Origin of the sequence: Fodinicola feengrottensis, assembly GCF_010993775.1 — a bacterium.
GTDB classification, from domain to species: Bacteria; Actinomycetota; Actinomycetes; order Mycobacteriales; family HKI-0501; genus Fodinicola; species Fodinicola feengrottensis.
In genome coordinates this window covers 52,763-107,703 of record NZ_WOTO01000028.1, presented here as the reverse complement: position 1 = coordinate 107,703, position 54,941 = coordinate 52,763, and the positions used below count along the sequence as shown (strand labels likewise).

General features: G+C 66.2%; 55 protein-coding genes, 1 tRNA gene and 18 pseudogenes (1 of these 74 cut by a window edge). 41 read left to right on the top strand and 33 right to left on the bottom strand.

Annotation, left to right across the window (positions count from 1 at the left end; all coding sequences use genetic code 11):
• Nucleotides 1-17 precede the first annotated feature (17 nt).
• Complete coding sequence (locus tag GNX96_RS25040; protein ID WP_163569949.1) at nt 18-626, bottom strand: DUF6531 domain-containing protein; 609 nt, start codon at nt 624-626, stop codon at nt 18-20.
• Here GNX96_RS25040 and GNX96_RS25035 point away from each other — a divergent pair.
• Nucleotides 619-999 carry a hypothetical protein gene (locus GNX96_RS25035; protein WP_163569948.1) on the top strand — a complete coding sequence of 127 codons (381 nt, stop codon included), beginning with the start codon at nt 619-621 and terminating at the stop codon, nt 997-999. The genes GNX96_RS25040 and GNX96_RS25035 overlap by 8 nt on opposite strands.
• A gap of 137 nt (nt 1,000-1,136) precedes the next feature.
• Here the strand turns inward: GNX96_RS25035 and GNX96_RS25030 are convergent, their stop codons facing one another.
• Entirely contained in the window at nt 1,137-1,880 is a 744-nt protein-coding gene (locus GNX96_RS25030; protein ID WP_163569947.1) for a DNRLRE domain-containing protein, read from the bottom strand.
• A 388-nt stretch (nt 1,881-2,268) separates the two neighbouring features.
• Between GNX96_RS25030 and GNX96_RS55010 the strand changes: the two genes are divergently transcribed.
• Nucleotides 2,269-2,397: a hypothetical protein gene (locus GNX96_RS55010; protein ID WP_279581412.1), complete on the top strand. Its 129-nt coding sequence runs from the start codon at nt 2,269-2,271 to the stop codon at nt 2,395-2,397.
• Between the two features lie 855 nt (nt 2,398-3,252).
• Here GNX96_RS55010 and GNX96_RS55005 read toward each other — a convergent pair.
• The 3 genes and pseudogenes from GNX96_RS55005 to GNX96_RS25020 all read right to left on the bottom strand — a co-directional run bounded on the left by GNX96_RS55005 (nt 3,253) and on the right by GNX96_RS25020 (nt 5,393).
• Nucleotides 3,253-3,444 (bottom strand): hypothetical protein, encoded by a 192-nt coding sequence (locus GNX96_RS55005; protein WP_279581411.1) that lies wholly within the window; start codon nt 3,442-3,444, stop codon nt 3,253-3,255.
• A 77-nt stretch (nt 3,445-3,521) separates the two neighbouring features.
• Nucleotides 3,522-3,692, bottom strand: a pseudogene (locus GNX96_RS64765) (NUDIX domain-containing protein); the annotation flags it as partial.
• A gap of 1,071 nt (nt 3,693-4,763) precedes the next feature.
• Nucleotides 4,764-5,393 (bottom strand): TetR/AcrR family transcriptional regulator, encoded by a 630-nt coding sequence (locus GNX96_RS25020; RefSeq protein ID WP_163569946.1) that lies wholly within the window; start codon nt 5,391-5,393, stop codon nt 4,764-4,766.
• Between the two features lie 73 nt (nt 5,394-5,466).
• Here GNX96_RS25020 and GNX96_RS55000 point away from each other — a divergent pair, with 73 nt between their 5' ends.
• Nucleotides 5,467-5,964 carry an FAD-dependent oxidoreductase gene (locus GNX96_RS55000; protein WP_279581410.1) on the top strand — a complete coding sequence of 166 codons (498 nt, stop codon included), beginning with the start codon at nt 5,467-5,469 and terminating at the stop codon, nt 5,962-5,964.
• Between the two features lie 739 nt (nt 5,965-6,703).
• Here the strand turns inward: GNX96_RS55000 and GNX96_RS25010 are convergent.
• From GNX96_RS25010 to GNX96_RS64760, 3 genes and pseudogenes are all read right to left on the bottom strand, one after another.
• On the bottom strand, nt 6,704-7,450 hold the full coding sequence (locus GNX96_RS25010) for a class I SAM-dependent methyltransferase (protein ID WP_279581409.1): 747 nt from the start codon (nt 7,448-7,450) through the stop codon (nt 6,704-6,706).
• Between the two features lie 96 nt (nt 7,451-7,546).
• Nucleotides 7,547-8,185: a cysteine desulfurase family protein gene (locus GNX96_RS54995; protein ID WP_279581420.1), complete on the bottom strand. Its 639-nt coding sequence runs from the start codon at nt 8,183-8,185 to the stop codon at nt 7,547-7,549.
• A 106-nt stretch (nt 8,186-8,291) separates the two neighbouring features.
• Nucleotides 8,292-8,705 (bottom strand): annotated as a pseudogene (locus GNX96_RS64760) (aminotransferase class V-fold PLP-dependent enzyme); the annotation flags it as partial.
• Between the two features lie 66 nt (nt 8,706-8,771).
• Here GNX96_RS64760 and GNX96_RS25000 point away from each other — a divergent pair.
• Together GNX96_RS25000 and GNX96_RS24995 are read left to right on the top strand one after the other, a co-directional pair.
• Nucleotides 8,772-9,440, top strand: coding sequence for an ArsR/SmtB family transcription factor (locus GNX96_RS25000; protein WP_163569945.1), 669 nt, complete (start codon nt 8,772-8,774; stop codon nt 9,438-9,440).
• Between the two features lie 54 nt (nt 9,441-9,494).
• On the top strand, nt 9,495-10,232 hold the full coding sequence (locus GNX96_RS24995; protein ID WP_313885777.1) for an MFS transporter: 738 nt from the start codon (nt 9,495-9,497) through the stop codon (nt 10,230-10,232).
• Nucleotides 10,233-10,467: 235 nt separating this feature from the next.
• Here the strand turns inward: GNX96_RS24995 and GNX96_RS24990 are convergent.
• Nucleotides 10,468-10,539 (bottom strand) — tRNA-Thr (locus GNX96_RS24990).
• A gap of 272 nt (nt 10,540-10,811) precedes the next feature.
• Nucleotides 10,812-11,170, bottom strand: a pseudogene (locus tag GNX96_RS24985) (ArsR/SmtB family transcription factor).
• A gap of 209 nt (nt 11,171-11,379) precedes the next feature.
• On the opposite strand from GNX96_RS24985, the gene GNX96_RS24980 reads away from it, so the two are divergent.
• The 5 genes and pseudogenes from GNX96_RS24980 to GNX96_RS24965 all read left to right on the top strand — a co-directional run bounded on the left by GNX96_RS24980 (nt 11,380) and on the right by GNX96_RS24965 (nt 15,998).
• Nucleotides 11,380-12,828, top strand: a complete 1,449-nt coding sequence (locus GNX96_RS24980) for a M28 family metallopeptidase (RefSeq protein WP_279581408.1) — start codon at nt 11,380-11,382, stop codon at nt 12,826-12,828.
• A gap of 32 nt (nt 12,829-12,860) precedes the next feature.
• Nucleotides 12,861-14,187: pseudogene (locus GNX96_RS24975) on the top strand (NAD(P)-binding domain-containing protein).
• Nucleotides 14,188-14,200: 13 nt separating this feature from the next.
• Nucleotides 14,201-14,857: an MFS transporter gene (locus GNX96_RS54990; protein WP_279581407.1), complete on the top strand. Its 657-nt coding sequence runs from the start codon at nt 14,201-14,203 to the stop codon at nt 14,855-14,857.
• 38 nt (nt 14,858-14,895) lie between these two features.
• Nucleotides 14,896-15,441 (top strand): MFS transporter, encoded by a 546-nt coding sequence (locus GNX96_RS54985; RefSeq protein WP_279581406.1) that lies wholly within the window; start codon nt 14,896-14,898, stop codon nt 15,439-15,441.
• Nucleotides 15,442-15,572: 131 nt separating this feature from the next.
• On the top strand, nt 15,573-15,998 hold the full coding sequence (locus GNX96_RS24965) for a hypothetical protein (protein WP_279581405.1): 426 nt from the start codon (nt 15,573-15,575) through the stop codon (nt 15,996-15,998).
• Nucleotides 15,999-16,025: 27 nt separating this feature from the next.
• On the opposite strand, the pseudogene GNX96_RS24960 reads toward GNX96_RS24965, so the two are convergent.
• Nucleotides 16,026-16,381, bottom strand: a pseudogene (locus tag GNX96_RS24960) (ArsR/SmtB family transcription factor).
• Nucleotides 16,382-16,497: 116 nt separating this feature from the next.
• On the opposite strand from GNX96_RS24960, the pseudogene arsB reads away from it, so the two are divergent.
• From arsB to GNX96_RS24945, 3 genes and pseudogenes are all read left to right on the top strand, one after another.
• A pseudogene (gene arsB / locus GNX96_RS24955) lies at nt 16,498-17,599 on the top strand (ACR3 family arsenite efflux transporter).
• 112 nt (nt 17,600-17,711) lie between these two features.
• Nucleotides 17,712-18,132: pseudogene (locus tag GNX96_RS24950) on the top strand (arsenate reductase ArsC).
• Nucleotides 18,133-18,426: 294 nt separating this feature from the next.
• Nucleotides 18,427-19,653: an RCC1 domain-containing protein gene (locus GNX96_RS24945; RefSeq protein WP_279581404.1), complete on the top strand. Its 1,227-nt coding sequence runs from the start codon at nt 18,427-18,429 to the stop codon at nt 19,651-19,653.
• A 99-nt stretch (nt 19,654-19,752) separates the two neighbouring features.
• Here the strand turns inward: GNX96_RS24945 and GNX96_RS24940 are convergent, their stop codons facing one another.
• From GNX96_RS24940 to GNX96_RS24930, 3 genes are all read right to left on the bottom strand, one after another.
• Nucleotides 19,753-20,130 (bottom strand): hypothetical protein, encoded by a 378-nt coding sequence (locus tag GNX96_RS24940; RefSeq protein ID WP_279581403.1) that lies wholly within the window; start codon nt 20,128-20,130, stop codon nt 19,753-19,755.
• Nucleotides 20,131-20,217: 87 nt separating this feature from the next.
• Complete coding sequence (locus GNX96_RS24935) at nt 20,218-21,075, bottom strand: MFS transporter (protein WP_163569941.1); 858 nt, start codon at nt 21,073-21,075, stop codon at nt 20,218-20,220.
• Between the two features lie 16 nt (nt 21,076-21,091).
• Nucleotides 21,092-21,442: an MFS transporter gene (locus GNX96_RS24930; RefSeq protein WP_163569940.1), complete on the bottom strand. Its 351-nt coding sequence runs from the start codon at nt 21,440-21,442 to the stop codon at nt 21,092-21,094.
• A 178-nt stretch (nt 21,443-21,620) separates the two neighbouring features.
• Between GNX96_RS24930 and GNX96_RS24925 the strand changes: the two genes are divergently transcribed.
• The 8 genes and pseudogenes from GNX96_RS24925 (at nt 21,621) to GNX96_RS24895 (ending at nt 30,232) form a co-directional block, all read left to right on the top strand.
• Nucleotides 21,621-24,389: a non-ribosomal peptide synthetase gene (locus tag GNX96_RS24925; RefSeq protein ID WP_163569939.1), complete on the top strand. Its 2,769-nt coding sequence runs from the start codon at nt 21,621-21,623 to the stop codon at nt 24,387-24,389.
• Nucleotides 24,275-24,739, top strand: coding sequence for a phosphopantetheine-binding protein (locus tag GNX96_RS54980; protein ID WP_279581402.1), 465 nt, complete (start codon nt 24,275-24,277; stop codon nt 24,737-24,739). The genes GNX96_RS24925 and GNX96_RS54980 overlap by 115 nt, the downstream gene beginning before the upstream one ends.
• Nucleotides 24,736-26,118, top strand: a complete 1,383-nt coding sequence (locus tag GNX96_RS24915) for a condensation domain-containing protein (RefSeq protein ID WP_163569937.1) — start codon at nt 24,736-24,738, stop codon at nt 26,116-26,118. Before GNX96_RS54980 ends, GNX96_RS24915 begins: the two co-directional genes overlap by 4 nt.
• Complete coding sequence (locus tag GNX96_RS24910) at nt 26,055-27,854, top strand: non-ribosomal peptide synthetase (RefSeq protein WP_163569936.1); 1,800 nt, start codon at nt 26,055-26,057, stop codon at nt 27,852-27,854. The genes GNX96_RS24915 and GNX96_RS24910 overlap by 64 nt, the downstream gene beginning before the upstream one ends.
• Nucleotides 27,854-28,807, top strand: a complete 954-nt coding sequence (locus tag GNX96_RS24905; protein ID WP_163569935.1) for a beta-ketoacyl synthase N-terminal-like domain-containing protein — start codon at nt 27,854-27,856, stop codon at nt 28,805-28,807. The genes GNX96_RS24910 and GNX96_RS24905 overlap by 1 nt, the downstream gene beginning before the upstream one ends.
• A pseudogene (locus GNX96_RS24900) lies at nt 28,741-29,214 on the top strand (ketoacyl-synthetase C-terminal extension domain-containing protein); the annotation flags it as partial. The gene GNX96_RS24905 and the pseudogene GNX96_RS24900, both read left to right, overlap by 67 nt.
• Nucleotides 29,153-29,290 (top strand): annotated as a pseudogene (locus tag GNX96_RS64755) (hypothetical protein); the annotation flags it as partial. The pseudogenes GNX96_RS24900 and GNX96_RS64755, both read left to right, overlap by 62 nt.
• A gap of 39 nt (nt 29,291-29,329) precedes the next feature.
• Nucleotides 29,330-30,232 carry an acyl carrier protein gene (locus GNX96_RS24895; protein ID WP_163569933.1) on the top strand — a complete coding sequence of 301 codons (903 nt, stop codon included), beginning with the start codon at nt 29,330-29,332 and terminating at the stop codon, nt 30,230-30,232.
• A gap of 147 nt (nt 30,233-30,379) precedes the next feature.
• Here the strand turns inward: GNX96_RS24895 and GNX96_RS54975 are convergent.
• From GNX96_RS54975 to GNX96_RS24865, 6 genes and pseudogenes are all read right to left on the bottom strand, one after another.
• Nucleotides 30,380-30,925, bottom strand: a pseudogene (locus tag GNX96_RS54975) (acyltransferase domain-containing protein); the annotation flags it as partial.
• Nucleotides 30,880-31,224, bottom strand: a complete 345-nt coding sequence (locus GNX96_RS24885) for an acyltransferase domain-containing protein (protein ID WP_163569931.1) — start codon at nt 31,222-31,224, stop codon at nt 30,880-30,882. The pseudogene GNX96_RS54975 and the gene GNX96_RS24885, both read right to left, overlap by 46 nt.
• Complete coding sequence (locus GNX96_RS24880; protein WP_163569930.1) at nt 31,221-32,252, bottom strand: HAD-IIIC family phosphatase; 1,032 nt, start codon at nt 32,250-32,252, stop codon at nt 31,221-31,223. Before GNX96_RS24880 ends, GNX96_RS24885 begins: the two co-directional genes overlap by 4 nt.
• Entirely contained in the window at nt 32,249-33,205 is a 957-nt protein-coding gene (locus GNX96_RS24875) for an acyl-CoA dehydrogenase family protein (RefSeq protein ID WP_279581401.1), read from the bottom strand. Before GNX96_RS24875 ends, GNX96_RS24880 begins: the two co-directional genes overlap by 4 nt.
• Nucleotides 33,183-33,404, bottom strand: a complete 222-nt coding sequence (locus GNX96_RS54970; RefSeq protein WP_279581400.1) for a hypothetical protein — start codon at nt 33,402-33,404, stop codon at nt 33,183-33,185. Before GNX96_RS54970 ends, GNX96_RS24875 begins: the two co-directional genes overlap by 23 nt.
• Nucleotides 33,394-34,515 (bottom strand): 3-hydroxyacyl-CoA dehydrogenase NAD-binding domain-containing protein, encoded by a 1,122-nt coding sequence (locus tag GNX96_RS24865; RefSeq protein ID WP_279581418.1) that lies wholly within the window; start codon nt 34,513-34,515, stop codon nt 33,394-33,396. Before GNX96_RS24865 ends, GNX96_RS54970 begins: the two co-directional genes overlap by 11 nt.
• A gap of 281 nt (nt 34,516-34,796) precedes the next feature.
• Here GNX96_RS24865 and GNX96_RS24860 point away from each other — a divergent pair, with 281 nt between their 5' ends.
• From GNX96_RS24860 to GNX96_RS64745, 4 genes are read left to right on the top strand one after another with little or no spacing between them, the layout of a single operon-like run.
• Complete coding sequence (locus tag GNX96_RS24860; RefSeq protein ID WP_163569927.1) at nt 34,797-35,051, top strand: phosphopantetheine-binding protein; 255 nt, start codon at nt 34,797-34,799, stop codon at nt 35,049-35,051.
• Nucleotides 35,048-36,229 (top strand): AMP-binding protein, encoded by a 1,182-nt coding sequence (locus tag GNX96_RS24855; protein WP_163569926.1) that lies wholly within the window; start codon nt 35,048-35,050, stop codon nt 36,227-36,229. Before GNX96_RS24860 ends, GNX96_RS24855 begins: the two co-directional genes overlap by 4 nt.
• Nucleotides 36,230-36,251: 22 nt before the next feature.
• Nucleotides 36,252-37,046 carry an AMP-binding protein gene (locus tag GNX96_RS64750; protein WP_390624134.1) on the top strand — a complete coding sequence of 265 codons (795 nt, stop codon included), beginning with the start codon at nt 36,252-36,254 and terminating at the stop codon, nt 37,044-37,046.
• Complete coding sequence (locus GNX96_RS64745) at nt 36,931-37,167, top strand: AMP-binding enzyme (protein ID WP_390624138.1); 237 nt, start codon at nt 36,931-36,933, stop codon at nt 37,165-37,167. Before GNX96_RS64750 ends, GNX96_RS64745 begins: the two co-directional genes overlap by 116 nt.
• A gap of 85 nt (nt 37,168-37,252) precedes the next feature.
• On the opposite strand, the pseudogene GNX96_RS67355 reads toward GNX96_RS64745, so the two are convergent.
• The 4 genes and pseudogenes from GNX96_RS67355 to GNX96_RS24825 form a co-directional block, all read right to left on the bottom strand.
• A pseudogene (locus GNX96_RS67355) lies at nt 37,253-37,785 on the bottom strand (transposase); the annotation flags it as partial.
• A gap of 122 nt (nt 37,786-37,907) precedes the next feature.
• Nucleotides 37,908-38,840 (bottom strand): HNH endonuclease, encoded by a 933-nt coding sequence (locus GNX96_RS24835; RefSeq protein WP_163569924.1) that lies wholly within the window; start codon nt 38,838-38,840, stop codon nt 37,908-37,910.
• 4 nt (nt 38,841-38,844) lie between these two features.
• Nucleotides 38,845-39,156 (bottom strand): hypothetical protein, encoded by a 312-nt coding sequence (locus tag GNX96_RS24830; RefSeq protein WP_163569923.1) that lies wholly within the window; start codon nt 39,154-39,156, stop codon nt 38,845-38,847.
• A gap of 791 nt (nt 39,157-39,947) precedes the next feature.
• Nucleotides 39,948-40,505 (bottom strand): TetR/AcrR family transcriptional regulator, encoded by a 558-nt coding sequence (locus tag GNX96_RS24825; RefSeq protein WP_163569922.1) that lies wholly within the window; start codon nt 40,503-40,505, stop codon nt 39,948-39,950.
• A gap of 235 nt (nt 40,506-40,740) precedes the next feature.
• Here GNX96_RS24825 and GNX96_RS54955 point away from each other — a divergent pair, with 235 nt between their 5' ends.
• The 3 genes from GNX96_RS54955 to GNX96_RS24815 are packed head-to-tail and all read left to right on the top strand — an operon-like array spanning nt 40,741 to nt 42,017.
• Nucleotides 40,741-41,106, top strand: a complete 366-nt coding sequence (locus GNX96_RS54955; protein WP_279581397.1) for an alcohol dehydrogenase catalytic domain-containing protein — start codon at nt 40,741-40,743, stop codon at nt 41,104-41,106.
• On the top strand, nt 40,991-41,575 hold the full coding sequence (locus GNX96_RS61455) for a zinc-binding dehydrogenase (protein ID WP_313885779.1): 585 nt from the start codon (nt 40,991-40,993) through the stop codon (nt 41,573-41,575). Before GNX96_RS54955 ends, GNX96_RS61455 begins: the two co-directional genes overlap by 116 nt.
• 4 nt (nt 41,576-41,579) lie before the next feature.
• Entirely contained in the window at nt 41,580-42,017 is a 438-nt protein-coding gene (locus GNX96_RS24815; protein ID WP_390624133.1) for a YchJ family protein, read from the top strand.
• A gap of 546 nt (nt 42,018-42,563) precedes the next feature.
• On the opposite strand, the gene GNX96_RS24810 is transcribed toward GNX96_RS24815, so the two are convergent.
• Complete coding sequence (locus GNX96_RS24810) at nt 42,564-43,181, bottom strand: TetR/AcrR family transcriptional regulator (protein ID WP_163569921.1); 618 nt, start codon at nt 43,179-43,181, stop codon at nt 42,564-42,566.
• A 206-nt stretch (nt 43,182-43,387) separates the two neighbouring features.
• Between GNX96_RS24810 and GNX96_RS54945 the strand changes: the two genes are divergently transcribed.
• The 5 genes from GNX96_RS54945 (at nt 43,388) to GNX96_RS24790 (ending at nt 46,253) form a co-directional block, all read left to right on the top strand.
• On the top strand, nt 43,388-43,825 hold the full coding sequence (locus GNX96_RS54945; protein WP_279581396.1) for an MBL fold metallo-hydrolase: 438 nt from the start codon (nt 43,388-43,390) through the stop codon (nt 43,823-43,825).
• A complete protein-coding gene (locus GNX96_RS24805; RefSeq protein WP_279581416.1) occupies nt 43,735-44,493 on the top strand; it encodes an MBL fold metallo-hydrolase in 759 nt (252 codons plus the stop codon). Before GNX96_RS54945 ends, GNX96_RS24805 begins: the two co-directional genes overlap by 91 nt.
• Nucleotides 44,494-44,554: 61 nt before the next feature.
• Nucleotides 44,555-45,220: a hypothetical protein gene (locus GNX96_RS24800; RefSeq protein ID WP_163569919.1), complete on the top strand. Its 666-nt coding sequence runs from the start codon at nt 44,555-44,557 to the stop codon at nt 45,218-45,220.
• 68 nt (nt 45,221-45,288) lie between these two features.
• On the top strand, nt 45,289-45,927 hold the full coding sequence (locus tag GNX96_RS24795; protein ID WP_163569918.1) for a hypothetical protein: 639 nt from the start codon (nt 45,289-45,291) through the stop codon (nt 45,925-45,927).
• Nucleotides 45,924-46,253, top strand: coding sequence for a hypothetical protein (locus GNX96_RS24790; protein WP_163569917.1), 330 nt, complete (start codon nt 45,924-45,926; stop codon nt 46,251-46,253). Before GNX96_RS24795 ends, GNX96_RS24790 begins: the two co-directional genes overlap by 4 nt.
• A gap of 41 nt (nt 46,254-46,294) precedes the next feature.
• On the opposite strand, the pseudogene GNX96_RS24785 reads toward GNX96_RS24790, so the two are convergent.
• Nucleotides 46,295-46,874: pseudogene (locus GNX96_RS24785) on the bottom strand (TetR/AcrR family transcriptional regulator).
• Between the two features lie 86 nt (nt 46,875-46,960).
• On the opposite strand from GNX96_RS24785, the pseudogene GNX96_RS24780 reads away from it, so the two are divergent.
• Nucleotides 46,961-47,845, top strand: a pseudogene (locus tag GNX96_RS24780) (SDR family oxidoreductase).
• Nucleotides 47,846-47,872: 27 nt separating this feature from the next.
• Here the strand turns inward: GNX96_RS24780 and GNX96_RS61450 are convergent.
• From GNX96_RS61450 to GNX96_RS24770, 5 genes and pseudogenes are all read right to left on the bottom strand, one after another.
• Complete coding sequence (locus GNX96_RS61450; RefSeq protein ID WP_313885782.1) at nt 47,873-48,175, bottom strand: hypothetical protein; 303 nt, start codon at nt 48,173-48,175, stop codon at nt 47,873-47,875.
• Between the two features lie 158 nt (nt 48,176-48,333).
• Nucleotides 48,334-48,555, bottom strand: a pseudogene (locus tag GNX96_RS61445) (DUF6596 domain-containing protein); the annotation flags it as partial.
• Nucleotides 48,479-48,853, bottom strand: coding sequence for a sigma factor-like helix-turn-helix DNA-binding protein (locus GNX96_RS61440; protein ID WP_313885778.1), 375 nt, complete (start codon nt 48,851-48,853; stop codon nt 48,479-48,481). The pseudogene GNX96_RS61445 and the gene GNX96_RS61440, both read right to left, overlap by 77 nt.
• A 79-nt stretch (nt 48,854-48,932) precedes the next feature.
• A pseudogene (locus GNX96_RS61435) lies at nt 48,933-49,103 on the bottom strand (RNA polymerase sigma factor); the annotation flags it as partial.
• Nucleotides 49,104-49,202: 99 nt separating this feature from the next.
• On the bottom strand, nt 49,203-49,469 hold the full coding sequence (locus tag GNX96_RS24770) for a YciI family protein (protein ID WP_279581395.1): 267 nt from the start codon (nt 49,467-49,469) through the stop codon (nt 49,203-49,205).
• A gap of 343 nt (nt 49,470-49,812) precedes the next feature.
• Here GNX96_RS24770 and GNX96_RS24765 point away from each other — a divergent pair.
• The 3 genes and pseudogenes from GNX96_RS24765 to GNX96_RS24755 all read left to right on the top strand — a co-directional run bounded on the left by GNX96_RS24765 (nt 49,813) and on the right by GNX96_RS24755 (nt 52,320).
• Nucleotides 49,813-51,332: pseudogene (locus GNX96_RS24765) on the top strand (MFS transporter).
• 129 nt (nt 51,333-51,461) lie between these two features.
• Nucleotides 51,462-51,644, top strand: a pseudogene (locus GNX96_RS64735) (AfsR/SARP family transcriptional regulator); the annotation flags it as partial.
• Nucleotides 51,616-52,320, top strand: a complete 705-nt coding sequence (locus tag GNX96_RS24755; RefSeq protein WP_390624132.1) for an AfsR/SARP family transcriptional regulator — start codon at nt 51,616-51,618, stop codon at nt 52,318-52,320. The pseudogene GNX96_RS64735 and the gene GNX96_RS24755, both read left to right, overlap by 29 nt.
• Here GNX96_RS24755 and GNX96_RS54935 read toward each other — a convergent pair.
• Entirely contained in the window at nt 52,244-52,693 is a 450-nt protein-coding gene (locus GNX96_RS54935; protein WP_279581392.1) for a hypothetical protein, read from the bottom strand. The two genes, GNX96_RS24755 and GNX96_RS54935, sit on opposite strands and share 77 nt — an antisense overlap.
• Between GNX96_RS54935 and GNX96_RS54930 the strand changes: the two genes are divergently transcribed.
• The gene (locus GNX96_RS54930; protein WP_279581391.1) at nt 52,686-52,994 is read left to right on the top strand and encodes a hypothetical protein; all 309 of its coding nucleotides are present in this window, start codon (nt 52,686-52,688) and stop codon (nt 52,992-52,994) included. The genes GNX96_RS54935 and GNX96_RS54930 overlap by 8 nt on opposite strands.
• Before the next feature lie 223 nt (nt 52,995-53,217).
• Here GNX96_RS54930 and GNX96_RS24745 read toward each other — a convergent pair whose 3' ends face one another.
• Complete coding sequence (locus GNX96_RS24745) at nt 53,218-53,724, bottom strand: CGNR zinc finger domain-containing protein (RefSeq protein ID WP_163569913.1); 507 nt, start codon at nt 53,722-53,724, stop codon at nt 53,218-53,220.
• Between the two features lie 97 nt (nt 53,725-53,821).
• Between GNX96_RS24745 and GNX96_RS54925 the strand changes: the two genes are divergently transcribed.
• The 3 genes and pseudogenes from GNX96_RS54925 to GNX96_RS24735 form a co-directional block, all read left to right on the top strand.
• A complete protein-coding gene (locus GNX96_RS54925; protein ID WP_279581390.1) occupies nt 53,822-54,262 on the top strand; it encodes an SDR family oxidoreductase in 441 nt (146 codons plus the stop codon).
• Complete coding sequence (locus GNX96_RS54920; protein WP_279581389.1) at nt 54,253-54,543, top strand: SDR family oxidoreductase; 291 nt, start codon at nt 54,253-54,255, stop codon at nt 54,541-54,543. Before GNX96_RS54925 ends, GNX96_RS54920 begins: the two co-directional genes overlap by 10 nt.
• Nucleotides 54,544-54,637: 94 nt before the next feature.
• Nucleotides 54,638-54,941: pseudogene (locus tag GNX96_RS24735) on the top strand (MOSC domain-containing protein); it runs 1,348 nt beyond the window's last position.

Genomic DNA, 54,941 nt, shown 5'->3' with positions numbered 1-54,941 from the left:
GTACTGGTAGGTCCAGGTCAGCGGCGGCGCGTTCGGGTTGGCGGGGGGTCGGTGCTGATCGACGTGACGGTGCCGTTGGTCCAGTTGACGTGCAGCGAGCGCCCTGACATCGCGTCGGTGATGGTCGTCAGGTGTCCGCTGCTGTCGTCCGTCCAGGTCTGGGTGTGCCCGGAGGTGTCCACAATGGACACCAGATGTCCCGCGGAGTCGAATATTGTTCGCTGACCACTCGGATTTCTCAGGGTGTATTCGCTGTTCGCTGCCGAGTAGACCAGGGTGACGTTCTGGCCTAGCGGCGGCGCGTACGTCCCGTCGGGGTTATGGCCGAACCGGGTTTCTCGGCCGTCCTGGCCGGTGATCACGACGTTGCCCGATCCGTCGGTGTCGCTGCGAAGCCCCACGTCCAGTAGCGACGACCAGCCTGGTCCGAATGCGCCGGTGGTACGCGGGTCAGCTGAGTTGTATGAGCGGTTCACGGCCAGCGCGGGGCCGGGGACGTTGATCGACGCGTCCTGGGTCTGGGTGGTGTAATTGCCGATCTGCGCGTCCACTCCGGGCGCGCCGCGTGGATCGCTGGTCGCGGACAGATGGCTGGTGATCTCTGGCTGCGGGGCCTCGGTGGTCAACCAAATCGGCGCTGAGGTCGGTCCGGCGGTGACCTGGTCAGTTGCTTGGACCGTCCAGAAGTACTTCGTTCCCCATCTCAGGGTGCCCGCCGGTGGTGTCCAGGTGGGTGCCACCTGCCAACCGGAAGACGCACAGCCGACCGGAGCAGCGGCGGTGCCGCCGCAGATCTTGAACGAGAACTTCGCGTTCGTGGCCGGGGTGGCCTCTGCATACAGGGTCGGTGTCAGCGACGACACCGCCGCGCCCGACCCGGGCTGGTTCGCGGTGACGGTGGGACCCACGGCGCCCACCGTGAACGGCACCACCCCGAACGGCACCGCGTACGTCGAGGAGAAGAAACTGCCCAGACGCGTTTCCCATGTCCAGCCATAACTGATATTGGGCAGGTGGCAATGGTGGCACCGTGATGGTGATCGACGCGTCGCTGCCGGGCGGCAGGGTCACCGTGGGCGCGAACCGGTAGGTGCCGGGGCCGACCACCACTGTCGAGCCCTTCATCACCCGGAACGTCAGCTTCCACGCGCCGTTCGCCGGCCAGGTCGAGGAACCCTCGTTGTAAACCACCACCCCCAGATTCCCGGACTGGTTGGGCGTGACCGGCGGGTTGAAACCGGGTTCCGGATCTCATACGCCGCGCCCTCAGGTTCGTAGGTCACGTCCAGATACGGAATGTTGGCCGCCACACCCGACTGCGCGGACGCGAACTTCTTCCAGTCATTGATGTCCGTGGTGCCCGCGCGCAACGTGAACCCGTACACCGCGGTCTGGCCATGCGACCACTTAGTCATCAGGTCCGCGTCCACCGGGAACCCCTCGCGCGCCGCTGGGCATCCAGAGCTATACCCGTGCGCGAAAGACTTCGTCACCCCGCGGCTGGTGTCGTACGACGCTCCCGGCCACTGCTTGAGCGTCGTCGCAGCCCACGAACCGGTGACCGGGAACATGCTGATCGCAGCCGCCTGACACGAATACGACCAGACCTCGGTCACATTCACCGTCGCCGCCACAATATACTGATTCCGGATCGACGGCAGAACCGAGTTGAAATCGATATACGCCGCAGCGTTGTGCCCACCGGTCGAGTCCGTGTAATGACCGACCTTCAACAAATCCTCACCGGAGTTGTCAGAGGTGTACGGCGACTGCACATAGGTGTCCCCGTCGGTGTTCGTCCGCACCGTCGGGTCAACCACGACCGGGAACTGCCGAGCCGGATCATGCAGCCACCCCGAATCCAGGCTGACCTGAACCACCCACACACCGCCGCGCGCTGGGACAGCGAATACGTCACAGCATGCGAAATCGCGCCATCGTTGGTGATCGGGCTGAGTTTCGAATCCTCCATCCAGCCAGCCGGAATCCACGCCCGCTGCACTCCGGCCGCGTCTTTCAGCACCACGGCACCAGAGCCGGGATCTATCGACGGAGTCAGGCCAGCCAGGGTCAGCGGAAAAGACCACGTCGACGGGGCATCGGGTGACGCGAGGACAATCTTCTCCTTAACGCCGTCGACAGAAGCGGCCAAATCGAGGTTCGCGTTCGGGCGAATACCGTTAAACGTCAACGAACTGCCGTCCGCCGCGGTCACACCCCGGCACAGGAGCGGCGCCGTCGACGCCGAAACCCACCGAGGTGGACCCGGTGGTCACCGTCGCCAACGACGGATCGGTGCCAGTGGTGCCAAAACTGGTCGTGACGCCGGAATCTGCTGGCACCAAACGGCTGGCGCTCGGTTTCAGTCGCAAGTCCAGGGGAAACCATCGCGCCTGACGACTGGTCACGGACATTCGCCGTACCAGCGTAAAAACGAAGCGTGTGAGTGCCGTCCGGGTTCGCGAACTCGGTTTGCCGGGACGTACGCGCACCGGGAACCTCTCGTGACGCCGCGGTCATTCCGGTCGAGGGCGGCGCCTTCTCCGTCATAGCACCGGCGTGCTGTGGCGCGGGCTTCGGCTTGGCCGGCAGAACGGGAGACGAATACTTCGTCTGTGGTGGCACGGCGCCTCGCACCGCGGGAGACGTCACCGTCCCACCCAGGTGCTTGTCGGTTGCCGAAGTGGGAACCCTGCCGAGACGACCGGCAGCCGTCCCAGTCAGCTGCGTCGGGGCGCTCGCAGCTCCACCAGCAGACCGTGCGACAGCCGCGCCAGCCGGTTGTTGAAGTCCCGGAAGGAGCTGAAAAACCAGAAGAACAGCCAGAGCACACGCCAAAAACCGCAAACGAGACATACTCGCCCGCCTTCCCCGTGAAAGCCAGCCAAACGGCCAGCAGAAAGTAACAGGGGGGGCCGGCATTCAGAAGGGACAATCTCAATTCGGCCACAAAGTCATGGAACAAAAGCCTCGTGCGTGTGGTCTAGGTCGAAAATGGTAGCCCAAATCCACCTTGGTCTTGGGTGTGGAACTCTCCGACCGATAGTCAAGATTTCCCTGTGGAATGGTGAAGAAGCCGCCAACCCGTTCCGGTTCGGAACCCAAGGCTTGGCCGCGCACCCATTCAATGGGGAGTGTCGTACCCTCCTGCCACCATGTGCCGCATGCGCTTATCCAGACAGGTGAACCCTAGAGACAGGGCAGTTTCGCGAGCGGATCCGCTGGAGGTGAAGACATTCACCTAAAACCCCCTCAGCCCAGGATGGTGGTCAGCATCTTGATGTGAGCCGGAAAAACGTGGCCGTCGATCTCGGCCAGATGCGTGGTCAGGTCGGTGTAGTCGTTCGCACGTACCCACGCTGCCAGGTCGGCATCATCCAAACCACGTACGGTCGGGAGGTCGGACAAGTGTCCCAGATCGCATTGGTGCAGCGAGGTGACCATCCAGCTTTCGCCCGAGCACCTTGGGTCCTGGACATATTGGGGCCGTCCAGCAACCCATCCGAGATGATCGTCAAGTTCAGGCCGGTCTCTTCACGAAGCTCCCGGACGGCCGCGTCCGCTGATGCTTCGCCGCCGTCCACGAAGCCGCCGGGCATCGCCCATCCGTGGCCATCGCCCCGGCTTACAAGCAGCGCCCAGCGCTGACCAGATGGCGGCTGGGTGACAGTGACCAGGGCATCGGCAGCCAAGGCTTCGCCCCAGTGGCCCAATTGATTGCGGGCCGTTGGATCGCGGGCTGCTCGCAGGGATTAACCGGTCGCCCATCCTCGACTTCGAACCAGATCGCTGCCGCGCGCTGCCGTGGTGGCCAGTCGATTTTGGTCGGATCCGCCTCCGGATCTGCCCACCCCTCCTCAACGCCGCGCGTGAATACCTCAGGCGCTGTGTACTCGGTGACCACCGCGCAGCCCTCCTCTGTCAAACAGGCGGATCTCGTGGAATGAAGCAGGCTAGTTTGTCGATCACACGTACTGCCAGGTGCTGTCCGATTCGCCGGTGATCGGCGGGTATACGGAGCGGCGAAAGCCGGGGCGTGGGGAGCAAGTGGAGCCGGGACCCGACCATCATCGCCGCCGGCGTCGGTCTGCGCTAAACGAGCCCTGTCGGCGTAGGTGCCTGGGTGGGGTGTGTCCGTTCGGCACCGGAAGTCGCTGCGAGTGGTCGTCTGAGTGTCGTCTCGCGAGCTGGCCGCGCCAGTCTCGTTCAAGGAGGGTTGAATGGCACCGTCAGGTATTCCAACTCTCGGAATACCTCGTCTGGCCGGCGCTCGACAGACCCTTGTGACTGACTGTGCCGCCACGAACCAATTCCGTGCTTGGACTGATGGCAGTGCTGCGGTCGGGATCCACTCGCGGGTCGTGCCTGCGCGCAGGCGTGCGGTCTGTGGCGATCGCAGGTGCTGTCACCTAGCCGGAGTTTCCGGCCTTTCTTGATCAACATCGACGTTTCCGCTGTTCAGCAGACACGCGTCATGACCGTTGGTGTATTACCCACCTGCCCGGTCGTCGCCTCAGCTGTACTTGCAGGTCATTAGGTACGGGACCGGCGATGTCCGACTCCAGGCGTTATCTTAGAGGACTCCTTGATCCACATGTAATGGGTAATACGCTCGCGGTGGCTAAAACTCAACGCTCACAGCAAAATCCAGAAGGTCAGCGACGAAGGCCGGAAACTCAGGCTAGGAGGCCGCTGAATAATCCGCGTGTCGCCCCGGCGGCCTCCTAGTTCTGGAGCGTTGTGGTGGTCAGGTTGGTGTGGTTTTACGTGGCGGTCGTCGGCAGGTTTGTGGTTGCGGCGTGGAAGATGCCGGCGGTTGCTAGGCGGATGCGTTGGCTGGCGGTGTCTGGGTCGGGTTGTCCAGTCTCTAGCCAGATGACGATGGCGTCGATGACGACTTGTGGCATCAGGGTGGACGCCCATGTCGCCCAGGTGGGGTCGTTGATCACCTGGCTGAGTTGGCGGTGGGCGGTCGCGCGCATGGTGGTTTGGAACGCGTCGATGTCGCTGCGGAATTCTGGTTCGCGGACGGCGTGGCGGAACAGTAGGCGGAATCCGGCGGGGTCGTTGGTTGCGGCGTGCAGGAGCGCGTCGATGCTGTCGTTGGTGTAGTCGCCGTTCTCGTTCACTTTGACGGCGGCCGTGAGGTGGTCGCAGATCCGTTTGAGTGCGGCTCGGTATAGCTCGGTTTTGCTGGCGAAGTGTCGGTAAACGATCACTCTGCTGATGCCGGCTTGGGTGGCGATCTCGTCGAGGCTGGTGGCCGCGTAGCCGGTGCGCGCGAACGTCTCGGTCGCGACGGCGAGGATCTGGTCCCGGCGGTCGGTGCGCGAGAGTCGTCGTTTGGGCTGGGTCGTCGCCTGGTTCTGCGCGGATGAGTTCGCGACTGCCATCACACCTCCACCGTTGTTTACACGAGAATCTACAACACGTATGTTTACATGAATGTTAACTTAGGGGGTGGGGATGGACGACTGCGATGTGTTGATCGTCGGCGCGGGTCAGGCCGGTTTGGCCGCTGGGTATCACCTGCGAGAGTCCGGCCTTCGGACGGTGATCGTGGATGGCGCGGACAGGGTGGGGGCGAGTTGGCGGTCACGTTGGGATTCGCTTCGCCTGTTCACCCCCGCTCGGTACGCGGGTTTGCCGGGGATGCGTTTCCCGGGTCCGCCGGAGGCGTATCCGGGTAAGGACGAAGTCGCCGAGTATCTGGCTGAATACGCGGCGGCGAGGTTCGCCCTTCCGGTGCGCTTGGGTACAGCGGTGACGGATCTGCGTAGAGACGGCGCGGGTGGTTACGTGGCCATCACCGCGAACGGTGTTCTGCAGGCTGGTCAGGTGGTGGTGGCCACCGGGCCGTTCGGGGCGCCGTACGTGCGTGCCGCCGGCGGAAGACCTGAGTCCGGATGTGCCACAGATGCACAGTTGGGCCTACCGGAGCGCGGATCATGTTGCCGGGCCTGAGATTGGGGCTGGGGTGTTGGTGGTGGGTGGTGGGAACTCGGGATTTCAGATCGCCGCGGATCTTGCCGCCGCGGGGCGTCGGGTGAGTGTGTCGATTGGTCGCCGCAATGCTTGTGTGCCGCAGCGATTGTTGGGCAGGGATATTTTCTGGTGGCAGGCCACAACGGGGCTGTTGCGGGTGAGCGCGGATTCGTGGCTGGGGCGCCGGATGCGCGAGGCGGACGGTACGGTCATCGGCTTGTCCGCGAGAGAACTGCTGCGCCGGCGCGGGATCGTGTTGCGTGCGCGGGTGAGCGCGGCTGTGGGGCGCGTGGTGCGTTTCGCGGACGGCGGCACCTTGGAGCCGGATGCGGTGGTATGGGCGACGGGTTTTTCGGCAGGATTATCGGTGGTTGCACGTGCCAGGCGTCCTCGACGAGGACGGTCGTGTCCACCATCGTCGCGGTATCACGCCCGCGCCGGGCCTTTATGTCCTTGGGTTGCCGTGGCTGCATACCACCGGTTCAGCGCTTTTGGGGTTCGTAGGCGCCGACGCGGCCTATCTGGCAGGCCGCATTCAGGAATCAGCGAAACTGAGCCTTTCCTCATGATCAATGTGGATCGACGCGCTGCCTGCGAGGCCAACGGTCGCCCCCTTCGGATCAGCGGATTCCTCCTTCAACACAGCAAAACCTGCGGAAACTTTGAGGGCCGTTGCAGCAGATGAGGCATCCCTTCACGGATCGAGCGGGAGCCGACGTTAGGCGGTGCCGTCCCAGACCAGGGTGGTTAGTTCGCGTCCGGAGGAGCCCAGGTCTGGTGGCAGCTGTGGATCGATTCCGCTGCGGCGCAGGACTGTGTCCACGTCGGCGCTGGCCTCGGGTGGGAGGCAGAGTCTGCGGCAGGTCACCTCCACGAGGTCGGTCCAGGTGGCGTGTTCGGCTTCAGGTGGTCGCGACCAGCGGTGGACGCGGGGGTGAATGCCGAGTTCGGCGAGGGCGGTGATTGCGTCGGCCACGGTGGGGCCGGTGGGGCGGTCGATGCCGTGGAAATGGCGCCAGTACGGATTCAGGTCGGTCAGTGGGTGCTGGTCGGCGATCTCCACGATCACCGTTCGGCGCGCGTGCCGGGTCAGCGCGTGGATGAAGGGAGGCAGGTCCGCGATGTTGTAGAGGACGTTGCCCACCAGCACTACATCGGCGGTCAGGCCGGCGGTCGGGTCGTGGTGCTCGGTGTTGACGGCGGCGTCCGGCCAGCCAGCTCGCAGACAGCGTGCCGGGAGTTCGAGGTTTGTCGCGCGGGTGGCGTACGCGTTCAGCAGTGCGGTGTCGGTGTCGATCGCGGTGACAGCGGTGACCGCGGCGCGGCCGGCCAGCGGCAGGCTGGTGGCGCCGGCGGCGGCACCCACGTCCAGCACCGTGCCGGGTTCGGTCAGGGCGGCGCGCGCCTGCTGGTGGGTGGCACCGATCGGGTCGGTGATTTGCCGGTCGGCGCGGCGGATGAACACCTCGCGGCAGCAGCACCCACGGCGATCGCGCCGGTTGTGGGATGGTGGCGGGGATCTGCCAGGCGGCCAGTTGCCGCGCCCAGTCCGTCACGGCGCTCACGACGTCACCGTTTGGTGGGCGGCTTGGGTGAGCAGCGCGGCGGCGTGCTCGATGTCGGTCTCGGTGCTCCACCGGCCCAGGGTCAGCCGTAATGCGGCGTTTGCCTGGTCGGCGGGCTGGCCCATCGCGGTGAGCACGGGTGAGGGTTGGTCGGTGCCTTCGTGGCAGGCCGAACCGGTCGAGGCCGCGATCTGATCGACGGCCGCGAGTAGTCGGTTGCCGGTCGTCCCCTCGATGCGGATGTTCAGCGTGTTCGGGAGCCGCCGATGGGAATGCCCGTTCAGGTGCACTCGCCCCGGCAGTGCCTCGTCGAGCTGTTGATGGAGGGCGTCGCGTAGCCGCGTCAGGTGTGCGCCGGTCTGGGTGTCGACCAGGGTGGCGGCGCGGCCGAGCGCGGCGATGCCGACGATGTTCTCGGTCCCGCCGCGGCGCCCGCCTTCCTGCCCGCCGCCGTATACCAACGGCTCCAACTCCACTCGTGCCCGTACGTACAGGGCGCCAACCCCGGCCGGCGCGTACATCTTGTGGCCGGTCACCGTCACCAAATCCGCACCCAGCGCGGCGACCTCGACCGGGATCTTCCCCATTGTTTGCGAGGCGTCGGTGTGCAGCAGCGCCTTGCCTGCGTGTGCGATCGCGGCCAGGTCGGCGATGGGTTGGATCGTGCCGGTCTCGTTTGTTGGCGTGCATGATCGTCACCAGCACGGTGTCTGGTCGCAGCGCCGCCGCCAGCGTGTCCGGGTCGACCAGGCCGTCCCGGTCGACGGGCAGCACGGTCACTTCGAAGCCGTGCAACCGGCGCAGACTGTCGCACGCCGCGAGCACGGCCGGGTGTTCGGTGGCCTGCGTGATCACATGCCGGCCATCAGCGCGGCGCGCCAGCGCGGCACCTCGGATCGCCAACGTGTCGCCGTCAGAGCCGCCGCCGGTGAACACCACCTCGCCCGCCGCGCAGCCCAGCACACCCGCTACGGCCCCGCGCGCTTCATCCAACGCGGCCCGAGCGGCGTGGCCGTACGCGTGGCCGCTGGACGGATTCCCGAACGACTCGGTCAGAAACGGTGCGCACGCCTGCGCCACCCGTGGATCCACCGGCGTCGTCGCGTTGTAGTCCAAATAGATCGGACCACCGTGCAATGCCTGCGGGACCTGCATCGCCCACCTCCTCGCATCACGACACCGACTTGTTCTACACTATTCCATGAAACATTGGAGGATGTGGTGAGTGGACGTGCGGCGAAGACGGTGTTGTTCGACCAGTTCGCCCGGGTGGGCAAAGCACTGGGGTCCGGCAGCCGGTTGGAGCTGCTGGACCTGCTCGCCCAGGGTGAGCGCACGGTGGAGGCGCTCGCGGAGACAGCCGGGCTGGGGTTGAGCACCGCCAGCGCGCACCTGCAAACCCTCAAACGCGCGCACCTGGTCGCCACCCGCCGGGACGGCACCAAGATCTACTACCGGCTCGCCGGCGAGGACGTCGCCGCTCTGTACGCGCTGGTCCGTACCGTCGCGCAGCGGCGCATCCCGGACGTGGAACCAGCGCGGCGCGACTTCCTCGGCACGGGCATCGGAGCTGGCGCCGAACCGGTTGATCGCGAGGAACTACTGGCCCGCGCCCGGACCGGTGAGGTCACCGTGCTGGACGTACGCCCTGGCGTGGAATACCAGGCCGGTCACATTCCCGGCGCCCTCAACATTCCGCTGCACGAGCTGGCCGACCGGCTCGACGAACTACCCGCCGACCAGGAGATCGTCGCCTACTGTCGCGGCGCGTACTGCGTCCTGTCCCACGACGCGACCCGACTGCTGGCCGGGCGCGGTTACCGCGCCCGCGTGCTGGCCGACGGGATGCTCGAATGGCGCCTCGCCGGCCACCCGGTCACCACCGCGTAAACGACGTTCCTGTCCAGAACGCCGACCATTTCTGCAGATCGGAAAGGGACGAGCGTGACCCGCGAGGCCACCAGCATTAGCACGAGCGCCAGCTCTGGGCCGCCGCATCCCGCGCAACGGCGGATCCTCACCGCCCTGGTGCTCTCCCAGATCCTCAGCGGCGCGGGCCTGGCCGCCGGCATCACCGTCGGCGCCCTGCTCGCCCAGGACATGCTGCACTCCACCAGCCTCGCCGGCCTGCCCAGCGCCCTGTTCACCGCCGGCTCCGCGCTCGCCGCGGTCGGCATCGGCCGCCTCTCCCACCTGCGCGGCCGCGCGCCCCGGCCGGCCTGCCGCGCCGGCTACCTCACCGCCGCGATCGGCAGCGCCGGTGTCATTGCCGCCGCCGTGGCCGCCAACCCGGTGCTGCTGTTCGCGGCCCTGTTCGTGTACGGGGCGGGCTCGGCCACCAACCTCCAGGCCCGGTACGCCGGCGCCGACCTCGCCGCCCCGGCGCGCCGTGGCCGCGCGGTCTCCACCGTTCTGGTCGCCAGCACCCTCGGCGGCGTCATTGGCCCCAACCTCGGCGCCCCCACCGGCACCCTCGCCACCACCCTCGGCATCCCCGCCGCTGGCCGGGCCGTTCCTGCTCGCCGGCGCCGCGTACGCCGCCGCCGCGCTCGCCCTGACCCTCTGGCTACGTCCCGACCCACTTCTGCTCGCCCGTGCCCTCGACGCCCAGTCCCAAGCCGACCAGACCGGCGATGGCCAGGTCGCAGATCTGTGCCGAACGTCGGTCTGCGGCTGCGGTAAAAGCGACACGCAACATTGCGGTTGGAAGAGTCAGGTGTCACGAAACGTAACTACCGCGGGTCCATGTCGCCGCTCTATGCGTCAGCAATCGAATCTCGAGATTTCCTTCAGGGCACACTCCGGGCACACTAAGTGATCCACATGCATTTTGTTGCATGCTTCGCCGGCGCCAAGGCTGATTCCCAGAAGAAAGAACCGCAGGTCAGACGGCCTGCTCGACCCTGAAAGCAGAAGAAGCAGCCTGACGGGCAAAGCCGTCGGCGGTGCATTACGAGTGCGTCGCTCTGGCCAACTGAGCTAAGGCGGCATGGTGCTGTTCGCTGCTGATCAGTCTAGCTGAGTGCTGGTTTGTCCAGGTGAGGTAGGGGGCCGCAGGTCAGTTGGAGAACCCAACCGTGTTGGTCTGTGCTGGCCCGTGGGGCCTGGTTGTGATTCTTCCGGGCACACAATGGGCACACAACCGGAACGAGAAACCCGTTTATGACCTGCTCGGTGACTACACAGAGCCAAGATTGCCCCGTCAGTGCACCTCAACAATGAAGCGCGCCCCGCATCGCAAGGGGACGCGCGTGACAACACTTACGTCGCGCTTGCGTCCAGGCCGGGGGTGGCGATGAGTGTGGAGAGTTGGGCGAGCTTCTGCTTGCGGGGCCAGTAGTAGACCCCCAGGTGCCGCGGCGTTCGCAGTCGACTAGGCCGGCTTCGCGTAGCACTTTGAGGTGGTGGGAGATGGTCGGCCCGGTCAGCTCGAAGGCTGTTGTGAGGTCGCAGACGCAGCTTTCGCCGTTGGCTGAGGTGATCAGCGACAGGAGCCGCAGGCGCACAGGGTCGCCGAGTGCCTTGAATGCTTTGGCCAGGTCAACCGCGTCGTCGGGTGTCAAGGGCGCGGTGATTAGCGGCGCACAGCAACCGCCACCGACGATGCGGGCCGATTCCATGGCCAGACTCTGATTTGACACTCCTCTATATTGACATCTATCTATTCATGTTGCAAGCTTGCCGTCGCCACCTTGTTTAGATCAATGTCTAGACAGAGGATTGGGTGGTGATTCCAAGCGGAGGAGCTGGTCATGAGCACGGATGTCACCTCAGGCGGGTTCGCCGGAGATCCAGCGCAGGCGTTCACCCCAGCCGCGACTGGTAGCTGTTGCGGAAGCGCTCCGACCGAGATATCGGCAACGCCCAAAGCAAGTGCTGGTTGTTGCGGCGAGCCGACCACGACCGAGTCGACGGGCGCTTGCTGCGGAGCACCGACCTCAGCGGCATTGGCCGCGCCGACACAGACGGACACTTGCTGCGGATGAGTACGAACGCGCTCCGCGACCACCTCGCCGCACGAGGCGACGTTTCCGTAGCTCGGCTGAGGTCGACGGTCGCGCGGTTGTCCGGCAACGAGTTCACTGGGAGACGCGTCGGCACTGCCGGCGGCCTGGCATCCGGTGAATGGCTGGCCGGACAGCTGCGTACCGCTGGAGCGAACGTGAGCGTCGACCATTTTGAGGTCGCGGCTGTTCTGGAGTTATCCGAGACTCCGGTATTGGAGTGGAGCGGTCACAGGGGAATGCGAGTTTTGGTGCATCGGCGGGATTTCGCGGAGCATCTACGCTCTGCCTCGCTGCCAACGGTTCAGACGGGCTTGCTTGGTGCGATGGACGACCAGGACTGGAACGGGCGCTGGATTGTGGCTGCCACGCCGCAGCAGCGGGTGCTGCAACGAGCCTGGGCCGAAGGTGCGGTGGGGTTGTTGGTGCCGCGGGGTGTCGATGAGGCGGGCTGGATGCCGAAGATGATCGCCGGCCCCGGAGCAGCCTCGGTTCCGATTTTGAGCGTACGAACCGATCTACACCTGGAGATGGCGGCGTCGTCAAGCCGCGGCGACCGAGCGTCTGGCTCGGTGCCGCTGCAAACGGTGGCGGCGACTGGGACCAATATCTGCGGCCTATACACGAAAAGTCGACCGGGTGCTGTGTCGGTGTTGTTGACCGCGCATCGCGATGATGGAGTGGGTGATGATCTCGATCAGCGCCTGCCGGCCGCGGCGGACAATGCCTCCGGCGTGGCCGTGATGATGGAGGCCGCGCGGCTGCTCGCGCTCGCGTTGCCAGATGGTGTCGGGTTGGCGGTCGCGTTGCTCGATGCGGAGGAAGTCGGCGCGTGGGGTTCAGCCCACCACGCGCCTCAGGTGTCGGCAGGTACGTACGTCATCAACGTCGACGGCGCCGCCCAGCTACGTGAGGCCGTCGCCGTGGAGGCCGGAGGTCCGGCCGAACCTCTGCTGTCGGCCTTGGACCAGGCGGGCCGTCAGGTCGGGGTGCCATTGCGGGCTGGGCCAATGCCGTCGGACAACCGCCGGTACGCCGCCGCGGGACTTCCCGCGATCGGTATCGGCATGGGAATGCCCGGCTACCAGACCCCGGCCGAAACGCCCGACCGTGTCGAGCCGGCGACGCTGCTCGCGGCCACCCGTCTGATCGTCGCCACGGTGCAACTCCTGGCGGCTGGCGGCATAGGTGGCGGTGTCGTCCAGGCTCATCAAAGGGGTCAACGTCCTCGTCATGATTCGCGATTATCGACCGTGATCCAACAGCATCGATAGATGAAGGTGAGCAATGAATAACCAGGTTTTCCCTGTGGTGGTGGTCGGCGCCGGCCGGCCCGATCGGGTTGGCGGCGGCGGCGCAGCTGGTCGAACGCGGCTTGGAGGCGCTGGTGTTCGAAGCCGGTGACGCGGTCAGCGCGGCGGTGCGCGAATGGCATCACGTGCGGCTGTTCTCCCGGTGGTCCGGGCTGATCGACCCGGCCGCGCGGCGCCTTCTGGAAAAGTCGGACTGGCAGGAGCCCGACCCGGACGGGTATCCGACCGGGCTGGAGTGGGCGACTCAGTATCTGCAGCCGTTGGCGGACGCGCTCGGGACCGTCGTGCGGTTGAACACGCGGGTCGTCGGAGTCGCGCGGCGTGGCCGTGATCGGGTGGTGGACGCCGGCCGGGACAATGAGCCGTTGGTCGTACGCACTGTCAGCGCCGACGGCGTCGAACACCGGGTGGTAGCGCGCGCGTGTGATCGACGCGTCCGGGACCTGGGGATCCCCCTCACCGGTCGGCGCCGATGGCCTGCCGGCCATCGGCGAGCGCGCCGCGGCGGACAAGATCAGCTATCGGGTGCCGGACCTGACCGACGCCGACAACGTGGTGAGATACGCTGGGCGGCAGGTGGCAGTGCTCGGTAGCGGGCATTCGGCGCTGACCGCGTTGGTCGCGTTCGCGGGATTCGCCCAGACGCATCCGGGAACCCGAGTGCGGTGGGTGCTACGGCGCGGCGCGGTCGGGAATGCCTTTGGTGGCGGCGAATCCGATCAGCTCGCCGCTCGCGGCGCACTCGGTCAACGCGCGCAGGTGGCGGTGGACGCCGGGCACGTCGAGGTGGTCACCGGATTTCGTACGTCCGATATCGAACGGGCCGGCGACCGGCTGGTGTTGGTCAGCGACGACGGTCGGCGACTGGACGCGGTGGACGAGGTGGTGGCGGTAACTGGATTCCGGCCGGACCTGTCCTGGCTGTCGGAGGTCCGCCTGGACCTGGACGCGCGGTTGCAGGCGCCGGTGGCGTTGGCGCCGTTGATCGACCCGAACGTACATTCCTGCGGCACGGTGTATCCGCACGGCGTCAAGGAACTGACCCATTCAGAGGCCGGGGTGTTCCTGGTAGGCATGAAAAGTTACGGACGGGCACCGACTTTCCTTGCGCTGACTGGGTACGAGCAGGTCCGCAGCGTCGTTGCCGCGATCGCCGGTGACCATCAGGCCGCCGAGCGAGTGGACCTGATCCTGCCGGAGACGGGAGTGTGCGGCGGCGCCGGACTGTTCGACGAGCCAGTCAGCGATGCTGGGGCGGGTGGATGCTGCGGCGTACCGGCGCCGGTGGAACTGACGCTTACCGCGAGCCCGCGCGACTGATCCGTCGCGAGGAATGACCATCCCCAGGCACAAAACGAACGCACGTCGCCGATGGGCGCTGGTGGGTCTGTGCGTCACCGAGATCACCAGTTGGGGCGTGATGTTCTACGCCTTCCCAGTCCTCTCCCCATCCATCACCGCCCACACCAGGTGGCCGGCCACGGTGGTGACCGCCGCGTTTTCGGTTGGGCTGGTCATCTCCGCGTTCAGCGGGATCGCGGCCGGGCGATGGCTGGACCAGCACGGCCCCCGCGCCCTGATGACCGCCGGCTCGATCCTGGGCGTGGTCGCGATGGTCTGCGTCGCGACCGCACCAAAACCTGGTGGTGTTCATCGCGGGCTGGGTATTGGCGGGACCGGCGATGGCCGCGACGTTCTACCCGCCCGCGTTCGCCGCGGTGACCCGCTGGTACGGCCCCGACCGGGTGAAAGCCCTGACCGCGCTCACGCTGGTCGCCGGTTTCGCCAGCACCGTGTTCGCGCCGCTGACCGCCGTGCTGGACTCCTGGGTCGGGTGGCGCGGCAGCTACCTTGCGCTGGCCGCGCGGTGCTGGCGGTCGTCACCATCCCCATCCACGTCTTCGTGCTGCACCTACCGTGGCCGGCGCCCGACCACTGCCCCGCCGGTCACGCTGCCCCTGGTCAGGGGGGTGGGAGCGATCGTACGTAGTCGCGGGTTCGTGGCGCTGCTGGTGGCGGTGGGGCTGGGTGGTTTTCGCGATCTACGCGGTGGTCGTGAACCAGATCCCGCTGCTGATCGGACAGGGGCTGAGCCCCACGGTCGCGGCGTGGGCGCTGGGGTTGGGCGGCGCCGGGCAGGTCCTGGGGCGATTGTTTTACCACCCGGTGCTGACCCGGATCCCGGTGGTGGCCCGTACGGTCACGATCTTCGCCGCCGGTGCGATCACCACGGCATTGTTGGCGATCCTGTCCGGGCCGGCGGTCGCGTTGATAGCTGCGGCGGTCGTTGCCGGCATGGCCCGGGGGCTATACACCCTGGTACAGGCCACCGCGGTGAGCGACCGATGGGGATCAGCCGCGTACGGCAGGTTGACCTCGATCCTGAGTGCCCCGACCACTACCGCGACCGCGATCGCCCCGTGGGCCGGTGCCGCCATCGCCACTGCCTTCGGCGGATACCGCGTGTTGTTCGCCGTCCTCGCCGTGATTTGCCTTGCGGGTGCCGCAGCGGCCGTATGGACCCGACCCACCGCGGCGGCGTCGTCCGCCGAGGCCATGGTCGCCGTCAACTAGCCATCCAGACCGGACGATGTTGCACGCAGGGCGACAGCGGACGGTGGTGTAGACATGCTGGTGTGGACGAGCGACGCCGACCAGCGCACGAGCTGGAACTTCAAGCATTTGGGGATCCGCCGAGGTTTGACATGCGAATGTTCCCGCTTCTTGGGTACGACGGGCGGCGCGACGGGAGGGTCATCCTGGCCGACACCTATGAATTGCGGGAGGTAATGGAACTGGTGGGGCGGCAGTTCCAACGGGAAAGCCATTTCGACTTCGCTCCGTTTGATGTCGAAGAATACGGGCAGGTCGGCGTTTTGTTTGACTCAGCTCGTCATTCAGCGTCCTTCCCGATCGTGGCCGGGGCGCTGGGCTGTGTCGTGAGGAGGACGGGTGGGTGCTGGAATGGATCTGGATTCATCCGTACGATCGCGGCGGGCGGGCGGCTGTTCTCGCAGGTGTGGCCCGAATTGGAAGCGACCTATGGCAAGTTCCACATTCGCGGGCCCTATAGCAAGCCAATGGAGGTCGCTCTCCACGATCTTGGCATCACCGATGGCCGCCTGATCTAACAGCGACAAAACCAAAAGGGGTGCGGGTCAGGCGAGCAGGTCGCGCAGCGCTTCCCATCGGTCAGGGACAAGGGAATACCAGGTCCAGGTTCCCCGTGGCTCGCGCCGTAAAAGTCCAGCGTTCACCAGCACCTTCAGGTGGTGGCTAACCGTCGGCTGACTCAGCCCGACCGGTTCGGTCAGGTCGCAAACACATGCCTCGCCGCCTGCGGTGGCCCGGATCAGGCTCAGCAGTGCAATCGAGTGGGGTCCGCGACCGCTTTCAGCGTCTTCGCCAACTGCTCTGCGGTCGGTCGATCCAGCGGCGCCTTCGTCGGGCCGGCGCCTACACATGCCTCAGCTACCGGTGACACCGTGGCGTCCGTACGTGCCGTCGCCGTCATCGTCCACCTCGACTCGTCATCTCAGCCAAGCCTCGACCGCATGTCCACAACCATACAGTGGACATTGATGTTCATCTATCAATGCTGCTACCGTCCCCTTTCATAGATGGACATCAATGAAAGGGGGGCGAGTGGCCGCTGAGACCAGTTCCTTGGCCGCGGTGCGGCCGGGGGTGGGTCGGTTGTCGGTCCTGGACCGTTTCCTGCCGGTGTGGATCCTCGCCGCCATGGGCGTCGGACTGCTCCTTGGGCGGCTCGTGCCTGGCTTGAATGTGGGGTTGGATGCGGTCAAGGTCGGATCGGTGTCGTTGCCGATCGCGCTCGGACTGCTGCTGATGATGTATCCCGTGCTGGCCAAAGTCCGGTACGGACACCTGAACTCGGTGACCAGCGACCGGCGAATGCTCGTCTCGTCACTGGTACTGAACTGGATTGTCGGCCCGGCGGCGATGTTCGCGCTCGCGTGGTTACTGCTGCCGGACCTGCCACAGTTCCGTACCGGCCTGATCATCGTCGGGCTGGCCAGGTGCATCGCGATGGTGCTGATCTGGAACGACCTGTCCTGCGGTGACCGGGAAGCCGCCGCGGTCCTGGTGGCGATCAACTCACTGTTCCAGATCGTCGCATTCGCCGCGCTCGGCTACTTCTACCTCACCCTGCTGCCCGGCTGGCTCGGACTGCCGCGGACCGACCTGAACGTGTCGATCTGGGTCATCGCCAGCAGCGTTCTGATCTTTCTCTTTCTCGGCATGCCGCTGCTGGCCGGCTTCCTGACCCGGTTGATCGGCGAGCGTCGTAAAGGCACGGACTGGTATGAGAACCGGTTCCTGCCCAGGATCGGGCCGCTCGCGTTTGTACGGGTTGCTGTTCACGATCGTGATCCTGTTCGCCCTGCAAGGCCACACCATCACCTCCGAGCCACTGAACGTGGTCCGCATCGCCCTGCCGCTGCTGGCGTACTTCGCCCTCATGTGGGGACTTGCGTTCATCCTCGGGAAACTGATCGGCCTGGCCTACAACCGCACCGCGACGCTGGCGTTCACCGCGGCGGGCAACAACTTCGAACTCGCGATTGCCGTCGCCATCGCCGTATTCGGTGTCACCTCAGGACAAGCACTCGCCGGTGTCGTCGGACCCCTGATCGAGGTCCCCGTCCTGGTCGCTCTGGTCTACGTGTCTCTCTGTGGGCCGGCCGCCGGTTCTTTCCCGGCGACCTGACCGTGCCCGCCCACCCCGACATCCGTCCCATCGCTGGCAAGGAATACTCGTGACCGACCTCCGCACACCCGCCGTCCTGTTCGTCTGCGTTCACAACGCCGGCCGATCGCAAATGGCCGCCGGCTGGCTCAGTCACCTGACCGGCGACGCCATCGAGGTCCGCTCCGCCGGATCAATTCCTGCTGACCAGATAAACCCCGCCGCCGTGCGAGCCATGAACGAAATCGGCATCGACATCACCGGCCAGAAACCAAAAGTCCTCACCACCGACGCTGTCCAGGCTTCCGATGTCGTCATCACGATGGGGTGCGGCGACGCCTGCCCCATCTCTCCCCGGCACACGTTACGAAGACTGGGAACTCACCGATCCCGCCGGACAACCCATCGAGATTGTCCGCCAGGTCCGTGACGACATCCGCGACCGCGTACAGCATCTGGTCACTGAGCTGCTCCCGAACCGTGCCACCCACCAGCGGACAGTGCCCAGCAATGTACGCACGGGGACCGCCAACGGCGCGGGTGACCTCGCGTGAACTGTCTGGACTGCAACGGACCGGCGGTAGCGATCTGCACCCACTGCGGGGCCGGGACCTGCCGCGACCACACCATCGTCACCATCGACCACCTCACCCCCGCACCGTGCCACTGAACCGGCAGATCCAGGTCGAACCGGCCGCTCGACGAATCCGTTGTCACGCCTGCGAGACCGCCGTCAACGTCGCCCGACAAACACACGCTCCCTAACCGTCGGGGACAGTCGCAGGCTCCGGTGTACGAGAGGATCCGCGGAAGCGCAGGTCTAATTTTGCCGCCCGGCGTGGTTGGGCTTGACGATCGTCCGTACGCGTTTGATCATCTGCGTCGTGCAAAGGACTCGACGAGCAGCCAGCATCCGGACCACTGCCAGCACTGTCGCGTCGATCGTGGCCGGCGTGACGATGCTGTTGTCTGTGGTGCCAGCCGCGGTCGCCGCCCCGGCGAGCAGTGTCCGCGGCTGGGGTGACAACTCCTACGGTCAGCTCGGCGACGACACCACCACCGACAAGACCGCGCCCGTGGTCGTCACCGGCCTGACGAACGTGACCGCGATCGCGACCAGCGAAGGCTTCTCGTTCTTCCTTGCCGCGGACGGCACCGTACGTGCGGCCGGATCGAACGCGTACGGCAACCTCGGAACTGGCGACCAGACCTACTACCACGTCCCCACCCCGGTGGCTGGCCTGGCGAACGTCTCCGCGATCGCGGCCGGCGCCACCAGCGCGATCGCGCTGCGCGCCGACGGCACCGTCTGGACGTGGGGCGACGACTCGGGCGGACAGCTCGGAGACGGCCGATTCGGATCCGGCGTTCAGGTCAACCAACCCCAGCAAGTCCCCGGACTGACTGGCGTGACCGCGATCGCCGCCGGCGCCCGGCACCTGGCCGCGCTGCGATCCGACGGCACGGTCTGGACCTGGGGATCAGACGTGTACGGCGAACTCGGACAGAACAAAACCGGTCATCCCAGCGGCTGCAACTGCAACCCCACCCCCACCCAGGTTCCCGGCCTTACCGGCATCAGCAGCCTGACCGCCGGCCTGTCCACCACCGGCGTCCTGACCACCGGCGGCGCGGTGCTGGCATGGGGCAACTCGGACGCCTTCGGGGGCATCTACGAACACGACACCCCGACCGCGATCACCGGCCTGCCACCCATCACCCAACTGTCCGAGGGATTCAGCCACACCCTCGCCCTGACCAGCGACGGCACCGTCTGGTCATGGGGAGTCAACCTCGACGGCGAACTCGGCGACGGCACGTACGGCAGCGTCCTGAACAGCCCCAAACCGGTCCCCGGCCTGACCGACATCACCCAAATCCAGGCCGCCAGCGAGTTCAGTGCCGCGCTCGCACGCGACGGATCAGTGCAAACCTGGGGAAACAACAGCCAAGGACAGCTCGGACTCGGCACCACCGACGCCCGCGCCACCACGCCCAGCAAAATCCCCGGCATCCCCACCACACTCCTGCTCAGCACCGGCAGCTACGCCCACCACATGTTCGCTGCGAGCTAGAACCTTCCGGGCGATTTTGGCCGTGTTTCTTGGCTCGATCCGCGTCAGCAGGGGCTGGCTGACGCGAGATCGACCATTGGACGGCCAGCGCCCTGAAAACTACCAGCGTAGATCGCCGCGCGCGTCGGTTGAGGTGAAGCCCCCAAGCACCGCCAAGTGGTACGAGCCAATGCCAATATCGCAGGTCCAGGACGCAGGCCCGGCCTCTGCTGAGAAGTCGGTCTGGCAGACCGCCACGTTGTCCCGGTTGTCTTGATAGAGCCACCAGTGCCCGGTGCCACTGCCATTGACGTCCGCGTCGATGGAAATCCGGCCGCCTTCGAAAAATACGGTGGGGGTGGTGCAGTTGATGTGGGCCAGATGGCAACTTGTCCGTACGGCGTCCGCCGGTGCCGCCGACGCGGCCGGCGTGAGCGCGGGTGACAGGACCAGCAGCAGGCCGGCGGCGGCGCCGGCGAAGATCTTCGCTGAATTCATCATTCCTCCCAGTGACGGGTTTCCATTCCTGGGTAAGGTATTCAGGTGGATCCGGTTGGACAACCTTTTCGGCCTCCGTCGAATGCATCAATCATCGTCTGATGCTGCGGCGATGAATTTCCGGGCTACGAAAAGGGTTCCGGCGCCGGAGAGGAGATAGACGGCGGCGAGGATGAGCCAACCCGCGATGCCGAGCTGGGTGAGCAGTATCGTCATGAGCCCTGGCGCGATCATGAGTGCGACTGCCTGTCCAGTGCCGAACATTCCCTGGTATTCGCCGTGAGCGTCGGCTGGGGTGAGGCCGACGGAAAGGCCGAGGCCGCTGCCGACGAAGCACAACTCACCGACGACGTGGACAGCGGCGGCGACCAGGAGAATCGCGACGACAGTGCCTCCGCTGGTGTGATTGCTGGCCGCGAAGATGACACATGACACCGAGAGTGCGATTCCGGCCCGGTTGGCCAGCCGCGCGGCTCCGGCGATGGTCGTGCCTGCTTTGGTGACCTTGGTGATGAAAAGCGCCATGATCACGGAGTTAAGGCCGATGAGTACGCCCATTGTCCACACCGGGGCCCGAGTGTGGGTGGTGATCCACAGCGGTACGCCGGCGTCGAGCATTCCCCAGTTGAGCGCGAGTACGCCGTTGAACGCCGTGAGGAGCAGGAAAGGCCGGTCTCTGAGGACGAGCATGCGACGCTTGACGCGAAGGTCCGAAAGAGATGTCACGTGTGGCACTCTGGCCAGCAATGCCAAGAAAAAAACAAGGGTGATCGTTCCGCACCCCAGGCACAGGGTCCGGTAGGCCGCGTCGGTGTCGACGCTGAGTACGACCGTGCCCACGACGGCTCCGCCGATGGTGCCGAGTTGGACCATGGCGTGAGCGGTCGAGACGCTGGACAGTCGCTGGTCGGGTTCGGCGAGGCCGGAGACCAGCGCGACGCGCATTCCCGGGGTGGCGCGCTCAGCGCGCGACGAGGACGCAGGTGACGGCCAGAATGGTGGGAAAGTCACGTACGACAGCAAAGGCGAACATGGCCGCGCATTGCGCGATTCCGATCGCCAGGAGGGTTTCGCGGGTCCCTATCCGGTCGGCCAGGTAGCCGAGCGGACCGCTGATCGCCAGACCGGCGATCCCGGCGGCGGTGACGCCGATGCCGAACTGTGCCGTGCTCAGGCCGATGCCGTGCAGGAAGAACAATGCCCAGCAGGTGAACCATGCTCCTCTGCTGATGCTGGACACCAGGACGGCGAGATGGACCGAGGCCATCGGTGGCCGCCGGCCGGTGTGGCGGAGGGTTTCCGGTGCGGTCATGTGGCGTCCAGGATCCGCGAGATGACGGGCCGGCGCAGGTGCTGGCGACAGGCCTGCACGATCGGGATGCCTGAAAGGGATGTGTTGCTGGACAACGACTTCTCGATCTGAGCAGATGAGGGGGACCGGTCGTTTGTCAGTGCGACAGCCAAAGCGGCAGCCGGTCGGGAGGCTGGACATGCGCGAATCCGCTGGTGCGCCACTGTCGTACGCGCAGCGGCGGCTGTGGTTTCTGCAGCAGCTGGATCCGGACAGCCCGGCCTACAACATGCGGTGCGCGCAGCGGGTACGTGGTCGCCTCGACCTGACCGTTCTGCGCCGGGCACTGAACGAGGTCGTCCGGCGCCATGACATTCTGCGGTCCACAGTGGACGATGACGGTGCCGGGCCGATGCTGCACTCCCGTACGACGGCCGATGTCGACATCGCGCTGACGATCGCCGCTCTCGACGAGGTGCCGGACCTGGCGCGCGACCGGCTGCGCCGGCCGTTCGATCTGCGCCGCGGGCCACTGCTGCGCGCGCGCGAAGTCTTCCGGATCGGTGCCGACGACCACGTGTTCCTGTTGTGTCTGCACCACATTGTCCTCGATCATTGGAGTTTGTCCGTCCTGTTGGACGAGATTTCCGCGTTGTACGAGCGTTTTGTGTCCGGCCGGCCGGCGGATCTGCCGGCGCCCGCGCTGCAGTACGCGGCATTCGCCAGTTGGCAGCGTGATCGGTTGACCGACAGCGTCCTGGCCGGTCAGCTGCGCCGATGGCGGGAACGCCTCAGTGGCATCCAGCCGGTCGCTCTGCATCCAGACCGGCCCCGTCCGATCTTCCAGGAATGGCAAGGCGAACGCGTACGACACACCTTGCCGGCGGAGGCGTTGCAGGACATTCGCGCGTTCGCCGCCGGCCACCGTGCGACGGTTTTCATGGTGGTGGCGACCGCATTGTCGGTGTTGCTCAGCCGGTACGCGCGGCAGGCCGATGTGTCGTTCGGCGCGGCGTTCGCGGATCGCAGCCGCAGCGAGCTGGCTGGCATGATCGGGTTTTTCGTCAATACGCTGGTGTTGCGGACGGACCTGTCCGGCGACCCGGGTTTCGCCGAGGCGCTCGGACGCGTCCGACGGACGGTTCTGCGGGCACATGACGACCCGGATCTGCCGCTGGAGCGGCTCGTCGACCTGGCCGGACCAGATCGGGACCTGAGCCGTCCGCCGCTGGTCAGCGTCGTGCTGTCCTATTTGAACGAAGCAGCGTCTGGCCTGCGGGTTCCTGGCTGCGACACGAGCGAGTTCGCATTTGATCCGGGTATTGTCCGGTTCGAGCTGGACCTGACGATCGGGGAGTTCTCCGATGGTCTGGAGATCGACCTCGACTATCGGAGCGATCTGTTCGACAGGCCCGCGATGCGGCGGCTGCTGGCGCATCTGGTGCGGCTTCTGACCGGTGGCGTAGCTGAACCGGACCGGCCGATTTCCGGTCTGCCGCTGCTGTCCGAGGCCGAGCGAGCCGAACTTCTGGCCTGGGGCAACGTCGACGACACGACCGCCGCGCGCGGGCCGAGGGCTGGCGGCGCTGGTCGCCGAGCAGGTCGCGCGGCGGCCGGCTGCGCCGCCGCGGTGCGCGACGGCGAGGTGGTCATCACGTACGGCGAGCTCGCCGATCGAGCGGCGGCGATGCGGGAAACGCTGCGGTCGTACGGTATCGGGTCTGGCAGTTGCGTCGGTGTCTGTCTGGAACGATCCGTTGAGCTGGTAGTGACGCTGCTGGCGGTGGTGGAAGCCGGCGGCCACTACCTGCCGTTGGATCCTGGCTATCCGGACGAACGGCTCGCCTACATGCTGGCCGCCACCGGTACGTCGGTCGTCGTCACCACCACCGCGCTGGGAGAGCGGCTTCGCGAGCCAGCGGCGACCGTGCTGTGGCTGGACGATGGACTGCCGTCCGGAGTCGCCGCCGGTCGCGCGTACGACGCGGATCCCGAGGACCTCGCCCAACTGCTCTACACGTCCGGGTCGACCGGCCGGCCCAAGGGGATCGAGCTGTCCCAGCGGGCCGTCGTCCATCTCGCCATGAACAACGGTTATCTGGAGCTCGGCGCGGATGACCGCGTGGCGCACGCGGGCAGCGTGTCGTACGACGCCGCGACGCTGGAGATCTGGGGTGCGCTGCTCAACGGCGCGGAACTGGTGGTGATCCCGCGATCGGTCCTGGTCGACCCGCAGCGGATGGCAGCCGCGATACGCGAGTACCGGATTACCGCGCAGCTGGTGACCAGCTCGCTTTTCAACCATCTCGTCGGCGCTGTTCCGGATACGTTCGCGCCGGTCAGGACGGTAGTGGTGGGTGGAGAGGCGCTCGACGTCGGGACCATCCGCGCAGTGCTGCGCAATGGCAAACCACAGCGGCTGCTGAACGGCTACGGGCCGGCCGAGAACGGCACGTACTCGACCTGGTACCCGATCGACACGGTGGCTGACGCGGACCGGTCCGTGCCGATCGGCCGGCCGGTCCGCGGTACGCGCTGCTACGTCGTGGACGACGCGCTGGAACTGGTGCCGGCTGGCGTCCCCGGCGAGCTGTGCCTGGCCGGGCTCGGGTTGGCCCGCGGGTACGTCGACGATCCGGGGACGACGGCGCGGGCGTTCGTGCCAGATCCGTACGGCGGACCAGGCGAGCGGATGTACCGCACCGGCGACATCGTGCGCTGGCGTCCGGACGGGACGCTGGATTTTCTCGGCCGCCGCGACGGACAGTTCAAGGTGCGCGGCCAACGGGTGGAACCGGCGCCGAGATCGAGGCGCGGCTGCGCGACTGTCCCGGGGTACGGTCCGCGGCCACCTTGCTGCGCGGACCGCACGAGTTGGTCGCGTACGTGGTCCCGGATGACCAGGCGCGCGAGCTGTCTGCCGCCGCGCTGCGGCGAGCGCTGGCCAGCAGGGTGCCGGCGTACATGATCCCCACGGGTTTTGTGATTGTCGACGAGTTGCCCTTGAACGCGCACGGAAAGGTCGACCGATCCAGGCTTCCGGAGTCGCCTGACGACGCCGGCGGCATGGATTTCGTGGCGCCGCGCAACGACACCGAGAAGGCGGTCTGCGAGGAATGGGCGCAGGTCCTGGCGACCGGGCTGGTCGGCGTCACCGACGATTTCTTCCAGCTGGGCGGTCATTCGCTGCTGGCCACCGCGCTGACGGCACGGCTGCGCCGGCGGCTCGGGATCCGGGTGCCGGTACGAATGTTGTTCGACCATCCCACGGCCGAAGCGTTCGCCGCCGCGATCGACGATCTCCTGGACCGCCGGTGACGCCGGAGATCTGGCTACCGGCGGCCGGAGTCCAGCAACGGATGTGGTTGGCCGACCGACTCGAACCCGGTGCCGGCCGGTACGTGGTGCCGCTGGCCTGGCAGGTCGATGCCGAGATTTCCGTTCCAAGACTGGAAAAGGCGCTGGCCAAGCTGGTCGAGCGGCACGAGATCCTGCGGACGTCGTTTCGCGAGCGCGATGGCCGGCTCTATCAGGTGGTCGGACGGCCCTGGCTGCCGGCGGTCGAGGAGGTCGGGGGCGACCGCTCCCGGTGGCTGCGCACTGCCGCGTCGCGTCCGTTCGATGTCACGACGAATCGGCTGCTGCGGGTCAGCCTGGCCCATCGTCGGGTGCTTTTGTTGTGCGTACACCATCTCATCTGGGACGCGGCCTCGATTCCGTTGTTTTTCCGTGAGCTGGACACGCATTACGCTGGACGGCAGGCACCTGCCGTCGTTCAGTTCGAGGAATTCGTACGCGCTCAGCGCGCGATGGCCGACGAGGCTGAGGGGCTCGACTACTGGACGGATTTTCTTGCTGGCGCACCGGCATATCCGGCGGTGCCGCCGCCGCTGCGCACCGGCCCGCCGGGGGCTGTCCCGGTGCGCGTACCGGATGACCTGTTCGACCGGCTGGCCGCGATGTCCGGGGTACGGCACATATCATGGTTTATGGTGCTCGCCGCCGGACTGGCGGCTCTGCTGCATCGCTGGACCGGCCAGGACGACGTGACCATCGGGGTTCCGGTCGCTAATCGGGACGACTTTCCCGAGACATTGGGGCCCTGCCTGAACACCGTCGTGGTGCGCTCGCGGATCACCGCCGCGACGACGGTCCGGCAGTTGCTGGATGGCATTCGCGACCAGGTGCTGGACTCGCTGGAATACCAAGGCACGCCGTTCGAGGCGGTCGTGGGGGCGTTGAACCCGCCACGGCGACCCGGCTGGGTGCCGTACGCGGACGTCACGCTCGCGGCCACCACCGCCTTCCGCGACGATCTGCGGCTGGGTGACGCGCGACTGGTTCCGTACGCGCTCGACCACGACGACGCCGGTTACGCCGGAAAGTTCGGGCTGACGGCGACCTTCGAGGAGATCGATGGCCGGCTACGTGGCGTGTTGATGTATCGCGGGGACCGGTTCACCACCGCTGAGGTGCGGCGGATGGCCGGCTGGCTCGGCCGTTTCACGCATTCCTTCGACACCGCCCTGGATCTTGCGGTCAAGACGCTCGATCTCCTGGATGTGGCCGAGCTCGCCGAAATCCACCGGTTCGAGGCCGGTCCACCGGCGCCCGCAGCGGCCAGCGTGCCAGCGTGCCAGCGGCCTTCGACCAGCGGTGCGCCGACCAGCCGGACGCCGTCGCCATCGGCTCATTAGAAGGCGACCTGACCTATCGCGAGCTGGCCAGCCGCGCCGATGCGGTGGCGGCCGTGCTGTCGCCACTCGTGCGGGATGCACTCGTACGCGGCCGGCGGCCGCCAGTGGTCGTGGTGGTCCTTCCCCGCGGCCCGGACCTGGTCGCCGCGATGCTGGCGGCGTGGCGGGCCGGTTCGGCGTTCTGTCCGGTCAGCCCCGGCCAGCCGGTCGACCGGCTGGCGTTCATCCTGGCCGATCTCGATGCGTCCGCGGTCATCACCGACGATCCGCGGGCGATCCGCGCCGCCGCGGCCACCGGGACCGCCGTGCTGCGCAGTGCCGCCTTTGTCGGTACGTCCGCGCAGCGCAGGCCTCAGCTGCCAAACCCGGACGACACGGCGTACGTGCTCTACACCTCGGGCACGACCGGCGAACCCAAGGGGGTCACGTACAGCCACCGCAGCCTGGCGTCAGCGACCCGCGCGTACGCGGATTTTCTCGGCGTACACAGCGAAGACCGGATCAGCTGGATCCACGACGTGTCGTTCGACATGACACAGTGCGAGGTGTGGCCGGCGTTATGCGCCGGCGCGACCATCTGCCCGTACGAGCACAGCGTGGTGGTCGCGGATCTCGCCGGCTGGCTGGCCTACCGCCACGTCACGGTGGCGTTCACCCCGACACCGCTGGCCGAGGTGTTATGGACATCCGGCGCCGACCTGACGGGCCTGCGCTGGCTGGTGTTCGCCGGGTCGCCGCTGACCGCGTTGCCACCGGCATCGGTCACCTATCGGATCTGCGACGCGTACGGGCCCACCGAGACCTTCATCGCCACCATGCACGCGGTCTCCCCGAAGTCGGCGACCGCACTCAACTGCGTCGGCCGGCCGGTCGCCGGAGCCCGCGTTTTCGTCCTGGACCAAGCTGGCCAGCGATGTCCGGTCGGGATGCCCGGCGAGATCCACGTGGGCGGCGCGACCGTCGCGGACGGCTACTGGCGGCGACCGGAGCTGACCAGCGAACGGTTCGCCGAGCGGACGTATCGAACGGGCGATCGGGGCCGCTGGCTGACCGACGGGACACTGGAATACCTCGGTCGAGCGGACCGTCAGCTCAAGATTCGGGGCTATCGCGTCGAACCAGCCGAGATCGAGGCACGCCTGCACAGCGATCCGGCGGTCCGGGCAGCCGCTGTCCACGGCCACGACGGCAGCATCCTGGTGGCGTATCTGGTTGCCGCGGCCGGTACGCCACCGGACACCAGCGCGGTGGTGGCGCGGCTGCGTACCTGGCTGCCGGCCTTCATGATTCCCACCGCGATGGTGTGGCTGGCCGAGTTGCCGATGAACGAGCGCGGCAAGGTCGACACGGCGCGGCTGCCTCGGCCCGGCGGGGTGGACCTGGTCGGACACCGTCGATGGACGCCGCCGCGGACCGAGCTGGAGCGGCGGATCGCGGCGGTGTGGACGGCCGTGCTCGGCGTCGAATCGGTCAGTGTGGACGACAACTTCTTTGATATCGGTGGAAACTCGCTCCTGCTGGCCGCACTGCACGCGCGGCTCGCCGCCGAGCTGGACGCCGGACTGACCTTCCACCGACTGTTCGAGTTTCCCACCGTACGAGCACTCGCGCGTGCTTTCGCCGTGGACACCGTCCCGGCGGACGCCACCGACGACATCGGGCTGCGCGCGCGGAGAGCTCGCCAAGCGCGAGCCGCCCGCGTACGGCCTCCCCGCCGCGACGAAACGGATCACTGATGACCGACCACATCGCCATCGTCGGGATGGCCTGCCGGCTGCCTGGTGCGAACAACGTCGAGCAGTACTGGCGAAACCTGCGCAGGGGGACCGAAAGCATCAGCCGGTTCGACACCGCGCAGCTGCTGGCCGCCGGCATCGATCCCGACACCGCACGGCATCCCCGGTACGTGCCGGCGCGCGGAGTCATCGAGAACGCCGAGTTCTTCGACCGCGCGTTCTTCGGGATGAGCCCGGCCGAGGCGGCCGGCACCGACCCACAACACCGCGTGCTGCTGGAAACCGCGTCCGTCGCGCTGGACGACGCCGCCATCGACCCGGATCGGTTCGGTGGCTGGATCGGGGTGTTCGCCGGCTGCGCACCGGTGAACGTCGACCTGCTCGCTCGCGGCGATGACGACCTGATCGAGATGATCGGCTACGACAAGGACTTCCTGGCCACCAAGGTGGCGTACAAGCTGGGCCTGCGCGGCCCGGCAATGACCGTGCTGGCCGGCTGCTCGACCTCTCTGGTGGCCGTCCACCAGGCCGCGCAGAGCCTCGCGAACTACGAGTGCGACGCGGCGATCGCCGGTGGCATCGCGCTCTGGATGCCGCAGACCACCGGCTATCTCTACGAAGAAGGCGACATCCTGTCCCTCGACGGACACTGTCGTACGTTTGACGCCGACGCCAGTGGAACGGTCGGCAGCAGTGGCGTCGCGCTGGTGGTGCTGCGTCGGCTGGAGGACGCCGTACGCGACCGTGACCGGATCGTCGCGGTCATCCGCGGCTCGGCGTTGAACAACGACGGATCCCAGAAACTCGGCTACACCGCGCCTTCGCTGGCCGGTCAGCGGGACGTCATCGCCTTCGCTCAGGCAGAGCCGAGGTCGACGCGGCCGATATCGGTTACGTCGAAGCGCACGGCACCGCCACGAAAATCGGCGACCCGATCGAGGTGGCGGCGCTGACCGCGGCGTTCCGCAAGAGCACCGACCGCGCCGGCTACTGCTGGCTCGGCTCGGTCAAGAGCAACCTCGGCCACACCGCCGCCGCCGGCGGGGTGGCCGGCCTGATCAAGACCGCGCTGATGCTCCGTCACCGCGAGCTGGTGCCGACTTTGCACGTACGACGGCCCAATCCGGAGCTGGAGCTGGACAGCAGTCCGTTCCGGATCGCCAGCAGCACTCAACCGTGGCCAGCGGATGGGCCGCTGCTGGCCGGCGTCAGCTCCTTCGGGGTCGGTGGCACCAACGCGCACGTCATCGTGGAAAGCGCACCGGCGACCGTACGCAGCGCCGCCACGAGTCGACCTGGTGTCTTCGTCATCTCCGCGGCCACCCCGAACGCGTTGCGGCGGCTGGAAAACGACCTCGCCCGAGTCACTCGAGTCCGGCACGCAGCCGCTGCCGGACGTGGCGTGGACCCTGGCCACCGGCCGGCGCCGATTCTCGTACCGGCGTGCCATCGTCGCCACCACGACGCAGGAACTGGTGGCCGGGCTGCGGACCGGGTCGCCGGCAGTCGGGTCCGGCCGGCCGGCAATGCTTGCCGCGCAGTGGGAACGCGGCGTCGACATCGATGTGCCGGTGGATGGTGAACCGCACCGTTGCGTACTTCCGCCGCATCCTTTCGAACGGACCGAATGCGACCGGACGCCGGCGCGGGCGGCCGTCGTTCGCAGGTCGGAGCCACGATGGATCCAGATCACCGAGACGATGGTCGCCGGCCACGACGCGCTTGTCATGGTCGACTGCGAGCCGGTCGCGGATCTGGTACGACAGCTGGCCACCGCGGACGCGCACGTTTCGGTCGGACCAGCCGGCGTGGAGCGCGTTGGTCAGCGGCCCGCGTTGGTCGTACGGCTGCATGACGACACGAACATCGGCACCCTTCCCACCGACCGTCGGCTGGTATTGCTCGGCAGCGGGCTCGCGGACGTACTCGGAGACGAACAGCTCTCACCACGTACGGCCGATGTGCAGGCGCTGCTGGAGAAACACCGCGGATCAGTCATCCTCTTCGACCTCGGCGAGGGCTCGATCCCGACATTTTTCCCGGCCATCCAGCCGACCGTGACCACGTACGCCTGGCGCGGCAGACGCTGGTGGGGACTGGAACAGTCGGCCGCCTCCGCTGTCGACCCCGGCACGGCTCATCGCGACGACGTCCAGGCGATCATCACCGAAGTCTGGAGCGATTTGTTCGGCTTGCCAACCGTTGGCGTACGCGACAATTTCTTCGGCCTCGGCGGCCATTCACTGCTGGCGGTTCAGATCGCCGCTCGGCTGCGCGCTCGGTTCGGTCTGGATATCCGCACCGAGGCGATCCTGAAAGGCCAGACCATCGACGCGCTGACCGGATTTGTCATAAGTCTCAGCGGAAAGCTGCCGTAACGCGGCCTCGTAGGTGGTGGTGGCAGACGCGTGGTAATGCCGTGGCGGCAGGGTCGTGACCACGGTCGTACCGATCCGAGTGCCGGACACGAACGACGCCAGCGTCCGGCCGGGGCCGACCTCCACCAACGTCCGGTGATGCGCGAGCAGCGTACGCAGGCCGGCGTCAAAACGTACAGTTTCGGTCAGTTGCCGCGTCCAATAGCGCGGATCGGTGGCCTCCGCAGCGGTCAACCAGGTCCCCGAGATGTTCGACACCACGGGAATTCGCGGCGGCCGCAGGTCGAGGCCGGCGATGACCGCATCGAGCTGATCGGTCAGTTGGTTTAGCTGCGTCGAGTGGAACGCATGCCTGGCGGCCAGTCGCTGACATGCCACCTCCGTACGCTCGAGTTCCCGCTGCAGTCGCACCACGTCGTCCACAGGACCGGCTACGACACAGAGCGACGGCGTGTTGACCGCGGCCACGGACAGCTCCGCGGTGATGAGGGAACGTACCCGGTCCTCCGGCAGCAGGACGGCGAGCATGGCCCCCTCGTCGAGCGTTTCCACCGCTTTGGCCCGTGCCGTGACCAGCAGCGCGGCGTCGGCAGGGGTGAACACCCCAGCGACGGTCGCCGCGATGATCTCGCCGAGGCTGTGGCCCATCACCGCGTCCGGCCGTACACCGGCTTCCAGCAGCGTCTCGGCCAGCGCGACGCCGACGGCGAAGGTGGCCGGATGAGCCGCCAGCGTACGGTCCAGCGACTGCTGCGCCGGATCGGGTTCGTCCCGGCCGAGCAGCCGCCGCAGAGATCTGGCTCCGCCGTACGAATGGGTTGGTCCACGTCCGGGTAGATGACGGTGTGCAGGTCGAATCCGAGCAGCGGCGACAGCAGTCGGCAACACCTGTCGACGCCGTCCCGGAACACCGGCTCGTCCTGGTAAAGCTGAGCACCCATGCCTGGATACTGGTCACCGGCGCCGGTGAACATGAAGGCGATCCCGCTCACATTTGGCTCCAGGTCGAGGAAACGGTCACGTGCGGTGCAGGAGTGGTCGGTGTCCCGTGGTGTTCCAGCAGCTGTACGCCGTCACGGCTGCCGACCGCACGGAAGCCGGCCAGCCGGTAGCTGATCCGCATCGGCCGGTTGACTGGCGTCGGGACGAATTCGCCGCGCAGTCGGGTTTTCTGCCGCTGGCTCTGGGTTATCAGGTCGTGCAGCAGAACTGTGCCGATTCCTCGTGCGGACACCCGGCAGGACATCAGCAACAACTTCACCGTCCACACCTGCGGGTCGTGGGTCAGCAATGCGAGGCCGACGATGCCGTACGAGCCGAACCGGTCGGACAGCTCGACGACGATCAGGTCATGAACCGCCGAGCTGGCCAGCTCGGCCAGCTCGGCCCGCGAGTACGGGTAACCGGTCGCGTTGAGCTGGTTTGTTCGTACCGTCAGTTCCTCGGCGCGGTCGAGGTCGCCGAGTGCGGCCCGGCGGATCGTCACGTTCATCTGCAATGACGCCAAGAACTCCGGCGCCGGGCCGGTGAAATCCTGTTCGGCGCGCCGACGGCGGAATTCCGCGTGGTACATCAGCCGCCGGCGCCGACCCTCGCCGGTCACCGCGGCCGGAGTGAGATCCGGACGGGTCAGCAAGGCGGGGATGTCGGCGTCGGCGACTCGTACGTCCGGGTGAGTGCTGGCGACCTCGGCCCGTTCGACCGGGTCGTCGTCCACGAACAGCAGGGTGTCCAGGCCGATCGACAGTTCTTCGGCGATCCGCCGTACCGAACCGGATTTCGCACCCCAGCCTAGCTGTGGCACCAGGAAGTAGTCCGACAGGCCAAAATCTCGTAGCGCGGCGGTCGCGCGGGCGCCGTCGTTGCGGCTGGCGATCGACTGCAGGATCCCCCGGCGGTCCAGTTCCCGCACGGTGTCGACCACGCCCAGCCGCAGGTGAATCGCGTCATTCTCCAGCAGGACACCATTCCACACCGTGTCGTCCAGGTCCCAGACCACGCATTTCACCAGCTCTGTCATGAGCGGCCACCGGCGAGCCCGTATTCGGTGTAGCCGTACCGGCCGATCAGTTGCTGGTGAATTTCGTTGCTGCCTTCGATAATCTCCAGCACCTTCGCGTCCCGGAAATACCGTTCCACTGGCGCGTCGGCGGAACAGCCGTACGCGCCGTGAATCTGGACCGCGTCGCGGGCCGCGTCCACCGCGTTGCGCGCCGCGACATATTTGGCCATGCTGGCCGCCATCGGTGCCTGCGGATCGCCGGCATCCAGTAATTCGGCGGCCTGCCGGCACAGCAGGCGGGCCGCTTCGGTGCCGGTGATCATCTCGGTGAGCATTCGGTTGACCAACTGATGGTCTATCAATGCGGAGTCGCCTTGGCGGCGTTCGGTCGCGTACGCCACGCTTGCGTCGGTACACGCCTGCGCGACGCCAACACCGCCGGCCGCGACGCTGAGCCGGCCCAGCGTGAGGGCGTGGCCAGACACCAACGGATGCGCGTTCCGGGCTCGACCGACGACCGCGTCGACGCCGATGGGGCAGCCGTCGAATGCCAGGTGTGCGAGCTCGGCGCCGCGGCAACCGAGCAGTCCTCGTACCGGTTCCCGGGTCAGGCCCGGGGTGTCCGCGGTGACCAGCAACGCGGTCACGCCGTCGTCTTCTCGCGCGAAAACCAGGAAAACGTCGGCGACCTGACCGCCACTTACCCACGTCTTCTTTCCGGAGAGCCGATATCCATCACTCTGCCGCACGGCCACGGTATCCACCGGCCGGCCGTCGCTGCCGGAACCGGGCTCTGTCAGCGCGAATCCCGCGAGTGCTCGTCCGCTGGTCAGCATGGGCAGCCACTGGTCGCGTTGGTCGTTTCGGCCGCACCGAAGGACGGTCCTGGCCACCATGTCATGTGCGGTCAGAATCGTCCTGGTGGCGCTGCAACATCGGCCGATCTGTTCATGCAGCATCGCGTACGTCATCAGATCGAATCCGCGGCCACCGTGCGCCGGCGGGACAAACGGCGCGAAAAAAGCCCTGTCCCGCCAGGATTGTCCGCAGCCCCGGATCCAGGTGCTCGCGTTGGTCGTGCCAGCTCGCGCGGGTGCCGATTTCCGCTCGCGCGAACTCCGCGAACCCGCGGATCGCGGCGGACCGCTCCTGGATCGGCTCAACGAGCACTGGGTTTCCTCGCGACGAGGGCGGCGATCGCGTTCACCGTGGCGAAGTTCTCCATGTCCAGGTCGTCATCCTCGACGATAATCCCGAACGCGCGCTCGACGAACAAAACCAACTGCACGGCGAACAGCGAACTGAGGTGGTATCGCAGGAACATCCGCTCGTCGTCGGCCAGCCCGTCCAAACCGGCCGCATCGACGACGAACACCCGTACACGGTCCCGGATCCCGCTCACATCCACCGGCATGTCAGCTCCCGGCCGCCGGATCGTACGCGAAGAAACCAGCTCCGCTCTTGCGACCCAACCGGCCTCCTCGACCATCTTGCGCAACAACGGACAGGGCCGGTATTTGCTGTCACCGAACGCCTCGTACAACATCTCGATGCTGTTCAGCACCGTGTCGATCCCGATCAGGTCGGCGGTGGCCAGTATCCCCATCCGATGTCCGAGACCACCGGTGAAAAGTCGATCGATCGCGGCCGGCTCCGCGACGCCTTCCTCGACCAGGGACGTGGCCTCGTTGACCGCCAGCATGAGCACCCGATTCGTCACGAATCCCGGCGAATCTCGGACGCCAACCGCTTCCTTTCCCATCCGATCCAGCAATTCCATCACCCGCGCGACCGTTGAGTCGGAGGTGTCACGGCCTCGGATCAGCTCCACGGTCGGTTTCAACGGCACCGGATTCATGAAATGCAGGCCGACCACCTGATCGGGCCGATCCGTCGTCGCGGCGATCCTGGTGATCGGAATGGTCGACGTATTCGCCGCGAAAACGGTTGCTGTCGGACACGTCCGACTCAACTCCTGGTAGACGGACTGTTTGATATCCCAGTTTTCCGGGACGTTCTCAATGACGATGTCGGCGTCCGCGAGACTTTCGTAGTCTACCGAGGGATGAATCCGCTGGAGCAGCTCTCGACTGCCGGTCGTCGTACCGGCGCCGCCGTCCAGCAGTCGGTACATTCGGGCGTTCACCCGGATCTCGTCCACCGCGTCGGTCAAAGTCCGCGCGTCCACGTCGACAAGCACGACGTCAACGCCACTTGCCGCAACCGCGTGGCACACTCCGCGACCAATCACGCCAGCTCCAACGACACCGACCAGCTCCACACTCAAGCCGACGACCTCTCGTCTGGTATGACTCCCGACCCGGGGAGGCAGGACAATCGACAGTCTGACATCACCGGGCACCGCGACAGAAGGCCGCAAAGCCGGGAAAACTCGGGAAATCCCTGCACTCGCGGGTTCGTCGTACGGGCATTGATCGGTGCACGGAAGTACGCGCGTTCGCACCTGCCCGCACCGTGCGAGAGGCAGCGAACGTTCGTACTGACGCCGAGCGGACGCAGAACCGGAAACAGGGTTGTCGGCGACGACCTGACGGGAGCAGCGTGACTTCTCAAGACCAAGTCGAGCAACTGGTCATCGACGTGTGGCAGGCGGCACTGCGGGTAGCCGACATCGACATCAACGATGATTTCTTCGCGCGCGGCGGACATTCCGTCCAAGCAATGGCCGTAGTCACCGCCCTGCGTGAGCGGTTGGCCATCGAGCTGCCGGTCAGCCTGATCTTTGAGGCGTCGACAGTCGCGGAATTCGCCGCCGAAATCAGGCGCGTACTCGCGAACAAACAACAGGTTCCATGAGCGGCGACCAATTGGTGGCACTCGACCTTCGGTCCATCGGCAGGCGTACCACTGGCCCGGCAGGCAGCGCCGAGATCACCATCCCGCTGCCGGACCCAGTCGTCACCGCGATCGGAAAACTCGCAACCGAAACGAAAACTAAGTCCTTCGCTGTCATTCTGACCGCACTGGCCGCGACCTTTTCCCGCTACACGGGGCAAGCCCGCGTACCGATTCTCGTCGCGCCAGGGGGTCGCTGGCAACTTTTCGACCTCGAAATCGACGGCGATCCGGTCTTTCGCGAACTGCTGCGCCGAACTGCCGCCGGTGACCTCGTTCCGGATCCCACCGACCCCGCGATGTGCCAGGTCGCCGCACACCACCGCGGGACCGTTCCGCCGGATCATTCCCCACGTGTGCGCTTTTGCGTTGAATCGGCGCAGATACGCATCACGTACGACAGCGCGACGATCGATGACGGCGCCATTGCGCGGTTCGCCAGCCACCTGCTCACGCTGCTGACCGGCGCGGCCACCGAACCGGACACCCCGCTGAGCAAACTGCCGCTGTTATCACCCGCAGAGTTCACCATGATGCTCGACCGATGGAACGACACTGCTCAAGACCTGCCGCAAGACCGTTGCCTGCATGAACATTTCACTGCTCGCACCGAATTGACTCCCGACGCGGTGGCGATCATTCATTCCGACGGCATCCTTACGTACGCTGACCTCGACGCCGCGAGCAACCGTCTTGCCAGCCATCTTCAGACCCTCGGCGTCGGCCCCGACACCATCGTCGCCATCTGCCTCCGCAAAACGCCTGATCTGGTGATCAGCATGCTGGCCATTCTGAAAGCCGGCGGCGCTTTCCTGTCGCTGGATCTCGAATACCCAACCGCGCGACTGGAATTCATCCTTGCTGACTCCGCTTGCCGAGTCGTCATCACCACCAGCGACCTGACCGGGAAGCTGCCTCCCGGTACTGGGGAAACGGTCGAACTCGACCAACTGCTGGCTGGGCCAACGAATCCCGGACCGCCACGTTCAGCCGTCACGGTCGACAATCTCTGTTATCTCATCTACACGTCCGGATCCACTGGTACGCCGAAGGCCATCGCCGTCACACACCGCGGAGTGGCCAACAATCTGCTCGATCTGAACACACGTTTCAGCCGGCCACGGCGACGCTGTCATTAGCTTGTCGTCACCCAATTTCGACATGGCCGTGCCAGAACTGCTGGGGATCCTCATCGCCGGCGGCACCGTCGTGCTCCCCACCCTGACGCGAGCCCGCAATCCACGGCACTGGTCGCAACTCATCACCGAACATCAAGTCACCATCTGGAATTCGACACCCGCGCTGCTGGAGATCCTGCTCGGCTCCATCGAATTCCGTGGTGGCCCGGCACTGCCGACGGTGCGCCTGGCGATGCTCGGGGGTGACTGGATTGACCTCACCCATCCCGAACGCCTTCGCGCGATTTCACCGAGCGTACGGTTCATTGCTCTCGGTGGCATCTCGGAAGCCTCCATTCACTCGACCATCTACGAGGTCACCGACCGCGACCCTGAATGGCGAAGCATCCCGTACGGCCGTCCGATGGCCAACCAAACCACGTACATTCTCGACACCGCTGGCCAACTCGTACCCGTCGGGGTGCCGGGTGAACTCCATATCGGCGGTATTGGCCTCGCCCGCGACTACCTCAACCGCCCCGACCTGACCCAAACGAAACGAAATCCACTGGCACGCACCCGACGGCCGCACCCGCCGCCTCCTGCGAACCGGAGACATCGCGCGATACGGACCAGATGGCATCATCGAACTCCTCGGTCGTATCGACTTCCAAACCAAGATCAACGGCCTACGCGTCGAACTCGGCGAAATCGAGGCGCACCTGCTGGGTTATCCAGCAATCGCGCGCGCCGTCGTCACCGCCCGCCGTACCAAAGGCAATCATCAGCTTGTCGCGCATGTCGTCCTGCGCTCCAACTATCCCGTCCTGGACACTGATGACCTCATCCAGCACCTCCTCGCCCACCTGCCTAAGGCAATTATTCCTGGCGAGATCGTCACTCTGACCGATCTTCCCTTGACACCCAACGGCAAAATCGACCGAATGGCACTGCCGTAGATCCCACCAACTCGGCCAAAAACTCCGGCCAGCGTTCACACAGGTGACGTTCAACGGATGCCGGATTTTAGTTGCCCGAGCGGGAGATTCCCTTGAGACCGTCGCAAACCGCGATGCACACGTCGTTGGTGCCGCGGTTCTTGATCTCCGATAGCACCCGCATCCAGCACTTGGCGCCCTCCCCGTCGCCGTGCTCACCGGCCACAGCCCGAGGATGTCGCGGGTGCCTTCGGTGGCGACGGCCAGCGCGACGTAGATCGGCCGGTTCTGCCACTCGCTCATGCCCTCCAGGACCCGGTCGGTGATCGCGGAGATCGTCGTCTTGGACGCGGTCGCATCGTACACCTCGGCCAGGTGCGCCGAGATTCTCCCCGGTGGTCAATTCCTTCGCGGACAACGAAATCACGAGGTCGTCGATACCTGATGCGCGTCGCTGCCGCCGGCCCAGCCTCGGTCGCCAACGTTGGACCGCTTCCCGTTACGGAGTTACCGCCGTCCCGACCGACCGGATCATGCTTGGAATAACGAGATGCTCTCATCCATCTCCCCATCCAGAGCCGACTCGACCACGATCTTGGTCAACCGAGCCAGCAGCCCACCCTCACCGGTCAGCCTCAACCCCTCGCCCCGCGCTGGCTCGACACGGGTTCAGGTCTGTTGAGACGGATGGGGTGATGGTTCGTCTGCAGGGTTGTGGGCCGCCGGGTGTGGTGGTGCCCGGCGGCCGGGTGGGTTTTTTTCTATGCGGCGAGTTGGTTGATGCCGCGGATGGGTCTTCGTTCGCGGTCAACGTACGCGGGCGGTAGGAATTCAACGATTCCGTTGACGATGCGTACGTCCCAGCCGCCGTGATGGACGAGGCGATGGCAGCGGTCGCACAGGAGCACGCAATTGTCAAGGCAGGTATGCCCACCGTCGGCCCAGTGCTGCACGTGGTGCCCCCTGGTCCAGCGGGGTGGTCGGCCGCATCTGGCGCAGCCTTTGTCTCGCGTTATCAGGGCTTTGCGTAGGGCTGGTGTGATGAGTCGTTCGTTGCGTCGTCGACGTCCAGCCAGCGGCACGCTGTCGCTGCCCAGCACGATCGGGATGATGTCCGCGTCGCACGCGAGCCGGCGGACGCCTTTGGGGGAGATGGGTGCGCCGCTGTGTGGGTATGCGACTCCGAGGCGGTCGCGGAGCATGTCCCAGTTGATGGTGATGGTGAGATGCGGCCGCTCGGCGCCCTGGACGGGGGGTTTCCCGGAGTCCGCGATCAGATTCAACGCTTCCGCGAGCGCGTCCCCGTTGCGTTCGGACACTGACCGCTGATCAGGGGTGCCATTCTCGGCGGGGCGGGGTTTGGCCAGGGGGCTCAGAATTTCACTGAACAAAGTGCCGGTTTCCCCGTCGAACGAGCCACTGAAGTTCAGGCGTCCGTCTGTGCCGGTGTGTAGGGATAGTTCGCGGCGTGGTTTCTCGTTTTCGTGTTCGGACGGCGCCGGTCCGTCGGGGTCCAGGTGATCATGGATCCGTCGCCCGACTTTGGCTAGGCCTGGTGCGGTGTACCGTTTCGCGTGTTCCACCAGCGACGCTTCGGCTTCTTCGCGGTCTTTGATGGTCACCCTGGCCGGGAGCCTGGTCACGACCCCAACAATCGTGTCGATTTGGGAGTCCGCGAGTTCCCCGCGGCGCATCGCCTCACTCGCGATGCTGAGTGTGGGTGCGAGTGTTTCCCCGGTGAGGGCTTGGCTGGGGGCACAGGTTCAGGGCTCGTTTGTAGCGTCGGGATGCCTCTGTGGGGGACAGTCGAAGGAGGTCTTGCAGCATGCCCAGGGTGTTGCGGTGCCCGAGCGTCTTGCCGACGTTTCCCCGGTGGATCGCCGCGACAATGTCCAACACTTCGACCTGTAGTAGCCGGACCGCTTTTTCTTTCTCCTGTAGCAGCTCGCCGAGCTCGTCCGGGTCACACCTCCAGAGCTCTGGAGAGGTGACTTCGTCGCCGGCGGCCATGACATTAATTCTACCGCCGGCACCGACAATATGATCGCGTACGGGTAATCAGGAAATGCGTACTTTCACAATAACCCCAACGAAACATAGAGCGCGCGCGTTCAACGTTTTGTGAGCGAAAGCGTTGGGATGGACGGTGCGGTTGCTCCTGTGACTGCAGTGAAACCTGAGAAGATCACGCCAACAAATATCGCAAATTTAGAAGCGACACGCTACTACTAGGCCGGCAGTTTCCTAGCCGGAGTTTCCGGCCTTTCATGATCAACATCGACGAACCCGCTGGTCAATGAGCATGACTCGGACGCCCCTGGCGTATTACCCAGGTTGCCAGATTCTCGCTATGACGTACCTGTAGGTGGTGGCGCAGGAGTGCGGAAGTCTATCGCCAGGCGAGACCCGACAAGAATCGCGGTCCCTGCGCTACTGGGTAATACCGCCGGAAGGGTATCGCAACGAAATGAATTGCCGAGTCCTCAAGCCCGGAAACTCAGCCTAGTGGATATTTGCCGGGCCTCATCGATCGGTCGGGTTGTTGTCCGGCCGCCGAGTGTGGGACTTTGCCCCCGCTCGGCGCGGACAGTGGGGGTTTTGTCCCACTCGCGATTGTCCAAGGGCCTCACGGAAGTGCGACTGGCGCAGAAAACGCGCCGTTCAACGCCAAGAGTCGCCATCTCGGTCACACTCGGCGAACGCCACCAAAAAGGGGCACCGACTCCGCAGAAGTGCAGGTCAAGCCTGCGCTTTGAGGGCGGCTCTTTCGCGCGCCCGACTCGCCCAAGATATCTCTTGAATCAATGCCGGCTTAGTAGGCCGTCCATTAGGAGATTTAGTAGGCGACCGGCCTTGGCTTCATGCTCGGGCCGGGGGGCCACGGTGAAGATGCCGATGAGGGACGCGGCTATGTCTTCGGCGGTGACGTCGGAGCGGAGGTCGCCCGCCGCGCGGCCGGCCTCAAGAATGGTCGTGATGGCCGCCAGTAGCTCGGTCCGGGTTTGGGTGTGCGCGATTTCGCCTGACTCGATCATCGCAAGCAGCGTGTCAAGCATGCCGTTCTTGGTCGCGATCCAGTCACCGAACAAGTCCATCCAGTGCCGCATAGCCGCGGCTGGGGGCAGCTCGCCGAGCAGTTCGCGGGCGCCGGTGGTCAGCCGTACGACCTGGTCCCGGTAGACCGCATCGACCAGCGACTCGCGGGTCGGGAAGTGCCGGTAGAGCGTGGCGATGCCGACCCCAGCCTCGCGGGCGATCGCACGCATCGATGGCTCGGCGTCAGCCGACACGAACACGCGGGTCGCCACCGCGAGCAACTGGTCACGGTTACGGGCCGCGTCCGCCCGTGGCGCGCGCATCTCCCCATCGGTCGAAACGGAACGCGCTCCGGTTGTGTTATGGTCGTCCATGCAAACGGAGCATAGTCCGTTTCGACGTGTTCCCTCGGTCCAAGGAGACAGGCGTACATGCAGCAACAGAGCGATCAACTGCCGACGGGCCAGAGCAGGGCGGTCCAGCTCGAGTCATTCGGCGGCCCCGAAGGCCTGGACATCCGGGATTCCCGCCCCGCAGGCCGGACCGGGACAGGTACGCGTGCGGGTCACCGCGGCCGGTCTGAACCCGATGGACTCGATCATGACCGCCGACGCGAACACCGCCGCCCGGTTTGGCTTGAGCCTGCCAACCGGGTTCGGGACCGACTATGCGGGTGTGGTTGACCAGGTCGGTGCCGGAGTGACCGGCTTCGCAGCTGGCGACCGGGTGTTCGGGGGCGCCCTGTCCCGCGCGGTCGCCGACTTCGTAGTGATCGACCCGGCCGGGGGGATCGCGGCGAACGAGGCCCATCACACCCCCCCGATGGCGTCGACGACCGCACCGCCGCCACCCTCACGATCGCCGGCCGTACGGCATCGGCCGCCCTCGCCGTGGTCGACCTCGGCCCGAACGACACAGTGCTGATCGGCGGCGCGGCGGGCGGGGTCGGGGTGTTCGCTGTCCAGCTGGCCCGGATCGCAGGGGCGCGGGTGATCGGGACCGGATCGGCGTCCTCGTCCTCGATTTCCTGCGCGATCTCGGAGCCGAGCCGGTCGCCTACGGCGACGGTCTGGCCGACCGAGTCCGGGCCCTGGCTCCCGGCGGGGTCACCGCGGCCATCGACCTGCATGGGACGGAAAAACAGTGCACGCCGCAAGGGAACTCGGCGTCCCGGACGGCCGCATCTGCACCATCGCGACACAAGTCGACGGTGTGTCGGCGGCCAACGGCGCGAACGCCGCTCTCGGCGCCCCCTGAAGCGGTCGCCCTGCTGGTCGCGGCGGGCCAACTCCGAGTGCCTCTCGCGGCGAGCTTCCCGGTCGAGCAGATCCGCCGCGCTGCCGAGCTCCAGGCCGGCCGGCACGTACACGGCAAGGTCGTCGTCGATCTCTAGATCGATGAGGGCGGAGAATGGCGGTCATGTCGTCTCGCCCCAAGACCCGCTCGCCGCGGCGATGCCCGTGCGGCGGCATGCCACCGTACGACGAGTGTTGTGTGCCCCGCGCATGCCGGCACCTCTCCTGCCTGCCGCGACCGCGGAGGCCCTGATGCGCTCGCGCTACTACTGCGCTTTCGCCATGGGTGACGCGGCCTATCTGCTGCGCAGCTGGCACCCGACGACCCGGCCGAAAGCGCTGGACCTGCAGCAGGGGCCGCGCTGGGAGCGGCTCGAAATAGTCGCCACCACAGGTGGAGGGCTGTTGCATGTCGACGGCACAGTGGAGTTCCGCGCGTACTACCGGACACCCGACGGCTCACCCGGCGTGATGCACGAGGTTAGCCGGTTCGTACGAGAAAAGGGCCAGTGGACCTACCTCGACGGCCACCAGTTCTGAGCCCGCTTACGTTACGAATGCACCGTGATGCACGGGTGGCCGTTGAGGTTCTTGTGGCCCTGTGTTCCGCGAATTTCGGCGCAGATCTGAGTGCCGTTCGCGAAATTGCGGTTGATGTTTACGTGCATCGGTTTCGGTCCCCATCCGTACGGGACCGTGCAGAGTTCGTTGGACTGGTAGCTCTGCTTTCCCGTTCACGAACAGGATCATAAATCCACAATGGATGCTGTAATTCTTGTTGGAATAATATCCGTCCACGCCTGATACATTCAACTTCTTGCCGTGTACGTCGAAACAGACATTCTGGTTGCAGTGAAGTCCGGTTTCCGCTGCGGCCGGAGCGCCGCTGGCGAAAACGGCTGCGAGCAGGATGGTCAAGACAGCAAAAATTTTCGCGCCTCTGTTCATAACTTTCCTTCTGTGTCGGCAGACCTTGATCTTGACGGCTCGTCTTGCGGGAGTGTTTCCCGATCCGTGTCGAGGCGTCAACGGTTTTCGGCCTGAGCCGAAAATGACTCTCGGGCGCACGCCGAAGAACGGCGCCGTTTATGTTGAGCCGATGCCGTCGCGCAGCATGGCGACCGACACGTCGAGCCACTCGGCGAACGCGGTGCGCCGTCTGGACTTCGGCCGGCCGCGCAGATAGCCGAGCACCTCGTCTGAGGCCAGCAAACGGAAGATCGCGATCAGCTGGGCAGCGATGACCCGCGGCCGGGGAGCGTGCTCGTCGGTGCCCGCTTCGGCTGCCAGTTGCCGGGCCAGCGCGATCTCGAATCGCTCCCACATCAGCCGCATGCGGGCCTGCAGCACGGCACTGTCGCGGACGGTCGCACGCAGCCGTTCCAAGTCGTCAACGGACGGCGTGGCCGACATCTCCGCGCGAAGCAGCGCCTCGATCGCGTCCAGTGGCGTCTCGCCGTCCGCCCGGTCGCGCACCCGCGCGACCGGCCGCTCGCATATCTCGTTTTCACCGTGGAAAACCAGGTCGTCCTTGGCCGGGAAGTAAACGAACAATGTCTTGGCCGAGATGTTCACCGCGTCGGCGATCTCAGCAACGGTCACGTTGTCGTAGCCACGCCCGGCGAACAGTTCGGCGGCGGTGTCCAGGATCGCCTGCCGAGTCATCAGCTTCTTGCGCTCACGCAGCCCCAGCGTCTGGTTCATGGTCGTATGCTACCGGTGATCTACGTCACTCGGTGTAAAAAACAATAGAGGTGAAAAAGTGACTCGACTCCCTTTGGCCGGCGCGGCGGTGGTCACCCCATCGATCCATCAGCTCCAGTTATCGCTGCAATCCACTATTGGCCGTTGATACGCAACGGTAAGGCTGACAATCTAAACCCGGTTTTGCACAACAAAAGGAGTGTTAAATGAACAAGCCCGCGCGCGGCCGGGTCGACGCCCCCATCTCGCGTCGGGTGTTGCTCGCCGCTGTGATCGGCACGGCCGTCGCGGGGTGTGCACGTACGAACGCTCAGCCGTCGGTGAAGTCAACGTCCGGGCCGGCGACGGTCGGCCAGTACGCGTCCGCCAATCCGGGCTCGGTGAACGTGTTTTGGTTGCATACCCCCAAGGGACTGGTGGTCGTCGACACCGGCCGCGCGCTGTCCGATGCGCGGCAGGCGCTGGCGCGGATCCGGCAGACCGGCAAGAGCGTCTCGGCGATTCTCCTCACCCACTCCCCTCCCATCCTGACCACGTCGGCGGAGCCGGCGTTATTAGCGACGCGTATCCAGCAGCGCCGATCTATGCCTCCCACGCGACCGCCGAGCTCATGCGGACCGATCCGCTGGGGTTCTATCCACTAACCCGCCAGGGACTCGGCGCCGACTATCCAGCCAAGGTCATCCCACCCACCCGGACCTTCGACCCCGGCGCGACGATCAAGGTCGACGGTGTCACGTTCCAGACGGCGGAGTTCGGACCTGGCGAATCGGAATCCGCGACCGCCTACTACGAGCCAGTCAGCCGTTCGCTGTTCTGCGGCGATCTGCTCTGCAACAAGGCAACGCCAGCGTTGCTCGAAGGACACAGCTGCGGCTGGCTGACCAACCTGGACCAGCTTGAGCGGCATTTCTCGCAGGCGAAAACGTGCTATCCGGGCCACGGCACGCCGGCCGACACGCGTACGCTCCTCACCGCCCAACGCGCGTACCTTCAGCAGGTACGCGGACTCGTCCATAATGCGACGGCCCCCGGCGTCGCCAGGTGGCGTAAACGTCACAACGCCGGAACAACAGTCAATATTGGCCGCGATGGACCACAGTTACCCGCGCTATCCGTCGGTCGCGTCGATCCCGAACATGCCGCAACGCAACGTCGCTGCCGTCGCTACCGAACTCACCCATCCGACCGGCCAGGCGCACTGCTGCTGCGGATCCTGACAGCCGCCGGAACCATCTACTCATTCCCAACCCCGAAAAGCGTTGGCCGTTGGCCGGAAGTAACACGGGTCAGAATCGCGACCTTAAGCTGACCCAAAGGAGATGGGAGACGCTCTCGCTGCGGTGTGAACCTCCGACCGAATCGAGCGAGCGATGCGTGACAGGGCAGCTGACCAGCGCAAATGCGGCGACGACCGGCCGCCGGCCGGGGGCTGGCGAGAGCGGCCGCAACCAGCGCGGATCCTGGGTCTGCAGCGCCAAGCCGGCAATGCGGCGGTGTCTGCGCTGTTCGGCTCCCAGGCGGCTCCGCTTCAGGTCCAGCGCAACGTGGGTGTCGAGCTGGAGGAGTCCAACTGGCAGGTCACCGACAGTGCTGGCGGGAAGGTCGGCAAAGGTACGCCACTGGTCTATCGAACGTACTTTCAGTTGCAGGCCGAGGACAACGGCGCTCGCGAGTCCAACATCGAGCTGGTGACCAATCCGCCCGGAGTCGTCGACGTGGCCGAATGGCGGCAGATGAAAGCGGCGATGCGGCTGTTGATCGGGCAGTTGGCCGACCAGCCAGCGGGACGGCGGTTCCACACGACTGAACTGCCCGGTGGAGTGCCTGGCTACTGGTTGACTCCGCCCGGAGGCGGCGGGTTCCATCCCGACCTGCAGGTCACCGTTGGTGTTCCGCTGCGTGCGGTGCCGCATTTCTACGATCTGCTGGCCGGCGGTGCACAGCCGATCGCGGACGTACGGCCCGTCGACACCGCACTGGTGCGCCGGATGGCCGGCCGCAAGGCAAGCCCGGAGCTGCTGGGATCATCACGCTGATCCAGTCCTATTTGGCCGCGACACCAGCCGGAGATGACCCCCTATACTCGATCTCCTTTCTCAAGGGGTTGACCAAAGTTCTGGCGCGCACGGACTTCGCCGCAATGTTCGCCCTGCTGCCGGACGATGACCGGAAGGTGATTCTGGGCGACCTGTCCGGCTGGGTGCACACGATGATGGACATGTCGGCCACCGCGATCGTCGAGCGGCGCCGCCAAGTGCTTCGAGGCGACGAGCAGCCGCCCCAGCCAGACCCGCGGCAGATGGCGACTTCGCCGCTGTTCAACGCGGTCGTACACGATCGTCGGTCCGGCATCGCGCCGAGGATGCTGACGACCAGCCGAGGGCAGTGGCTGCTCGCGATGACGCAGGGCGCCGATTTGTCTTCGGCAGCGGGAAAACTTCGCTGGGCATCGATGCTTAAGGCTCCCGACGAGAACCTGAGCGACGAAGATGTCCCTGAGCTTGTCGACCGAATGAAAACGACCCCGCCACCCTCGCCGCTCGCCTTCGGGCGTGGCGTGAGCGGACCAACGTCGACAATCAGCAACTTGCCAAGCGGGAGTGGCCGGTGCCGGATGTGTCGCCCACCGAAGCGGCGCGCCGGACCGCGGTGTTGGGCCGCGATGTCGTCGATCTGGACGGAAACGAGCTGCCACCACGGACCCGACGTGACCCCGATCTGGCCCGGACCTACCACGAATTGACTGACTTGTTTGAGGGCCTGGGCGCACTTGGCGGGCGTACGGACACGGTGCGATACACCGGCAGCCGCGGTCGTAGGAAGGATGAGGGCTCCGTCATCCTGGAGATCAGATCACCGACTGGCGACGACAAATGGGCCGCGATGGACAATGTCTTCGACGCCGCCATGCAGGCGATCGCAGCGACAGCACCAAAACGGCGACCGGCGGAGTTCGTGCTCACCGGAACCGGACGGCAGTTGCGCGACGACGTGCGGCGCGCGCATCGCCGCGCACTCGAACTCGAACGCACGGAAGCGTCCAAGCGCGAGAAGGGCGACGACACCTGAGGGTCCGCTGTGGCGTCGTTCCAGGACGGTACGACTGACGGTCAGCCTAGGGAGGCGGTGGCGGTTCGCAGGTCGTCGAGCGCCTTCAGCGTGTACGGCGCGAGCTCGTCGACGGGGGGTCGGTCGGATCCGGACCACTCGGTGAAGCCTCGTTTGAAGGCGAGTACGCCCAGTTCGCCGGCGAGCTGGGCGGTCGGGTCCGGTACGCCGCGGGCGACCAGGGCGGCGGTCATCGCGGCGGCGAGGCCGACGCTTTTGAGAGCGTCACGTTCCTGAAGCTCGGCGTTGGCGTCGATGGCCGCCTTCAGGCGCGGGCCGAGTTCGCGGTTCATCGGGCCCATCGCGCTCGACGCGCGGACGAGACCGGCGGCGACCGCTGCCAGCGGACTGGCGTCCGGTGGCGCGCCGGCGATGCCCTCGGTCAGCAGTTGGCTGAGCGTCTCCTGCCCGGCGGCAAAGAAGCTTGCGTTTGTCGGGAAAATGCCGGAAGAAAGTGCTTTTCGTGACGCCGGCGCGTTCGGCGATCTGCGCGACCGTGGTTTCGTCGTACCCCTGCTCGGTGAACAGTTCCACGGCAGCCAAAACGAGCCGTTCCCGTGCCCCTGGTTCCCACCGTGCCATGGACCTCAGTCTAGTCGATGGGACTCTTGTCCCATCGCCTGGTAGTGTCATGGGATAGAAGTCCCATCACTTTTCGGGAGAGTCTTATGCACGTATTTATCACCGGCGGCACCGGGCTGGTCGGGTCCGCTGTCGTCGCCGAGCTCTTGGCCAATGGTCACACTGTGTTGGCCCTCGCTCGTACCGAGTCGTCCGCGAAAGCCGTCGAGGCAGTCGGCGCGAAGGCGCTGCGGGGAAGCCTCTCTGACGTGGACACTCTCCGCGTCGGCGCTGGTCAGGCAGATGGAGTGATCCACTTGGCGTTTGCCAACGATTTCAGCAGCGCGGACGCGGTCGCTCTCAGGCGGTGGCCCAGGAGAGCGCCGCCATCGCTACCTTGGGTGCGGAACTTGTCGGGAGCGACCGCCCGTACGTCGTGGTTTCCGGTACGCCATACGTGCCTGGCCGCCCCTCCGTTGAGTCGGATCCAACGTCGACCGAGGGGCCGGTCGGCGGTCGCGGAGTCGCAGTTGCGGCGGCCCTGGATCTCGCCTCGCGCGGAGTCCGGAGCACCGCCATACGCTTGCCGCGTACGGTCCACAACCAAGGCAACGGTGGATTCGCCGGCTTGCTGACCACCATCGCCCGCGGATCCGGAGTGTCCGGCTACCCAGGTGACGGCGACCAACGCTGGCCGGCCGTACACGCCCTCGACGCGGCCGTCCTTTTCCGGCTGGCCCTGGAAAAGGCACCTGCCGGGACGGTTTGGCACGCGGTGGCCGACGAAGGCGACGCCGTACGCGAGATCGCCGCCGTCATCGGCCGTCGCCTCGGGCTGCCGGTCGAACCGGTGGCAACGCAGACTTTCGGCCCGCTCGGACCGATTTTCGCGACCGACCAACCGTCTTCCAGCACCCACACCCCGTGAAGCGCTCGGCTGGAATCCAACCCACCCAAGCCTTCTCGACGACCTGGAAAACATCCAGCCCTGAAGCGGTCGCGAAAAAGGGGGCCGACCATTAGTGACCTGAGACGCGGGCCGCGCGGGATTCGAGAAAGCGGCGCTCGGTGATGCTGGCGGTGCCGCGAGCGGCCAGCAGATAGTTCGTACGAGCGCCCGTCAGATCACCGGCCTTTTCCAGCAGGTGCGCGCGTACTGAATGCAGCCGGTGGTGGTTCGCCATCCGCTCATCACTGTCCAATGTGGACAGCAGCGCGAGGCCGGCCGGCGGCCCCTGGGTCTCGGCGAGCGCGATGGCGCGGTTGAGGGTGACCATCGGGTTCGGTGCGATCCGCTCCAGGATCTTGTAAAGCAAGTGCACCTGGGCCCAGTCGGTGCCCTGCGCGCGAGCAGCCTGCGCGTGTACGGCGGCGATCGCGCGGCCTGCAGTTGGTACGGCCCGAGGGCGGACGCGGCCAACGCCTGGGTGACCAGTGCGGTGCCCTCGGCGATCTGCTCGCGGTCCCAGCGGGCCCGGTCCTGCTCGTCGAGCGGGATCAGGTCACCACCGGGTCCCGTCCTGGCCGCTCGCCGGGAGTCGGTCAGCAACATCAGTGCGAGCAGCCCGGCCAGTTCGCCGTCATCGGGTAGCTGCCGGCGCACCATCCGGGTCAGCCGGATGGCCTCACGGGCGAGGTCGGCACGATGCAGGTCGGTCCCGGAAGAGGCCGTGTAACCCTCGTTGAAAATCAGGTAGAGCACCTGCAGAACCACCTGCAACCGCTCCGGTAGCTCGTCGGCGGCTGGCCGGTGAAAACTGGCTCCCAGCTGCCTTGATGCGCTGTTTGGCGCGGCTGATCCGGGCTGCCATGGTGGCCTCGGGCACCAGGAAGGCCTGGGCGATCTCGGCCGTCGTGAGCCCACCGACGGCCCGCAGCGTGAGCGCTGTCTGGGAGGCCGCGGTGAGCGCCGGATGACAGCACAGGAACAGCAGAACCAGCGAGTCGTCGGTGTCCGGCACGGTGTCGTCGACCGCCTCCGGAACCCGCGCGGCCAGCACGTTCTCCCGTACCCGCCGCGCGTGTTCGCGCGCGCTGCTGGTCGATCAACCGCCGGGAGGCGACGGTGATCAGCCAGCCGTACGGGTTCGTCGGTACGCCCTCGGCCGGCCATTGGACGGTGGCCGCGAGCACCGCCTCCTGGACCGCGTCCTCGCATTCCTCGAACTGGCCATGCCGGCGTACGAGCGCACCAAGGACCCGCGGCGCACACTCGCGCAGCAGGTCCTCGGCGGTCGAATCAGTGGTCACACCTCAAGGTTCCCATCGGAGAACATCACCTGGCGGACCTCCACGCCGAGGCCGTCGACCTTGGCGTCCGGGATCTCGGCCGCGAGTTCCAGCGCACGCTCACGGTTCGCAGTCGATCAGGTAGAAACCGCCCAGGTATTCCTTGGCCTCCAGATACGGCCCGTCGGTGACCACCCGCTGGCCACCCCGCACCCGTACGACCGCGCTCTGCGACGGGTCCGCGAGGCCCTGGGTGGTGATCATCTCGCCGGAAGCGGTGATTTTCTCGATGAAACCGCCGTGCCCGTTGCCGATCTCGGCCCGCTCGTCCTCGGTCAGCGCGTCCCAGACCGCCGGGTTCATGTGCATGATCAGCAGGAATTTCATGTCCACTCCTTGTGGTGCGCCGCGGATCCCGATGCGGATCCGTCGGCGGTTGGTCGAAGCACGCCGGCCGTCCTTGACATTGTCGACGGAACTTTTTCCGACTCGAACCTTGGCACGGCGGTGGCCTTGTTTGCGGTGTGTTCCGCGCAACACCGTGCTGCCGGATCGGTCATTCCGTTGCGTACGTGCCGCTGCGAGGGTCGGGTCGCGGCCGGGTGAAATTTCTTCTCATCCAGATGTCAAGAAGCCCGCGACGGCTGCGACCAACCGGTGAACCGATCCGAGGCGAACGAGGAGTGGACATGCCGAACACGATGCACAGCGAGGTCGCCGGCCGGCGAGAATGGGGCTGGGGCTGACGTTGCTGGCGCTGCCGGCCCTACTGGTGGCGATGGACATGACCGCGCTGTTCCTGGCGCTGCCGCGGTTGAGCGCGGACCTCGGGGCGACCAGCATCGAACAGCTGTGGATTTCGGACGGGTACGGCTTCATGGTCGCCGGCTTCGTCATCACGATGGGCACCCTGGGCGACCGGATCGGCCGCCGCAAGTTGCTGTTCGTCGGCGGAACGGCGTTCGCGCTGATGTCGGTGGTCGCCGCGTTTTCGGTCAGTCCCTTGATGTTGATCGTCGCGAGGTTGCTGCTGGGGGGGATCGCCGGCGCGACGCTGACGCCGTCGACGTTGGCGCTGATCGGCAACATGTTCCGCGACCCGGCGCAGCGCGGCAGGGCGATCGCGATCTGGGCACCTGCCAGTTCGCCGGTGGGGCGCTCGGGCCGGTGCTCGCCGGTGCGCTGCTGCAGCACTTCTGGTGGGGTTCGGTGTTCCTGGTCGCGGTGCCGGTGATGGTGGCCCTGCTGGTGGCTGGCCCGTTCCTGCTGCCCGAGTTCAGCAATCCGACCGGGAACCGGGTGGACCTGGCCAGCGCCGGACTGTCGTTGGCGGCGGTGTTGCTGCTGGTGTACGGCCTGAAGCAGCTGACCGTCGGCGACTCGCACAACCCCGTCGTACCGCTGCTGTCGATCGCTGCCGGCGTGGTTGTCGCAGTTGCCTTCGTACGCCGCCAACTGGTGTTGGAGACCCCGCTGCTGGACCTGCGGCTGTTCGCCAACCGGGCCTTCACCGCCGTTCTCATCTCGCTGGTCTTCGCCGGCGTCGCGATGGCCGGCACCGGCCTGCTGGTCACCCAGTATCTGCAGAGCGTGCTGGGCTTCACCCCGCTGGAGTCGGCACTGCTCTTCGCCCCGATGGGCATCGGAGTGGCGGTCGGTACGATGCTCGCCCCAGCGCTGACCCGGCGGATGCTGCCGAGCACCGCGATCGCCGGTGGGCTGCTCATATCGGTCCTGGGCTGCGTCTTGTTGACGCAGGTCAGCGCCACTGGCGGGCTGCCAGTGGCGATCGCGGCGGTGACCGTACTGGCGCTGGGCACCGGCCCGCTGTTCGCGCTCGGCACCGGCCTGGTCATTGGATCGGTACGCCCGGAGCGGGCCGGCTCGGCGGCGGCCATGTCCGAGACCAGCAACTACTTCGGCGGCGCCTTCGGGATCGCGCTGCTCGGCGCGATCAGCGCAGCTGTCTACCGTACGCAGCTCGCGGGCTTCACCGGCGTACCAGCCGCCGCCCGTGAGACCTTGGCCGGCGCGCAGGCCGCCAGCGCGCACCTGCCGGCAGCGCAGGCGTACCAGTTGCTGCAGACCGCCAAGGACGCCTTCACCAGCGGGGTCACCATTTGCGGAATCATCGCCGCGGTGATCTTCGCGGCGCTCGCGGTGGTGGTCGTACGCACTGGCCAGCGCGCCGAAACCGCCGCGCCGGAGAGCGAAAACGCGGCACAGACCGCGGCGCCGGTGGCCTCCTGACCGCCCGTCGTACGTGCGCGCCGGAGTCGACCTCCGGCGCTCACGTACGCGCGCGGTTTCATCGGCCGCCAGCTGGTGTGACTTCGCCCCCGGGTGCGCGTTCATCTGGGGGACCAAAGGACTATCGACATGGCTGCGAACCAACTGGAATTCAGGGCACTTGGACCGCTGGAGGTCACCAGGGATGGACTGTCGCTCGACCTCGGACCGGTCCGCCAGCAGGCGTTGCTGGGAGTTTTCCTCAGCCGACCCAACGAAACCCTGACGGCTGACACCCTGCTGCATGCGGTGTGGGGCGATGATCCGCCGAACAGCGGGACCCGGGTGGTGCCGACGTACGTCTATCGGCTCCGGCAGTGCCTCGGACCGGACGTGTGTCGCGCTGACCGCCATCGAGCGAGCCCGAGGTGGCTACCAGCTGCGGGTTTCGTGGGATTTACTGGATACCGAGCGTTTCGAGCGGCGGATCGCCGAGGGGCACCAGGCCCGGCGGGCCGGCGACGAGCAGCTGGCTCGGCGACTTTTGGCTTCCGGGCTGTCTTATTGGCGGGGTGTGCCGTTCGGGTCGTTGCCTGGTCCAGCATTGGCCGTACGTCGTGAATATCTGACCGAATACCGGTTGGTCGCGCTGGAAGACCGCATCGAACTGGACCTGCGGTATGGCGATCCGGCCGCGATCGTTCCGGAGATTCGGCTGCTCCGGGCCGGTTATCCGGCACGTGAGAGGTTCACCGCCCACTTGATGTACGCGCTGTGGCGGTGCGGTCGGCAGGCCGAGGCCGTGGACGCGTATGGGGAGACTCGGCGTCGGCTGGTCCGGGATCTCGGGGTCGAACCCGGCACTGCGCTGCGCGATCTCTACTGCAAGATCCTGCGCGCGACGAGGGGTGGAACGCGCCGCTCAGATAGGGCTAGCGGTGGGTGGGGACGCAGATTTCGACGGCAGCGACCAATCCGTTGGCGTAGCGCTGCTTGTCGGCGGCGTTGAGGCCGGAAATACCGGCGCTGTTCCCGCCGGCTTCGTTGTAGATCCACGGAACCCTGGACAGCAGCTGGACGATCCAGATGTTGCCGGGCGCGAGGTCGCGGTCGCCGAGGTCGTAGCCGACGTCGCCGCGGACCGCGACCGAGTGGCCTTCGGCACGGGCACGCTGTTGCTGGAAAACCTGACCGTACCGGGCGCTGATGTCTGCGATCGTACGGTCAGTGAAATAGACGCGTTTGCCGCTTCGGGTCGCCCGGTAGGTCCCGACTTTCTGGTAGTAGACGGTGTTGTTTCCTTGGTTGAAGGCAATCCCGCCCTTCGGCCCGGCCTGGTCGTGAATGCTCAGCGCGAGGGCCGCGTGGGCGTTGTTGGCCACCGCCGACCGCTGCGCCTGGTTGACCCGGTCGGTCGCGCAGGTGCGGCTTGGTCATAATGACCTGGTAGCCAGCGGCCTCCAGCTTGGCCTTGACCAGCAGCGCCACCGCGAACACGTCCTGCATCTCCGGCTCGTTTTCGTAGCCGGAGACGTCCAGGCCGCTGGCCGGATCGATCGCCTTGACGGACGGGGTGTGGCCCGGATCGAGCACGATCACCGGGCGGCTGGCGGGCAGCGGGCGGGCGGCGATTGGAGGCCGGACCGAGAGCGGCTGATTGGGCGTACCAGCCGGGCTGGGTGAGGTCGACGGACTCGCAGAAGCGGATGGGCTGGTGGTGTCGCTCACCGGCACAGTGGGCGGGCCGGCCGATCCACAGGCCGTGGTGGCGACGGCCAGGGCGCACAGGGTCGCGGCCATCGCGACGGCTCGTCGTGGTCGCGTCCCCGTGTTACTCATCAACTCACTGTAACTGTTGGCGGCGGCGATCCCGGCATCCCCTACCTAAACGGGCAGACTTTTCGCGTCAGTTGGGCAGCTGGCTGCGCTGATAGTGCCGGCGAGCCTTCAGTCGGTTCCCGCAGACCTTCATCGAGCACCAGCGGGCCGTGTTCGGCCGGCTGTGGTCGAGCAGGAACAACTGGCATTCACCGTTGGCGCAGGCCCGCAGGCGTCCCGGCAACTGCTCCCGTACGCGACCCCAGGCCAGCAACGCCTCGGTGGCGAGCCGGCGGTCGGCTGGCACATCGAGTCGCCAGTCGATGCCCGCATCGGTGAGGTCGGGCCGCATGCGTACACCCCGCAGTGCCGGCGCCAGCGTGGTCACCGGCTCCTTTCCGCGTACGACAGCCTGCAACTGGTCGCGGACCCGGCGCAGGTGGCTCGCCTCAGCCGTTGAGCCGGTGCCGCCGCGCGTACGAGCCCAGTCCCCCGCTTGGTCGTCGGCCGCCAGCAGGTCGACGGGACCGTGCTCGGCCACTGGAGTGCTGTTCAGGAGATCGAGCAGCAACTGCTCTTCGCCAGTGTGTGCCATGCCATCATCCTAACCGTTATAACTATCTTGACAAGTTAGAATGATGGGGTGTCTACTCGGGTCACCTAACCAGCCAAAGAGCACTAAGGAGTTAGCCGTGGCGAAGTCGCTGCAGGGCAGCCGGGTGTTGGTCATCGGCCGAGGCAGCGGCATCGCCCGCGCTATCGCGCTGGCGGCCCGTGACGCCGGCGCCGAGGTGGTGGTGGCCGGACGTAACCAGGAGGCTCTGAAGGCCGCGTACGCCCAGGAGTCGGGCATCACGACGGAAACCGTCGACGTCACCGACGACGACGCGATCATCGCGCTGGGGGAGCGGCTCGGCACCATCGACCATGTCGTGTCCACCGCGTCGGCCCGGGCCCGCGGCCGGTTGGAGGATCTGAGCCGTGAGTCGGTCCAGGCGTCTTTCGACACCAAGGTGATCGGCCCGCTGATGCTGGCCAAGTATTTGCGGCCGCGGATCAACGAAGGCGGTTCGTTCCTGTTGTGTTTTCCGGTGTGGCGGCTTTCAAAATCGCGATCGGCACGATGGCGGTAGCCATCACCAACGGTGCCGCGGACACGCTTACCCGCTCGCTCTCATTGGAACTCGCGCCTATCCGGGTTAACGCCCTCTCCCCTGGGGTGATCGACACCGGCGCTTGGGACGGCCTCGGCGAGACCGCCAAAGCCGAGCTTTTCAAGGACATGAGCATGCGCAACCCGGCCCGTCGGATCGGCACCGAAGAAGACATCGCCAGCGCCGCGATTTTCGCTCTCACCAACACTTTCCTGACCGGTGTCACGCTCGCCGTCGACGGCGGCGAAGCACTTGTCTGACGACGTCACCGTGCTGCTGGACGACCAGGCTTTGCGATGGGAAGCTGACACCGCGTGGCATCGACGGTGGTCTTGATATCGAGGAGGTCGGATAGTGTCGACCGTGCTGTCCTTGAATGTCGGCATGCCCCGCGATATTTCCTGGAACGGCTCCACCGTTTACACCGGTGCCTGGAAAGATCCGGTCGACGGGGCCGCGATGGCGCACCGGCTGGGAGTTGACGGCGACGGTCAGGGCGACACCGTTGGTCACGGCGGTCCCAACCGGGCCGTGCTCGTCTACCAAGCCGAGTCTTATGACTACTGGCGCGACTATTTCCACCGGGATGATTTGGTCCCTGGCTTCTTCGCCGAAAATCTCACTGTGCAGGGCCTCGCTGACAACGAGGTCTGCATTG

What these genes read in the sequence shown, in the direction of transcription:
- GNX96_RS54945 (WP_279581396.1), top strand. Translation starts at nt 43,388, where the DNA reads ATGAACAAGCCCGCGCGCGGCCGGGTCGACGCCCCCATCTCGCGTCGG.
- GNX96_RS24905 (WP_163569935.1), top strand. Translation starts at nt 27,854, where the DNA reads ATGACCGACCACATCGCCATCGTCGGGATGGCCTGCCGGCTGCCTGGT.
- GNX96_RS64750 (WP_390624134.1), top strand. Translation starts at nt 36,252, where the DNA reads ATGGCCGTGCCAGAACTGCTGGGGATCCTCATCGCCGGCGGCACCGTC.
- GNX96_RS24925 (WP_163569939.1), top strand. Translation starts at nt 21,621, where the DNA reads ATGCGCGAATCCGCTGGTGCGCCACTGTCGTACGCGCAGCGGCGGCTG.
- GNX96_RS54990 (WP_279581407.1), top strand. Translation starts at nt 14,201, where the DNA reads ATGACCATCCCCAGGCACAAAACGAACGCACGTCGCCGATGGGCGCTG.
- GNX96_RS24935 (WP_163569941.1), bottom strand. Translation starts at nt 21,075, where the DNA reads ATGCGCGTCGCGCTGGTCTCCGGCCTCGCCGAACCCGACCAGCGACTG.
- GNX96_RS55005 (WP_279581411.1), bottom strand. Translation starts at nt 3,444, where the DNA reads ATGGTCACCTCGCTGCACCAATGCGATCTGGGACACTTGTCCGACCTC.
- GNX96_RS24855 (WP_163569926.1), top strand. Translation starts at nt 35,048, where the DNA reads ATGAGCGGCGACCAATTGGTGGCACTCGACCTTCGGTCCATCGGCAGG.
- GNX96_RS24815 (WP_390624133.1), top strand. Translation starts at nt 41,580, where the DNA reads ATGAGGGCGGAGAATGGCGGTCATGTCGTCTCGCCCCAAGACCCGCTC.
- GNX96_RS24745 (WP_163569913.1), bottom strand. Translation starts at nt 53,724, where the DNA reads ATGGCACACACTGGCGAAGAGCAGTTGCTGCTCGATCTCCTGAACAGC.
- GNX96_RS24825 (WP_163569922.1), bottom strand. Translation starts at nt 40,505, where the DNA reads ATGCGCGCGCCACGGGCGGACGCGGCCCGTAACCGTGACCAGTTGCTC.
- GNX96_RS24965 (WP_279581405.1), top strand. Translation starts at nt 15,573, where the DNA reads ATGCGAATGTTCCCGCTTCTTGGGTACGACGGGCGGCGCGACGGGAGG.
- GNX96_RS24930 (WP_163569940.1), bottom strand. Translation starts at nt 21,442, where the DNA reads ATGACCGCACCGGAAACCCTCCGCCACACCGGCCGGCGGCCACCGATG.
- GNX96_RS55000 (WP_279581410.1), top strand. Translation starts at nt 5,467, where the DNA reads ATGGACGACTGCGATGTGTTGATCGTCGGCGCGGGTCAGGCCGGTTTG.
- GNX96_RS24835 (WP_163569924.1), bottom strand. Translation starts at nt 38,840, where the DNA reads ATGCGCCGCGGGGAACTCGCGGACTCCCAAATCGACACGATTGTTGGG.
- GNX96_RS24800 (WP_163569919.1), top strand. Translation starts at nt 44,555, where the DNA reads ATGCGTGACAGGGCAGCTGACCAGCGCAAATGCGGCGACGACCGGCCG.
- GNX96_RS24830 (WP_163569923.1), bottom strand. Translation starts at nt 39,156, where the DNA reads ATGGCCGCCGGCGACGAAGTCACCTCTCCAGAGCTCTGGAGGTGTGAC.
- GNX96_RS24770 (WP_279581395.1), bottom strand. Translation starts at nt 49,469, where the DNA reads ATGAAATTCCTGCTGATCATGCACATGAACCCGGCGGTCTGGGACGCG.
- GNX96_RS25020 (WP_163569946.1), bottom strand. Translation starts at nt 5,393, where the DNA reads ATGGCAGTCGCGAACTCATCCGCGCAGAACCAGGCGACGACCCAGCCC.
- GNX96_RS24940 (WP_279581403.1), bottom strand. Translation starts at nt 20,130, where the DNA reads ATGAATTCAGCGAAGATCTTCGCCGGCGCCGCCGCCGGCCTGCTGCTG.
- GNX96_RS54920 (WP_279581389.1), top strand. Translation starts at nt 54,253, where the DNA reads ATGGCGGTAGCCATCACCAACGGTGCCGCGGACACGCTTACCCGCTCG.
- GNX96_RS24810 (WP_163569921.1), bottom strand. Translation starts at nt 43,181, where the DNA reads ATGAACCAGACGCTGGGGCTGCGTGAGCGCAAGAAGCTGATGACTCGG.
- GNX96_RS24755 (WP_390624132.1), top strand. Translation starts at nt 51,616, where the DNA reads ATGCGGTGTGGGGCGATGATCCGCCGAACAGCGGGACCCGGGTGGTGC.
- GNX96_RS24880 (WP_163569930.1), bottom strand. Translation starts at nt 32,252, where the DNA reads ATGACAGAGCTGGTGAAATGCGTGGTCTGGGACCTGGACGACACGGTG.
- GNX96_RS24875 (WP_279581401.1), bottom strand. Translation starts at nt 33,205, where the DNA reads ATGACGTACGCGATGCTGCATGAACAGATCGGCCGATGTTGCAGCGCC.